This window comes from Myroides odoratimimus (assembly GCF_030326305.1).
Classification (GTDB): Bacteria; Bacteroidota; Bacteroidia; order Flavobacteriales; family Flavobacteriaceae; genus Flavobacterium; species Flavobacterium odoratimimum_A.
Window position 1 is genome coordinate 1 of record NZ_JACAKB010000028.1, and the last position, 40,386, is coordinate 40,386.

Annotated in this window: 33 protein-coding genes, 2 tRNA genes and 1 pseudogene; 16 read left to right on the plus strand and 20 right to left on the minus strand. The window is 33.9% G+C overall.

Going from position 1 to position 40,386, the window contains the following annotated elements; all coding sequences use genetic code 11:
* The 6 genes and pseudogenes from HX049_RS15245 to HX049_RS15270 form a co-directional block, all read right to left on the minus strand.
* A pseudogene (locus HX049_RS15245) lies at positions 1–230 on the minus strand (alpha/beta fold hydrolase); the annotation flags it as partial.
* Positions 231–552: 322 nt separating this feature from the next.
* Positions 553–1,305, minus strand: coding sequence for an IS21-like element helper ATPase IstB (gene istB, locus HX049_RS15250; protein WP_131540664.1), 753 nt, complete (start codon positions 1,303–1,305; stop codon positions 553–555).
* Between the two features lie 25 nt (positions 1,306–1,330).
* Positions 1,331–2,878 (minus strand): IS21 family transposase, encoded by a 1,548-nt coding sequence (istA, locus tag HX049_RS15255; protein ID WP_131540663.1) that lies wholly within the window; start codon positions 2,876–2,878, stop codon positions 1,331–1,333.
* A gap of 119 nt (positions 2,879–2,997) precedes the next feature.
* Positions 2,998–3,282 carry a helix-turn-helix domain-containing protein gene (locus HX049_RS15260; protein ID WP_286416927.1) on the minus strand — a complete coding sequence of 95 codons (285 nt, stop codon included), beginning with the start codon at positions 3,280–3,282 and terminating at the stop codon, positions 2,998–3,000.
* A gap of 112 nt (positions 3,283–3,394) precedes the next feature.
* Positions 3,395–4,657, minus strand: a complete 1,263-nt coding sequence (locus HX049_RS15265; RefSeq protein WP_121967386.1) for a site-specific integrase — start codon at positions 4,655–4,657, stop codon at positions 3,395–3,397.
* A 299-nt stretch (positions 4,658–4,956) separates the two neighbouring features.
* Positions 4,957–5,031: transfer RNA gene (locus HX049_RS15270), tRNA-Pro, on the minus strand.
* A gap of 170 nt (positions 5,032–5,201) precedes the next feature.
* Here HX049_RS15270 and trxB point away from each other — a divergent pair.
* Together trxB and HX049_RS15280 are read left to right on the plus strand one after the other, a co-directional pair.
* Positions 5,202–6,143, plus strand: a complete 942-nt coding sequence (gene trxB, locus HX049_RS15275; protein ID WP_131540671.1) for a thioredoxin-disulfide reductase — start codon at positions 5,202–5,204, stop codon at positions 6,141–6,143.
* Between the two features lie 120 nt (positions 6,144–6,263).
* Positions 6,264–7,226, plus strand: a complete 963-nt coding sequence (locus HX049_RS15280) for an ABC transporter ATP-binding protein (RefSeq protein WP_131540672.1) — start codon at positions 6,264–6,266, stop codon at positions 7,224–7,226.
* Between the two features lie 87 nt (positions 7,227–7,313).
* Here the strand turns inward: HX049_RS15280 and HX049_RS15285 are convergent, their stop codons facing one another.
* Positions 7,314–9,815: an alpha/beta hydrolase family protein gene (locus HX049_RS15285; RefSeq protein WP_286416931.1), complete on the minus strand. Its 2,502-nt coding sequence runs from the start codon at positions 9,813–9,815 to the stop codon at positions 7,314–7,316.
* Between the two features lie 61 nt (positions 9,816–9,876).
* On the opposite strand from HX049_RS15285, the gene HX049_RS15290 reads away from it, so the two are divergent.
* Both HX049_RS15290 and HX049_RS15295 read left to right on the plus strand, forming a co-directional pair.
* Positions 9,877–10,884 carry a 3-oxoacyl-ACP synthase III family protein gene (locus HX049_RS15290; protein ID WP_131540674.1) on the plus strand — a complete coding sequence of 336 codons (1,008 nt, stop codon included), beginning with the start codon at positions 9,877–9,879 and terminating at the stop codon, positions 10,882–10,884.
* Positions 10,885–10,922: 38 nt separating this feature from the next.
* On the plus strand, positions 10,923–11,591 hold the full coding sequence (locus tag HX049_RS15295; protein ID WP_131540675.1) for a sterol desaturase family protein: 669 nt from the start codon (positions 10,923–10,925) through the stop codon (positions 11,589–11,591).
* A 44-nt stretch (positions 11,592–11,635) separates the two neighbouring features.
* On the opposite strand, the gene HX049_RS15300 is transcribed toward HX049_RS15295, so the two are convergent.
* Positions 11,636–12,580, minus strand: a complete 945-nt coding sequence (locus tag HX049_RS15300) for an endonuclease I family protein (protein WP_286416933.1) — start codon at positions 12,578–12,580, stop codon at positions 11,636–11,638.
* A 354-nt stretch (positions 12,581–12,934) separates the two neighbouring features.
* Positions 12,935–13,008, minus strand: a tRNA-Met gene (locus tag HX049_RS15305).
* Between the two features lie 365 nt (positions 13,009–13,373).
* On the opposite strand from HX049_RS15305, the gene HX049_RS15310 reads away from it, so the two are divergent.
* Positions 13,374–14,024: a DedA family protein gene (locus HX049_RS15310; RefSeq protein ID WP_286416935.1), complete on the plus strand. Its 651-nt coding sequence runs from the start codon at positions 13,374–13,376 to the stop codon at positions 14,022–14,024.
* Positions 14,025–14,319: 295 nt separating this feature from the next.
* Here HX049_RS15310 and HX049_RS15315 read toward each other — a convergent pair whose 3' ends face one another.
* The 6 genes from HX049_RS15315 to HX049_RS15340 form a co-directional block, all read right to left on the minus strand.
* Positions 14,320–15,348, minus strand: coding sequence for an endonuclease I family protein (locus HX049_RS15315; RefSeq protein WP_286416937.1), 1,029 nt, complete (start codon positions 15,346–15,348; stop codon positions 14,320–14,322).
* Between the two features lie 311 nt (positions 15,349–15,659).
* Positions 15,660–16,613, minus strand: a complete 954-nt coding sequence (locus HX049_RS15320) for an endonuclease I family protein (RefSeq protein ID WP_286416938.1) — start codon at positions 16,611–16,613, stop codon at positions 15,660–15,662.
* 76 nt (positions 16,614–16,689) lie between these two features.
* Positions 16,690–17,901 (minus strand): RsmB/NOP family class I SAM-dependent RNA methyltransferase, encoded by a 1,212-nt coding sequence (locus HX049_RS15325; protein WP_006263112.1) that lies wholly within the window; start codon positions 17,899–17,901, stop codon positions 16,690–16,692.
* An 89-nt stretch (positions 17,902–17,990) separates the two neighbouring features.
* The gene (locus tag HX049_RS15330; protein ID WP_131540680.1) at positions 17,991–18,422 is read right to left on the minus strand and encodes a hypothetical protein; all 432 of its coding nucleotides are present in this window, start codon (positions 18,420–18,422) and stop codon (positions 17,991–17,993) included.
* 4 nt (positions 18,423–18,426) lie between these two features.
* Positions 18,427–18,840 carry a hypothetical protein gene (locus tag HX049_RS15335; protein ID WP_131540681.1) on the minus strand — a complete coding sequence of 138 codons (414 nt, stop codon included), beginning with the start codon at positions 18,838–18,840 and terminating at the stop codon, positions 18,427–18,429.
* 43 nt (positions 18,841–18,883) lie between these two features.
* Positions 18,884–19,426, minus strand: coding sequence for an RNA polymerase sigma factor (locus tag HX049_RS15340; protein WP_286416941.1), 543 nt, complete (start codon positions 19,424–19,426; stop codon positions 18,884–18,886).
* Between the two features lie 100 nt (positions 19,427–19,526).
* Between HX049_RS15340 and HX049_RS15345 the strand changes: the two genes are divergently transcribed.
* Both HX049_RS15345 and HX049_RS15350 read left to right on the plus strand, forming a co-directional pair.
* The gene (locus HX049_RS15345; protein ID WP_131540683.1) at positions 19,527–20,183 is read left to right on the plus strand and encodes an HAD family hydrolase; all 657 of its coding nucleotides are present in this window, start codon (positions 19,527–19,529) and stop codon (positions 20,181–20,183) included.
* A gap of 139 nt (positions 20,184–20,322) precedes the next feature.
* On the plus strand, positions 20,323–20,838 hold the full coding sequence (locus HX049_RS15350) for a DUF2892 domain-containing protein (RefSeq protein ID WP_286416944.1): 516 nt from the start codon (positions 20,323–20,325) through the stop codon (positions 20,836–20,838).
* 415 nt (positions 20,839–21,253) lie between these two features.
* Here HX049_RS15350 and HX049_RS15355 read toward each other — a convergent pair whose 3' ends face one another.
* Positions 21,254–22,846, minus strand: coding sequence for a peptide chain release factor 3 (locus HX049_RS15355; protein ID WP_131540685.1), 1,593 nt, complete (start codon positions 22,844–22,846; stop codon positions 21,254–21,256).
* A gap of 391 nt (positions 22,847–23,237) precedes the next feature.
* Here HX049_RS15355 and HX049_RS15360 point away from each other — a divergent pair, with 391 nt between their 5' ends.
* The 3 genes from HX049_RS15360 to HX049_RS15370 all read left to right on the plus strand — a co-directional run bounded on the left by HX049_RS15360 (position 23,238) and on the right by HX049_RS15370 (position 28,638).
* Complete coding sequence (locus HX049_RS15360) at positions 23,238–24,107, plus strand: hypothetical protein (RefSeq protein WP_131540686.1); 870 nt, start codon at positions 23,238–23,240, stop codon at positions 24,105–24,107.
* Positions 24,094–25,467, plus strand: a complete 1,374-nt coding sequence (locus HX049_RS15365; protein ID WP_131540687.1) for a peptidylprolyl isomerase — start codon at positions 24,094–24,096, stop codon at positions 25,465–25,467. The genes HX049_RS15360 and HX049_RS15365 overlap by 14 nt, the downstream gene beginning before the upstream one ends.
* A 408-nt stretch (positions 25,468–25,875) precedes the next feature.
* Positions 25,876–28,638 (plus strand): bifunctional aconitate hydratase 2/2-methylisocitrate dehydratase, encoded by a 2,763-nt coding sequence (locus HX049_RS15370; RefSeq protein ID WP_131540688.1) that lies wholly within the window; start codon positions 25,876–25,878, stop codon positions 28,636–28,638.
* Positions 28,639–28,730: 92 nt separating this feature from the next.
* On the opposite strand, the gene HX049_RS15375 is transcribed toward HX049_RS15370, so the two are convergent.
* A complete protein-coding gene (locus tag HX049_RS15375; RefSeq protein ID WP_286416949.1) occupies positions 28,731–29,195 on the minus strand; it encodes an OsmC family protein in 465 nt (154 codons plus the stop codon).
* A 281-nt stretch (positions 29,196–29,476) separates the two neighbouring features.
* Here HX049_RS15375 and HX049_RS15380 point away from each other — a divergent pair, with 281 nt between their 5' ends.
* Positions 29,477–31,738 (plus strand): aconitate hydratase, encoded by a 2,262-nt coding sequence (locus HX049_RS15380; RefSeq protein ID WP_286416951.1) that lies wholly within the window; start codon positions 29,477–29,479, stop codon positions 31,736–31,738.
* A gap of 67 nt (positions 31,739–31,805) precedes the next feature.
* On the opposite strand, the gene HX049_RS15385 is transcribed toward HX049_RS15380, so the two are convergent.
* Positions 31,806–32,459, minus strand: a complete 654-nt coding sequence (locus tag HX049_RS15385) for a hypothetical protein (protein WP_286416953.1) — start codon at positions 32,457–32,459, stop codon at positions 31,806–31,808.
* A gap of 133 nt (positions 32,460–32,592) precedes the next feature.
* Here HX049_RS15385 and HX049_RS15390 point away from each other — a divergent pair, with 133 nt between their 5' ends.
* Both HX049_RS15390 and HX049_RS15395 read left to right on the plus strand, forming a co-directional pair.
* Positions 32,593–33,912 (plus strand): solute carrier family 23 protein, encoded by a 1,320-nt coding sequence (locus tag HX049_RS15390; protein ID WP_286416955.1) that lies wholly within the window; start codon positions 32,593–32,595, stop codon positions 33,910–33,912.
* Positions 33,913–34,085: 173 nt separating this feature from the next.
* Positions 34,086–34,655 carry a TlpA family protein disulfide reductase gene (locus HX049_RS15395; protein ID WP_286416957.1) on the plus strand — a complete coding sequence of 190 codons (570 nt, stop codon included), beginning with the start codon at positions 34,086–34,088 and terminating at the stop codon, positions 34,653–34,655.
* Positions 34,656–34,728: 73 nt separating this feature from the next.
* Here HX049_RS15395 and HX049_RS15400 read toward each other — a convergent pair whose 3' ends face one another.
* Together HX049_RS15400 and HX049_RS15405 are read right to left on the minus strand one after the other, a co-directional pair.
* Positions 34,729–36,177, minus strand: coding sequence for a glyceraldehyde-3-phosphate dehydrogenase (locus tag HX049_RS15400; protein ID WP_131540694.1), 1,449 nt, complete (start codon positions 36,175–36,177; stop codon positions 34,729–34,731).
* A gap of 113 nt (positions 36,178–36,290) precedes the next feature.
* A complete protein-coding gene (locus HX049_RS15405) occupies positions 36,291–37,691 on the minus strand; it encodes a trypsin-like peptidase domain-containing protein (protein ID WP_286416959.1) in 1,401 nt (466 codons plus the stop codon).
* Between the two features lie 134 nt (positions 37,692–37,825).
* On the opposite strand from HX049_RS15405, the gene dapF reads away from it, so the two are divergent.
* The 3 genes from dapF to mltG are packed head-to-tail and all read left to right on the plus strand — an operon-like array spanning position 37,826 to position 40,184.
* A complete protein-coding gene (dapF, locus tag HX049_RS15410) occupies positions 37,826–38,608 on the plus strand; it encodes a diaminopimelate epimerase (protein ID WP_286416961.1) in 783 nt (260 codons plus the stop codon).
* A gap of 5 nt (positions 38,609–38,613) precedes the next feature.
* Positions 38,614–39,138, plus strand: a complete 525-nt coding sequence (locus tag HX049_RS15415) for a GNAT family N-acetyltransferase (RefSeq protein WP_131540697.1) — start codon at positions 38,614–38,616, stop codon at positions 39,136–39,138.
* 8 nt (positions 39,139–39,146) lie between these two features.
* Entirely contained in the window at positions 39,147–40,184 is a 1,038-nt protein-coding gene (gene mltG / locus HX049_RS15420; protein WP_131540698.1) for an endolytic transglycosylase MltG, read from the plus strand.
* Positions 40,185–40,386 lie beyond the last annotated feature (202 nt).

Below are 40,386 nucleotides of genomic sequence, written 5' to 3' on the forward strand. Positions count from 1 at the left end.
GGTAACCAAGAATTATGATCATCCCATGAACCGTGTATAAATACAATAGGTGTACCTTGCCCTTTTTTATAGCGTATCGCTAAGTTGACATCACTAGTTTTAATTTGGTATAGTGGAGTATTTTCAATTACAAAATATTCTGTATTTGTTTGAGCGAATAATTCAAATGAAAATATTTGAATTATTAAAAAGAGTAGAACGGTAATTTTTTTATAAGAAGAATATCTCATGATTTTATACTATAATTTATTAAGACTAAATTTAAGTAAAATAAATAAAAATAAAAAAACGAATTATAACTTATTATAACCCGTTTTTTACCTAACTAATTTATATAGTTTTTATGTATAGTTCCTGTAATTCATCAGGTGTGAAATTTTTAGAATCTAATTGTTGTATCAGTTTTCCTTGCTTCATTATTCCTATTTTGGTTGAGACTTTAGTGTAGATTCCGGAGAAAGTGACCATGTCATTCCGGTGGAAAGTGACCACCTAAAATCAAGTCCGAAACATGTTTTATATTTCAGCTAAAAATACAAAAAATAAGTATAGTTATTTAATAGAGTTTTGTTGAATTTTTAATAATGTATTTTTACTTCTTAGAGACTCTCCATGAAGTTCAATTCTAATAGAATTATGTACCATTCTATCTAAAATAGCGTCAGCTATAGTTTGTTCTCCAATTATATCATGCCATGTTTCAATAGGGAGTTGTGAAGCTATAATTGTCGATCTCTTACCATGGCGATCTTCAATAATTTCCATAAAATCTTGTCTTTTAAGATTGTCTAATGGTTGTAATCCAAAATCATCTAATATAATTAGGTCTTGTTTTTCAATTCGATCTATTTCCTTGGAAAAAGAGCCATCTCCTTTAGCCATCTTTAATTTAGAAAATAGTTTATTGATACTAAAGTACATAACTTTATATCCTAACATACAAGCCTGATAACCAATTGCAGAAGCAATATAACTTTTCCCTACCCCTGTACTACCAGTAATTAATATATTTTGTTGCTGTTTTATAAATTCACAAGCAGCTAATCGATCAATCATATTCCTATCAATATTTCTGGATGAATCTATATTAATATCTTGTATATAAGCTTTGTATCTGAATTTAGCGGTATTTATTAGCCTTTCTATTCTTCTGTTCTCCCTATCATCATATTCACTATCAGTTAAATAAGCAATAAGTTGATCATTTGTATAATCCGAAGTAGGAAGTTGTAGCGTTGACGCGAATGCTCTATGCATTCCATAAAGTTTTAAATACTTTAATTTTTCTAAAGTTGTTTGATTCATGTTTCTAAAATTTAATATTATTGTTCTATTGATAATAAGCTGCTCCTCTGATATTCTGATGAGTAGGAACTTCTCTTTCTTTGTTTAATGGTTGTTCTTCAATAGCATCTAATCCCTTTTCTAAAATGCTTTTGATCATTTTATAACTATATCTTTCGTATTCTAAACCACGTGTGCAGGCCTTTTCTAACCGAATATTAGTAAAGCGTTTACCTAAGCTTAAAATTCCTGCACATGACTTATATGATTGTTCAGGGTGTTGTCGCTTATCTAATATCATTGCTAAATATTTTTGTGTAGATTCTCCTATTTCTTGTCCCCATTTCAAAAACTGTGTAGGATTCCAATCTGTGATATATTGGTGAGATGAAGGCATATGTTCCTTTACAGTAGTATACCTATACTTTCCTAATTCTCTATTGTGTGAAGCAATAAGTCTTTGATTGTGATATATATCAACAATATCCTTGCTATAAAGAATATTTACTTTTTTACCAATGTAATGGAAAGGAACACTATAGTAGTGTTTGTCTTTATTTAGGTAGATGTGACTGATTTTTTGAACAGTTGCTTTTATCGCATATTTCAATTCATACCTGTGTCTCGGTAGTGATTGTAAAACAGGTTGTTCTATTTCTTCAAACAACGTTTTCCTTGAAACTCTTTCTCTTGAAAGTAGCTTCTCATTATGTTGTTCTAACAATTCTGCTATTGCCTGATTTAGTTCTTGTAAACTAAAAAACTCCCTATTTCTAAGTGGAGCAAATACACGAGTATAAATTGTTTTTACTGCATTCTCTACTAAGGCCTTATCTTTTGGTTTGTAGCTTCTTGCAGGTAAAATAGTTGTGTTGTAATGCAGAGCAAAGTCTTGGAGGTTATGAGCTATTTTAGGCTCGTATTTATCACTTTTAGTTACAGCTGCTTTTAAATTATCAGGCACAATAGCAAGTGGAACTCCTTGATAGAAATGTAAGGAATTGGTCAGGCTTGATATAAAATCTTCTGTATTTTGAGTTAGACTGGCTTCTACATAAGTCATTCTACTTGAACCAAGAATGGCAATAAATACTTCTACAGAAGTTATTTCCCCCGTAGATTTATCAATAATAGACAACTTTTTTCCTGTATAATCAACAAACATCTTATCTCCAGCCTTATGCTGCATATGTAAAGAAGGAGATGTTTTTTTCTGCCAGGTTCGCAAATGATAGCAAAATTGAGAATAACGATAACCCTCAGGGTGTTTTAAAAGATACTCTTCCCACAAGATATGTCTTGTTACTCCTGTTTTAAGCAGTTCTTTAGTAAAGTAAGGGAAATATTTATACAAGATTGCTTCTTTTTCATCAGAATCCAATTCTTTAGTGTCAAATAAATCTTCTATATCTGCATCATTTAATTCTTTTATCTCTTCATAAGTGAATTTTGAAGTAGTAAATAGAGTAATATATTTCTTAACAGTATTACGTGAAAGACCTAATTGTGAACTTATTTGAAGTTTACTTACTCCTTGAGTATACAGACGTAGTAATTGTTTTAATTGTAACATGTCGATCTTTTTATTAGCCATATCTCTTGCATTTTAGCTAAGATATTTAGACATGTTTTAACTTGTTTTTTTAGATGGTCAATTTCACCGGAATATGGTGGTCACTTTCCACCGGAATGACATGGTCACTTTTAACGGAATTAGGTGGTCAATTTCACTGGATTCTCCACCATCATCTTTAAAATATCCTCATACCTATAAAACATCAATCCACCTATCTTCTTAAATGGTATCGTACCATTTATTCTCATATTTTGTAAGGTACCAGGAGAAATACCAAGAAGCTTTCTTACCTCATAGCTTTTGATCCATTGCTTTATCTCTTGGTCTTTCTTTCTATTAAAAGGACTATACCTTCTTATTTCAGTAATAATCTCTTGTTTAAAAATCTCAAGGTCTTCTTTTGTAATAAATTCTACTTTCATAATTAATAGTATTTAGGGTTAGTTTTGATTTGTTTTAAGCTGCTGTAAGCTTAGTTCTAACCCTAAATAACAATTTGTATGCACTGGTTTAGTTCTGTTGTCTTTGGGAGGTTTAATTTGACTCTTCAAAGTTGTATTTGTGATTTTCTTGAATAAGTCTTCTTTCTCTTAAGTTGTCCATATCTTCACCCAGTTTATGCTCTAATACCTTCGCATAGATCTGAGTTGTTTTAATAGCTGTATGCCCAAGCATCTTACTCACGGACTCAATAGGTACACCATTATTTAGTGTAATGGTTGTAGCAAAGGTATGTCTGGCTAAATGAAAAGATAAGTTTTTGTCTATTTCACAGATAATAGCAATCTCTTTTAAGTAACCATTCATTCGTTGGTTACTAATAACAGGAAATAGTTTGCCTTTGGCAAAAGCAATAGGATGGTCTTTGTATTTTTCAATTAGTTCTAAAGCTTCAGGTAATAGCGGAACCCTTACAGGTATTTTAGTTTTCTCTCTACTTGATATAATCCAATCTTTCCCATCGCTTCCTTTAGCTATATTTTGTGGTGCTAAGTGAAAGATGTCTATATAAGCTAAACCAGTATAACAACTAAATAAAAACATATCAAGAACAGCTTGTAATCTTTCAATAGCAAAATTCTTGTTTACAAGGATTTCAAGTTCAGATTTAGTTAAGTGTCCTCTTTCTGTCTTCTCAAATTGAAGTTTATATTTGGTAAAGGGATCTTTCTCCATCCATTCCATTGTGATAGCTAAGTTGATTAACTTTTTAAACCTTTCTATGTGTTTCATAATACCATTGTTGTTTAATGGTTGATGTTTGTGAATTGGCTTGCAGTTTCTCAAGAAGTTTTCAAAGTCAAAGATAAATTTGTAGTTAATCTCGCTTAAATAGATGTCAGTTCGATTGTGTACTTTACGCAAATAGCTTTTAAGGTACTTTTCCGTAGAGAAGTAGTTCTTTAGTGTACCATAAGCTAATTTACTTGTAGCTATCTCTCTATGATAATCTATAAGCTTTAAAAGAGATGATTCAGTATCATCATGTCCAAGAAAGATGTTTTTAACAGCTCCAATAGAGACAACTCTTTTCTGTTGAACTAATTGATGATAGGCATCTGTAATGAGAGAACGTACTCGCTCAATATGTGCATTGATTCGAACCGTGTCTTCACTTTTTCCTTTTGCTTTTCCTTTAATGTTATCCCAAGAAGTAGGGGATATTTTTAGTTTTAAAGAAATTTCTGTTCGTTGCCCATTTACTGTTATCCTTGCGTATATAAGGGATGGTACTGTTTTGTTTGAATTAGAAACACGTATAATGAAGTGTATTCCAAATGTGTTTTTTGTTTTCATATCAATCTATTTTAATGTTAACCGAACTGTTTTGATATGGTTTTAAAAAACTACTCACCTGAATAGTACTCAAACAAGACCAAAAAGCACTGAATTAAACTAAAATAAATTGTATTTAATTTATTGAAATACAATTAGTTAAACTCGATTCGGTGAGCTAATTTACCTTTTAAAAATAGCTCACCTAATAGCTCACATTTAGATTGATTTACAATGGATTATTATGATATATTTAAAAATAAAAAAATCCGTAAGTAATTGATACTTACGGATTTAGGCACATTCTGATGCCGAAAAAGTCGGGGTGGCAGGATTCGAACCTGCGACCTCCTGCTCCCAAAGCAGGCGCGATGACCGGGCTACGCTACACCCCGCTAGACTTATTCTGTCATTGCGAGTGCAAAGGTAATATAATTTTTTTTGTGTGCAAGAAAAAAAAGGAATAAATAAAAATTATTTGACTATTTGTTTTTTCTCTTGTTTGTTGTTTTGAAACGAGGATAAAAAAACTATTTTTGTTACACTAACAATAAAACAAATCATTATGTCTGATATAGAAAGAGTAAAGTGTTTAATTATAGGTTCTGGGCCTGCTGGTTATACAGCAGCAATATATGCGGCACGTGCTAATATGGCACCTGTACTTTATCAAGGAATGCAACCAGGAGGACAATTAACAACAACAAATGAAGTAGAGAACTTCCCTGGATATCCAGAAGGAGTTACAGGACCTGAAATGATGATGCAATTACAGGCACAAGCACAACGCTTCGGTGCTGATATCCGTGATGGATGGGTAACGAAGGCTGAACTAAAAGGAGACGTAAAGAAAGTATGGGTAAATGAAACAACTGAGATTCACGCTGATACTGTTATTATTTCTACTGGTGCTACAGCGATGTACTTAGGGTTACCATCAGAGCAACACTATTTATCTTTAGGAGGAGGAGTATCGGCATGTGCAGTTTGTGATGGATTCTTCTATAGAAATCAAGAAGTAGTAATCGTAGGAGCTGGAGATTCAGCTTGTGAGGAGGCTCATTACTTATCTAAATTATGTAAGAAAGTTACTATGCTAGTGCGTAGTGATAAGTTCCGTTCATCTCGTATTATGGAGGAACGTGTGCGTAATACTGAAAACATCGAAATCTTGATGAATACGTCTACTGTAGATGTATTAGGTGATGGTAATGTAGTAACAGGTGTTCGTGTGAAAAATAATATCACTGGTGAAGAGAAAGACATTGAAGCTACAGGTTTCTTCGTAGCTATTGGTCATAAGCCTAATACAGACATCTTTAAAGAAGAGTTAGAGATGGATGAGACAGGATATTTAATCACTCAAGGAAAGACTAGTAAAACGAATGTAGAAGGAGTTTTTGCTTGTGGAGATGTACAAGATAAAGATTACAGACAAGCTATTACAGCTGCAGGTTCAGGATGTATTGCAGCATTAGATGCTGAGCGTTATTTAGCTGCTAAGTAATATGTATTGAATACAGTATATAAGGGAGCCCAATAGTGGTTCCCTTTTTTATTATTAAAAGTTAATATTATATAGTGCTTAAAGGGATATTATTATATTTGTTTTTCATAAAAAATAGAAATGCTTTTACTTAAAAATATATCATTTAGTTACTTAGAAGAAAAAACAGTTATTAATAACCTTAGCTTGGTTGTCGAAAAAGGACAGCATGTTGCTCTGTTGGGAGAAAGTGGATGTGGCAAGAGTACTCTGTTAAAATTGATTTATGGTTTACAGGATCTAGATCAAGGAGAAATTCACTGGAATAATAAGCAAGTTTTAGGGCCTGCATATCATTTGGTTCCTGGAATAGATGAAATGAGATACCTAGCTCAAGATTTCGATTTAATGCCTTTTACTTCTGTAAAAGAAAATATAGGTAAGTATCTTTCTAACTTTTATATGGAAGAGAAAGAGCATCGTATAAAAGAACTTTTGACATTAGTAGATTTAGATGAATATGCAGATGTAAAAGTAAAACACCTAAGTGGTGGACAACAACAACGTGTTGCTATAGCTCGTGTACTTGCATTAGAGCCAGAGATTCTATTATTAGATGAACCATTTAGTCATATTGATTATTCGAGAAGAAGTCTGCTTAGACGTAATCTATTTGCTTATTTAAAAGAAAAAGGAATTACGTGTATAGTGGCTACTCATGATAGTATTGATGCATTGAGTTTTGCTGATGAGACAATTGTACTAAAAGATGGTGAGTTAGTGGATATGGGGGAAACCAAAGATGTATATGAGTTTCCATTGAATAAATATGTAGCATCTTTATTTGGAGAAGTTAATGAGTTATATATTTCAGACTTTACAAATTCTTTTGAAGAAGACGAATTATTGCTAATTTATCCTCATCAATTAATGCTCTCAAAACAAAAGGGTCAAATAGAGGTAGAGGTACTTGATGCTTATTTTAAGGGAGATGGTTATATGATAAAAACTTTCTTTAATGAGGATAGAGTAGTATTCTTTGATCATCCTTTTAATATCGAAAAAGGGACTAAGATTAAACTAGCATTGAAGAAATTTCAATAATAAAAAACGCCACTTTAATTAAGTGGCGTTTTTCTGTTGTATATATAAACGAAAAAAGCTCAGCAATTGCTGAGCTTTTAAAATATACTATTTTTTGTTTTTTACATTTTTTTCTAAGAATTGATCTTGTTCCCATAATAGGTGGAAGATATTTTCTTTAGCAGCATATCCATGACTTTCTTTAGGAAGGATAACCATTCTAACTGGCGCACCTAATCCTTTTAAAGCTTGGAAGTAACGCTCTGTTTGTAATGTAAATGTTCCAGGGTTATTATCAGCTTCACCATGTACTAATAACATTGGAGTCTTCATTTTACTAGCATTCATAAATGGAGACATTGTATTGTATACTTCAGGAACTTCCCAATAGTTTCTTTGTTCTGTTTGGAAACCAAATGGAGTTAATGTTCTGTTGTAAGCTCCACTACGTGCAATACCTGCTGCAAATAAGTCTGAATGAGTAAGTAAATTAGCTGTCATAAACGCTCCGTAAGAGTGTCCTCCTACAGCTACTCTCTTTCTATCGATATATCCTAATGCGTCTACAGCATCAATAGCTGCTTTACCATTTGCCACTAATTGTTCTACATAAGTATCATTCGGCTCTTCTTTACCTTCTCCTACGATAGGGAATGCAGCATCATCTAATACCGCGTATCCTTTCGTCACCCAGTAGATAAATGATCCATAAGAAGGGAATGTAAACTCATTAGGGTTATGTGTTACTTGAGCTGCGCTATTTTTGTCTTTGTACTCAGCAGGGTAAGCCCAGATTAATAGAGGTAATTTCTCTTTCTTAGCTTTAATATCATATCCTGCTGGTAAGTATAAAGTACCAGATAATTCTAAACCATCTTCTCTCTTATATTTAATTACCTCTTTGTATACGCCGTTTAAAGAGCTAAAAGGGTTTTTAAATGAAGTGATTGCTTTTAAGTCATTCTTCTTATTGATATTTCTGAAGTAGTAGTTAGGATATTCAGTAGCTGATTGAATAGATACTAATACTAATCCTTTCTTAACATCTTCTATAGATTGAATAGTCTCTTTTTTATCTGTGTAATTAGACTGGTACAATCTTTTTGTTTTTAATGTTTTTAAATCGAACTCATCGATGAAAGGGAATTGTCCTTTAGCTGTATAACCTTGTCCGATTAAGAAAAGTTTATTATTTTCTTTAGCTAATACATAACGGTCAAATTCATTTCTTTTTAATTCGAATGTACCTGGATCACTGTATACATCTTGTGAGTTTCTGTCTTCTATCTTTACAGGAGCTTCATTAAATTTAGATGGATCAATAATGAATGTTCTAGTATTTCTAGTATCATACCACTGATCGCCTACTAAAGCTAAGTTATCATCTCCCCAAGTGATTCCACCGTAACGTTGAGATAATTTAACAATAGATTTAGGTGCGTTATTAAATGGGGCATCCCAAGTAAACACTTCATCTCTGAAAGGTACATCTTTCGCAGGATCACCACCATCTAAAGATTCTACATAATAAAGAGTAGCAGCTTTATCAGCTCTCCATCCCATATTTCTCTTTCCTTCACGAGTTGCCATAAATCCTTTAGGCATGATTTCATTTAAGGGAATATCATTTACTTCTTTTACTAAGTTACCTGCTTTGTCATAAACTACAGTTTTCATAGGAAAACGGTTTAGTGATACTAAGTAAGAGAATGGTTTCTGTAATGTAGTAACCATTAAGTATTCTCCATCAGGAGAGAAACTAGAACCAACAAATAAATCTCCTTTTTTGAAAAGTGTTTTATTTCCTTTAAGGTCTATTTTATATAATTCAGAAGTAACTAAAGTTTCGAAGTTAGCTTCGTCAGTTTTATTCTTTAATAAATCTTGGTATGTTCTGTTTTGAGAAACAACACCTTCACTCACAGATACAATAGGACCTGTTGGTAAATTTTTAGAAGTATCGATTAATGCAGGTCTATTAGCAGGGATCTGATTAATCAATAAAGATTGACTATCCTTAAACCAAGTAATAGGGTTGCCGATATTCGCATTTAAATTTGCCTCAGTAAGTTTAGTTGCTTGGGCAGTTTTTACATCTAAGATCCAAAGTTCCACACCGTTTTCAGCAGTGTTAGTGAATGCTAATTTTGATTGATCAGGAGACCAAGTAATATTCGTAATTCTAGGATTAGCTGGTAATCCTTTTACTTGTATTTCTTGAGTATCTTTTATTTTTCTAACTTTTAGGTTAGTAATATAAGTTACTGTGCTTGAAATATTAGTGTTTACATCGATACGTAAACCAGCAAGTCTCATTTCGTTTACATTCAAATCCATTAATGTCTTATATGTACTTCTATAGCTTAGAAGCATATATTCCATTTTGTTGTCCATAGATATAGCAGGAGCTCTTTCGAAGTCAGCTAACTCTAGAATTTCTTGAGATGGCTTTTGATATGTAACATTTTCTTGTGCGTACATAGAACTAATCAAAAATAGGGATAATAAGGTTGTTTTGATGATTCTCATTATGGTTAGTTTTAACGTTAGGTCGGCTAATATAAACGAAATTATTGAGTGTTCTGTGGGGATACAGCCTTTTTGTGGCAAAAATGTTTAAGTTTTTAGTTATTAGTGTATTTTTGTAGCTCGTAAACCAATTTTTTTAAAAATGTTTAGATCAAAAATAAGCGGATTAGGTTATTACGTTCCTGAGAATGTAGTGACCAATGACGACCTGGCGAAGATAATGGATACTAACCATGAATGGATTGTAGAGAGAACAGGTATACATGAAAGAAGACATAAAGCATTAGAAGAAGATACAACTTCTGGAATGGGAGTAAAGGCTGCTCGTATAGCGATGCAGAGAGCAGGAGTAGAAGCAAAGGATATTGACTTTGTCGTATTTGCTACTTTGAGCCCTGATTATTATTTTCCAGGACCAGGAGTAATGTTACAACGTGAATTAGGATTAAATACCGTTGCGGCATTAGATATTCGTGCACAGTGTTCAGGTTTTATCTATGCTTTGTCTATAGCAGATCAGTATATTAAAACAGGGATGTATAAAAACGTACTTGTGGTAGGGTCTGAAGTGCACTCTACAGGTTTAGATATGACTACTAGAGGTAGAGGAGTATCTGTTATTTTTGGAGATGGAGCTGGAGCAGCAGTATTGACTCGCTCTGAGAATGAAGAACAAGGTTTGTTATCTACACATATCCACTCACAAGGAGAACATGCAGAAGAATTAGCCTTATTAGCACCAGGAATGGGAGGTAGATGGGTAACAGATATTTTAAAGGATAACGATCCTGATGATGTTAGTTACACTCCGCATATGAATGGACAGTTTGTGTTTAAAAATGCAGTAGTTCGTTTTAGTGAAGTAATTAATGAAGGATTAGAAGCAAATGGTCTACAAGTATCAGATATTAATATGCTAATCCCTCATCAAGCCAACTTGAGAATTTCTCAATTTATTCAGCAGAAGTTTGGTTTATCAGATGACCAAGTATTTAATAATATCCAAAAATACGGAAACACAACTGCTGCTTCTGTGCCAATTGCTCTAACAGAAGCTTGGGAAGCAGGTAAGATTAAAGAAGGTGATTTAGTTGTATTAGCAGCTTTTGGAAGTGGATTTACTTGGGGGAGTGTTATTATTAAGTGGTAAAAAATAATTATATTAGCTTTAATTAAGTTAATGTAGTTATGAAATTTGATAAAATCCACAATAAGGGTCAGGCTAGATTATTTAAGAATCCTTATTTAGAAATGCTTACTAAGGGACATCCTGCAGTTATTTGGGGGATGTATATACCTGTATTATCATATATAGTATATTTAGGATATACAGATTACAATTTATCAGTCCAGAATCTTATTCTTCTATTCTTTGGAGGAATGATATTCTGGACTTTTTTTGAATATTTAGCTCATCGTTATATCTTTCATTTAATAAGTGATAAGCCAAATGCACAGAGATTTGCTTATATTATGCACGGCAATCATCATCATTATCCTCGTGATAGACAGCGATTATTTATGCCTCCTGTGCCTAGTATTATATTAGCTTCTGTACTTTTTGGATTGCATTATCTGATCATGGGAAGATATACATTTGGTTTTTATCCAGGTTTTATAATAGGATATTTATTATATGCATCAATGCACTATGCTATTCATGCATTTGCACCACCTTTTAAGTTTATGAAACCACTGTGGCGAAACCATCATTTGCATCACTATAAAGATGAAGAAATGGGCTTCGGTGTAAGTAATACCTTTTGGGATCGAGTATTTGGAACAATGTTCGACTTAGATAAAGAGAAAGAAGATAAAGAGAAGGTAAAAGAACTTATGTTTGAAAAGAAGAAATAAACGAAAAACGACTATCAAGCTATGATAGTCGTTTTTTTATGATATTATTTCCATGTATTTTCTACAGTAGGCCCACTCCATAGCATATTAGCTAAGTAAGGATTGTCTATAAAAGGGTTTCTATTCCCTTGAGCGTATGGATTATTTGGGTTACCATGATATTCATTACGCCTTCTTTCTATTTCATCTACAGGATCTTCTTGGTGCCATTTTAGAAATAAGTCAATCATACCATCAGGTGTTTTAGAGGTACTTCCTACACCTATTTTAGAAGGTAGACACTGTTCACCATATCTAACATACATATACATCATCATACGAGCTACATCACCTTTCCATTCATTACCAGGATACCATAAGTTTTGACCTAAGTCAGCTGAGTAACCATTACCTTCAGCAAATTTTTTGTTTCCTCTTAAGCCATTCCAATCTACATCTGCAGATCGAAGATTGTGAGCATCTGTACCGGCACCTGGTGTTTTTGTTTCAAAGTTACCAGCATGTTGAGTATAAACATGTTCTCTATTCCATGTGTCTTTTCCAGAACCTCCCGCATTTTGTTTACTTATCTCTCTAGTATATGCTTCTTTATCACTAGAATTAGGTTTATTATTATGTCCATATATTAAATATACATGAGTTGGTTTACCTGTTTTTACAGGAACATAGTCAGTAGCTTTAATAGCTTCCCAAACTTCTGGTGTATATTTTAACTTCTTTGTATGGGTTTCTTCTAGTTTATCATGTAACTGTTTTTTAAGTGCAGTACCTGTTTTTGTAAAGTCTATATCTGCGTAATAAGCTTGTAATTCTTGTGGAATTGTAATCTTCTCAGGTGTTATAGGAATGTATCCACTATTATCTCCTTCTCCTGTAGGAGGTGTGGGTTTTACATAGCCAGTATTATCAGGATCAGTAATGATAGGATCCTTTGAACATGCAGTGATTCCAAGTAATAATGAAACTAGAATGATATTAATTTTTTTCATATTTGAAATATATTAATTAGAGGTATTAAAAGTACAAAATTAACGGATGTAATAGTTTAAACAACCAAAGTAAATTTCAGATGTTTGTGTTATTTATGAGTTTTATGTATTGCTTTATTTGGTTCAACAAATAGTATAGTATCATTCATAAAGTAAAATTAATTCTTGAGAATGAATCAATCATTTAAATCAAAGAGTTTTGAAACTTCAGAGTTTCTAAGATTTCCTTTTTTAGATTAACTAAACTTTTTGCGTAGTCCCCAACTTTTGACACTGATCCCTGATAATGACGGAAAGTGTCCGAAATAAACCAAATAAAAAAGGACATCTTTATTAAGATGTCCTTTTGCCTTGTAGCGAAGACGGGAGTTGAACCCGTGACCTCAGGGTTATGAATCCTGCGCTCTAACCGACTGAGCTACCTCGCCATTTTTGGTCTGCATTACTTCCGTATTGCGAGTGCAAATATAGTAGTATTTATGGGTTCTCCAAACTGTTTTGAATAGATATTTTCAAAATAAATGACACGATTAGTTTAACCTGTTTAGAATGAAAAGTTTACTGTAGAAATATTTTTTTATTTTTTTGAAATATTTTTATTCTCACCGGTTTCCTGTTATAAAGTACTTTTTATAGAGGATAGAATAAGGGTAAATGAAGTTTCTTACACTATTTTTTGTATTTTAAATAAAGTATAAGGCTATGTTTTTGTGTGGTTTCTCAAAAAGATACACATTGTTATAATTTTGTGAAATTTCTTTTAGAAATTGTTTTGATATATATCTTTGAGGGTATGGAACTATTAGATTATCTTTTTCACATTGATAAGTATTTGCACATCTTTATAGAGCAATACGGAACGTGGTTATACGTTATTTTATTTTTAATTATTTTTGTTGAGACTGGATTAGTGGTCATGCCATTTTTACCTGGTGATTCACTTCTCTTTGCAACAGGAATGTTAGTAGCTCAGTCAGATGAACTGAATATAGTATTAACCATTGCAATTCTTTTAGTAGCAGCCATTACTGGAGACTCTTTAAACTATTATCTCGGACGAAAAGTAGGAATGCGTTTGACAGAATTTAAGTTGTTTGGTAAGCAAGTAGTGAAACAAGAGCATCTAGATAAGACACAGTCTTTTTATGAGAAGTATGGAGAGCGCACCATCGTTATTGCTCGATTTGTCCCTATAGTTCGTACATTAGCCCCTTTTGTAGCAGGTATTGGAAAGATGAGATATGGAATATTTATGACTTATAATGTAGTAGGAGGGATAGTATGGGTAGTCGGACTTACTCTAGCAGGATATTTCTTGGGTAATATACCTCTTGTAAAAGATAATTTCTCTAAAATTGTACTTCTGATTATCGTAGTGTCTGTAATGCCTATTGTGTATGAGTTTATAAAGGCTAAAGTACAAAGCAAAAAAGCAATTGAATAGAATATTAATTTAAATAATAAACGATAGAACCAATGTGATAAGCATTGGTTTTTTTATGGCTTTATTCAAAAATATTTGATAGTGATGTATAAAAGAAACAATACAAGATAGTCTCTATTCAAGATTAAGCTTTTTTATTGTCTAGTTGTAGAATTAATCAAAGACTGTGAAGAAGAATTGAATTAATAGGATAGTGCAGATACTAGATATAATAGGATAGTGCAGATACTAGATATAATAAAAAAAGCTAGAAATCATCTACTGACTTCCAGCTTTTATTTATAATAGGGTTTTGTTATTTACTCCATTTGTTTTCTGCCTTAGGGCCACCCCAGATGCGATTAGCTAATTCAGGGTTGTCAATGAATGGGTTACGGTTACCTTGAGAATATCTATAGTTAGGATTATTAGGATTACCATGATATTCATTACGTCTTCTCTCTATCTCAGATACTTCATCTTCTGCATTCCATTTTAAGAATAAGTCAATCATTTCATCGCTTAATACGCCAGCTTTAGCGTCCATAGGCATTCCTACTTTAGTAGCTTTAGTATATCCTCCTCCATTTTCGTTTTCATAGCGGATATGCATATACATCATCATACGAGCTACATCACCTTTCCATTCATCACCAGGATACCAGTAATTCCCTTTTTTAACTGAATTCCCATTACCATCTACAAATTTGTGATTACTTCTAGATGAGTTTGTAGATCTATTGATAGCACGTAAGTGATGTGCATCATGTCCTGCGATATCTTCTATTGCTGTTGGTTTGTCATCAGAATATGTAGTTGTTAAGGCTTTTTGTTTTTTAGTTTTATCTACAGCTAATGCCTTAGCGAATACGTGCTCTCTTTCCCAAAGAGAGGTAATGGGTAAACTTGTCGATTTATTGTTTTTATGTTCTTTTGGGACAGATCTCATTTTAGTGATATCATCCTTAGCATCTTTAGCAGGCCAACCATATATCTGAAGAACATTATCTTTATTATCTGGATCTTGATCAGTGAATTCTGTAGCTTCCCAGATACCAGGTGTATAACTCTGTGGGATATGTGTATCTTTCACTAGTTTTGCTAACTGTTGTTTTAGTTGTGTTCCCTCTTTAGTGAAGTCTAGCTTGCTGTAATACTGTTGGTATTGAGCAGGGATGATGTAGTCTCCAGGATTAGGAGTGATATTTCCTCCTTCATCAGGTTTTTCTCCTCCGCCATTACCAGGCTTTTCTGTAGACTCAGTAGGGTCGGTAATAATAGGATCCTTCGTACAAGAAGTAGCGAAGACGGCTAATCCTGCTAATACAAGTAATGTTTTTTTCATGTTTGGTAAGTGATTTATTATTCTGTTTTTTACAATAGAATGAATAATTATTGCGCTATTCTATTAGTTTGCAAGTTAACTTATTCTCTTCTCTAAGTTTAGTTGATACAGATAGTTTATGAATATTCATGTATATAAGCAAAAAGAGGAAGTATGATATTGTTATTTATTGTCAGTATGAGAAGAACTCTATTTTTTTAGGTTTTTTAGTATTAATTAGTGAGGCATTTTTAGGGGGATAAGGCAGATAGAAGGCCAAAAAAAAGGACAATCCGTCAGATTGTCCTTATAATGTATCTAAAATTGTAAAGTTACTTTTTTGCCCAATGATTTTTTGCTTCTGGGCCACCCCAGATTTGAGTGGCTAGATACGGATTGTCTATAAAAGGGTTTCTATTTCCCTGAGCATATTTATTCTTTGTGTTAGCATGATACTCATTTCTATATTTCTCGATTTCAGAGACAGGATCTTCAGCATTCCATTCTAGCAATAGATTAATCATATTTGGATCTATTTTATTAGAAGTGCCTACTACTACACCAGCATTTCTTCCATTATTTCCTTTAGGAGTATACTTAGGGATACATCTATTCTCATAACGGATATACATATACATCATCATACGTGCCACATCTCCTTTCCATTCATCGCCAGGATACCAGTAATCTCCTATTAGCTTAGAAGGGCCACTACCTTGTGCAAATGGTTTATTTCCTCTAATACTATTCCATTTCACATCTGCAGCTCTTAGATGATGTGCATCTGCTCCTGGGCCAGCTTCGTTTAGATTAGGGGTACCTAGTGATTTAGCATAAGTGTGTTCTCTGTTCCATTGTCCTTGTCCACCACCATTACTCTGTTTACCTCTAGTATATGCTGTGGTTCCTGATCGCACTCCTTTATGACCATATAATAGATATACTTCATTACCTTCAGGTGTTAGGTCAGTTGCTTTGGTAGCTTCCCATATTTCTTTATAGCTTAATTCTCTTACGTGTTGACGAGTGCTTAGTTCTGTTAGCTCTTGTTTTAGCGCTAGACCTGTTTTAGTGAAATCTACTCCTTGGTAATAGTCTTGTTCAGACTCAGGAATAGAGAAAATACCAATGGTAGTAGCCTTACCGTTTTCAGTGGCTTTAACATCAGTAGTAAGGACTTCTCCTGTTGAGTAAATAGGGGTAAAGTCTGTATTACTCTTTTTATCACATGCACCTAGCGTAAGTACTAAAAGAGATATTGAGGCTATAAGGAAGTTGGTTTTCATACGTCAGAAATATCAAAAGGAGTATATAAGTAAAAAGCCTGTTTTAAGGTAAAACAGGCTTTTGTTATCGATAGGTTTATTTTTTCTCTAATAAAGCCATATAGAATCCGTCAAAACCAGACTCACTAGATAGAATTTTATGATCTTCGATCAGTTTAAAGTCTTTACCAGCATCTGATTTTAAGAACTTTTCTATCTGTAGTTCATTTTCAGAAGGAAGAATAGAGCAGGTAGCATATACCATCTTACCACCAGCTTTAAGTATCTTAGAATAATCTTGTAATACTTGCTCCTGTACTTGCTTAATTTCTTCTACGAACTCAGGTCTAAGCTTCCACTTGCTATCAGGGTTTCTTTTTAATACTCCTAATCCACTACATGGTGCATCTATTAATAGACGATCAGCCTTGTCATGTAGTTTTTTAATCGTTTTAGTACCTTCTATGATTCTGTACTCTATATTAAAAGCTCCGTTTCGTTTAGCTCTGATCTTTAGTTGCTTTTGTTTGCTCTCATAGATATCCATTGCTATGATTTGTCCTTTGTTCTCCATAAGAGAAGCTAAGTGTAGTGTCTTACCACCTGCACCAGCACATGTATCTACTACACGCATTCCAGGTTTTACATCTAACAATCTAGCTACTAACTGTGAAGAAGCATCTTGTACCTCAAATAATCCTTCTTTAAAAGCATCTGTCATAAATACATTCGCTCTTTCCTTAAGAATTAATGCATCAGGATATTCTTCTGGTAAGATAGTCTCTATATCTAGATCCATCAGAATACCATATAGTTTTTGTCTAGTTGTTTTTAAGGTATTCACACGTAAGATCACGCTAGCTTGTTTATTCTGAGCAGCAAGTTCTTTTGTCCATTTTTCTTCACCTAATTCTTTCACACCTAGTTCATCCATCCAGTCAGGAATAGACTCTCTGAACTTACGTGTTTTATTTAATTCGTCGAATCTACCTTTGATACGTCTTGCAGGTGTGTTTTCGAAGTATTTCCAGTCTGGTAATGTATAACCTCTAAGTACAGCCCAAACAGCGAATATTCTCCAAGCGTCATCTCTGTTTATAGGGTCTTTTACTTCTGCTATTTCAGCATATAGTCTTCTCCATCTTACGATTTCATAGATAGTCTCAGCTACGAATTTTCTATCAGCGCTTCCCCAGCGTTTATCTTTTTTCAAGGCTCTAGCTACCATTTTATCTGCATACTCACCATCGTTGAATATAGCTAAAATAGAGTCTATAACTGTAAATACAAGGTTTCTGTGTAATCTCATTATTATATTATATATAAAATAGCCCACAAATATACGTTGATTTGTGGGCTTTATAGGTATGGATTAGTATTATTTTAAGTTAAAGAGAATTACTTCTTGTCTTTATACTTTTTTAAGAGTTGACGGTTAAAGTCGTCTTCTGCCTTTTTTAGAACAAGAATTTTCTTTTCACCTATGATCTTTTTAGTGTCTTCTACAAACTTGATTCGAGCAGAAGAATAAGACTCTTCGAAGTCTATTAATTCCTGTACTTTCTTAATCGCTTCTTTATCACTTAGTTTGTTTAAGTCTTGTATATCTGCGTTTTTGATGTATTTAAATACATTAGTATGTCGTAGTTCTGACATCTTCTTATCATAAGCGATGTAGATAGGTAAGAACTTTTCAGCTTGTTCGCTGCTCAAATTTAATTCAGCTGTAATATGAGCAACTTTTAATGATCTAATCTGATCATGTTTGTCTTGTGCATAAGTAGTTACACTAAACATAAGCACCATTAAAATACTTAATAATTGTTTCATTGTATTATTCATTTAAGTAATACTCGATGTCAATATGTGATAACACATAATGATCTATTTGGGATTGTTTTATTTCTATATTGTCTTTTAGGTCATTGAAGTCTTCTTCATCTAATGCATTGATAATATCATTGTTTAAAGAGAAACTTTGATTGTATTCTAAGTAATTCTCTATACTATCCTTATTTAAGGAATTAGAATCTGGAGAAAAGAAGAACTTTATACCAAACAGCAATGCAATAGCCGCTGCTGCGGTGGTCCAAATATAACGGTTTTTATACAGAGGTACTATTTTAGGAGTAGGGGTGATAGAAGAGTCAATATTAGCTAATACTCTACTCTCTAGATTAGCAAAGTAGTCTTCAGGTACTTTAAAAGTATCTTTAGGATCTTTCGTATTTAAATATTTATTGTCCATATTCTTCTCCTTTATTAGTTAGACGATTAAAAAGTACAAAGGTTTAATTTGACTTTATAAAAAGTTCTATTTTCTTTACTGCGTGATGATAAGAAGCTTTTAGTGCTCCTACACTAGTCTCTAAAATTTCTGATATAGTCTGGTAGTCTAGATCTTCATAGTATTTCATCTTGAAGACGAGTTGTTGTTTTTGAGGTAATGACGCTATTGCCTTTTGTAATATGAGTTCTGCTTCATCACCATCGAATAGGCTGTCTGCCTCCAGCTGATTGACTAGATACTCATTTAGCTCATCATCTTCTAGTTGCATTTTTCTACTTTTTGACTTTAGAAAATCTAGTGCTTGATTAGTCGCTATTCTATGCATCCATGAGAACAATTGACTATTACCTTTAAAGGTATCTATGTTTTGGTAGATTTTTATAAAAACTTCTTGTAGCACATCATCAGTGTCATCGTGATTTAACACTATAGTACGGATATGCATATACAAGCGCTGCTGATAGAGGCTTAGTAATTCACGAAATGCTTCATGCTTTGTGTCGTTATTTTGTAATCGATGTAAGAGTGAAATTTCGTCTGACAAGAGTTTTAATATTTTATAGTTTGTTTTTTGGATGTGAGAAGTAAATGTAGATAAATAAAGTCAGTATATTGATATAAAGGATTATTTTTGTCAGAAAAAAATGATCAAGACGGTTATATTTGATATGGACGGGGTGATTGTAGATACTGAGCCAGTACACCGTTACGCATATCACAGTCACTTTAAAGAATTGGGAATAGAAGTTTCAGAACACGTATATAATTCCTTTACAGGGCACTCTACTAAGAATACGTATGAGCGCATAAAAGAAATATATGGTGTAGAAGGTAATATTCCGGATATGGTATTGAGAAAAAGAGCGTTGTTTAACGAATCTTTTGATACCAAGCCTGATCTAGAATTAATAGATGGTGTACGCGACTTGATAGAAGGGTTACATGCTAGAGGGATAGAACTTATCGTAGGATCATCAGCATCTAAGAGTACGATAGATAGAGTGTTCACTCGTTTTGGGCTGTATCCGTTCTTTACACATATCGTAAGTGGAGAAGATCTGCCTAAGTCTAAGCCAGACCCAGCTATATTCTTAAAGGCAGCATCATTAGCTAAGTACAGTGATAAGGATAACTGTATCGTGATAGAAGATAGTACTAATGGTATCAAGGCAGCTAATGCAGCAGGTATTAAGGTAATAGGATATAAGAGTGCTAACTCTAAACAACAAGACTATACAGGGGCTAACTATATCGTACACGATTTTACGACGATAGATGCAGACTATATCATCCAGCTCTAAGGTAGAGTAGATAAAAAGTAGTTAAGAAAAAATATAATGATTTAGGAATGTAAAGGCGTTTAATTTGACTTTCTTTTATTTTTATAATGGATAGAAATTATTAACTTTGCGTTCTTTATAATAAAAGCTTATTAAGTAGATGTTTCATAGATATATTAAATTAGGTATCGCTGCGGTATTATTCGCAGTATCAGTTTGGCAATTCGTAGAAGGTAATATTGGTAACGGTATTTTCTTATTGTTCCTTATTTCATTAGTAATATTACTTTACTATAAAAATGAGTTTATCTTATTAGCTTTCTTAAAATTGAGAAAACAAGATTTTGACGGTGCCCAAAAATGGTTGAATAAAATCAAGAATCCTGAGACAGCATTAGTGCGTAAGCAGAATGGATATTATAACTACTTAATGGGAATCATGACTTCTCAGACTAACTTAAATGCTTCAGAGAAGTATATGAAGAAGGCTGTAGAGCTTGGACTAAACATGGATCAAGATTTAGCAATGGCTAAACTTCAGCTAGCAGGTATCGCAATGACGAAGAGACGTAAGCTAGAAGCTACTAAACTTCTAAGTGAAGCACAGAAGCTTGATAAACAAGGGATGTTAAAAGACCAAATCAAAATGATGAAAGAACAAATGAAGAGATTCTAATCTTAGATTTTGTTAAAGATATAGAAAGCTACACTTAGGTGTGGCTTTTTTTGTATCTCAGTCGATTTGAGTCCGTAGTGAGTCCGTTATGAGTCTGTAGTGACTCTGTTTTATAGACAGTTTTATCGGAGTGACTATATACTTAGACTAGATAGAGTGTGTATTTGTTCCGATGGAGAGTGAGAGAGAGGTGAATGGTGGTAGAAGTGATGGATATTAGTTTGTACGTATGTATGTAAATCCGAAGTGTTAAAAATGTGATTAGCTAGTGTATGAAAGATATCAAAAAGTCAGAACATAGTTTTTAGTATTCAGATGCTTACCTCTTGTTTTGACTTTCTAAATAAAGATAGAACTATAAAAAAAATCGCTTAAGATTATCTCTTAAGCGATTTTATATTTTATAGTATATTGACTATTTAATCTCTTCTGATGTGAATGCTAGTTTCACAGTAGGGAATTTACTTTGTGTCATTTGGATAGAGAATTCACTATCTGCTAAGAACACTAGTTGTCCTGATTTATCAAAAGCTAGGAACTTCTGCTTAATACGTTTGAATTCTTTGAACTCTTCGTTTTTAGGATCTTCTGGACGTACCCAACATGCTTTATAAGCAGGGAAGTTCTCATACGTACATTTAGCTCCGTATTCGTGCTCTAAACGGTATTGGATAACCTCGTACTGAAGGGCTCCTACAGTACCGATTACTTTACGACCATTCATCTCTAGGGTGAATAACTGTGCTACCCCTTCGTCCATTAACTGATCGATACCTTTCTCTAATTGTTTAGACTTAAGTGGATCAGCGTTGTTGATATAACGGAAGTGCTCAGGCGAGAAACTTGGTATACCTGTGAACTGCATGATTTCTCCTTCAGTTAGTGTGTCTCCGATCTTAAAGTTACCAGTATCGTGTAACCCTACGATATCTCCAGCATAAGATACATCTACGATTTCTTTTTTCTCAGCGAAGAAAGCATTCGGGCTAGAGAACTTAAGTTTCTTCCCTTGTCTTACGTGTAAGTAAGGAGTATTTCTCTCAAATGTACCAGATACAATCTTGATAAATGCTAGACGGTCTCTGTGTTTAGGGTCCATGTTAGCATGGATCTTAAATACAAATCCTGAGAACGTATTTTCTTTTGGCTCTACTACTCTTGTACTAGATTCTTTAGCACGAGGAGAAGGAGCGATTTGGATAAAACAATCTAATAGCTCACGTACCCCAAAGTTGTTTAACGCAGAACCAAAGAATACAGGTTGTAGGTTACCACTGATATATTCTTCTCTGTCAAATTCTGGATAAATACCTTCTATGATTTCTAGTTCATCACGTAGGTTATTAGCAGATTTTTCACCTACTAATTTGTCTAATTCAGGAGAAGCTAAGTCAGAGATATTGATTGTTTCTTCAATGTTCTTACGGCTATCTTCACTGAATAAGTTGATATTCTTTTCCCAGATATTGTAGATACCTTTAAAGTCATACCCCATACCGATAGGGAAACTTAAAGGAGTAACTTTTAGTTGAAGTTTTTGTTCTACTTCATCCATTAGTTCAAAAGCATCACGTCCTTCACGGTCAAGTTTGTTAATGAATACGATCATTGGGATGTTACGCATTCTACATACTTCTACAAGCTTCTCAGTCTGTTCCTCAACCCCTTTAGCTACGTCGATTACTACGATAACACTGTCTACTGCAGTCAGTGTTCTGAATGTATCTTCTGCGAAGTCCTTGTGACCAGGTGTATCTAGAATATTAATCTTTTTGTCTTTATAATTAAATGCAAGAACCGAAGTTGCAACAGAAATACCACGTTGGCGTTCAATCTCCATAAAATCGGAAGTAGCTCCTTTTTTAATCTTGTTGTTTTTTACTGCACCAGCTTCTTGAATAGCTCCACCAAAAAGTAGTAACTTTTCAGTTAATGTTGTCTTACCAGCATCAGGGTGAGCAATTACACCAAATGTACGTCTACGATCTATTTCCTTTAAAAAACTCATTATTAAAAAATTTAAGGTACAAAAGTACTTATATTTTGCGGAATTAAAAGTTGTTTTTTGGAGAATGATGCATACATTTAGTTGGTATCTAATCCTTATACGAGCTAGTAGTGATGGGGTATGCGTAAATAGTGCAATGAATAAAGAGAGTCGAGCTACTGTGAAATACAATATTTAGATAGGAAAGGAGTTATCCTTTATGTAAAATAATTACATAATTATTATCAATACTTCGTTAACTAGTGTATGTACTTTAGTAAAGATTTGTATTATTGTGTGTTGGAATTTAAAAGGAGTGGAGGCAGAATTATAAAGTAACTTATCTAAGGTTATAAAACTTTATTTTAAAATAAGTATTTTTGGGAATTAGTTTCATAAATAGAAATAGTATATGAATAAATATCGCTTAGTAGGAACCTTGTTTTTGAGTATGTTATGTGGTGCTATGGTGGTATCTTGTGATAAGATTGGTAGTAGTGGTACTAAAGAGAATGCTGTAGCAAGGGTGAATGATACTTATTTAGATAGAGATGAGGTGCATGGCATCGTACCATCTAGTGCTGATAAGCAGGATAGCTTGGCCATTGTTACTCGATTTATAGATAAGTGGGCTACTAAAAAGTTATTGATAGATGCAGCAGAATTTAACCTCTCTAGTGATAAGAAAGAAGAAATAGATAAATTAGTCGATCAATTTAAAAGTGATTTGCTGATCAAGGATTATCTAGAAAAATTAGTACAGAAGAGTATAGATACCATCATTCAAGAGAAAGATTTGAAGGTGTATTATGATAAGTATAAGAGTAATTTCCTTGTAGAAGATATGTTGGTAAAAATGTCTTATGCTAATGTCTTAAAGGATAATAGTAATTATAATACTATCAGGAAGTATTTTAGCTCGTCTCGAAAAGAGGATCATGAAAAATTAGAAGGTATGTCTCTACATATGAAATCATATGCTCTAAATGACTCTATATGGGTGGATGTGAAGCAGATATATGAGAAACTCCCTTTCTTAAATAATAATAACAAAGATAATTACTTAAAAAACAATACCTTTTTTGAGGTAGAAGAAGAAAATAGTACTTATTTTGTAAAAGTGAATACAGTATTATCTAGAGGAAGTGTAATTCCTTTTAGTTATTTAAAGAAATCACTAAAGATGATGGTCATTAATGATCGTAAAATGGAATTACTAAAACAATACGAAGAAGATATATTAAAGGATGCTAAAAAAAATAAAAAGTATGAAGTTTTTTAATAAGAAGGTAATGGTAGCTCTAGGGCTAGCTCTTTCTTTTGTAGGATTTGCGCAAGGGCAGACTAAGCAAGGTAGAAAAATAGATGGAGTAGTAGGAGTAGTAGGTGATTACATTATCTTAGAATCAGAAATTGATAAAACGTTGATAGAGCTTAAGGCACAACGTATTCCTACAGGTGATTTATCAAGATGTGATTTATTTGAAAAACTATTAGAGGATAAACTATTTGCTCATCAGGCTGTACAAGACAGCTTGGAGGTGACGGATGCTGAGGTGACTAGCTTTATGAACGAACAGATCAACCGTATGGTGGAGGATGTGGGGTCTATAGATAAGATTATTCAGTTCTATAATAAAAAGAACGAAGAAGAGCTACGCGAGGCATTATTCGAAATCGTAAAGCAAAATAAACTGACACAGAATATGCAACAGCATATCGTGGAGAAGGTAACTATCACTCCAGAAGAAGTACGTCAGTTCTTTAACGAGATTCCTAAAGATCAGTTGCCAACTGTAGGTGATGAGGTAGAGATAGCTGAGATTGTGATTAAACCAGAGATTTCTAAAGAGCAAAAGCAAAAAGTAATCGATCGTCTGAATGAGATGAAGAAAGACGTGTTAGAGAATGGAGCTAGTTTCTTTAGTAAAGCGGTATTATTCACAGATGATAGAGGGTCTGCTAGTAATGGAGGATTCTATTCTATCACTAAAAAGTCTCCTTTCGTAAAAGAGTTTAAAGAGGTAGCATTTAATATGGCAGAGGGAGAGATCTCAGAGCCATTTGAGTCAGAGTACGGTTATCATATCATATACTTAGAGAAGATACGCGGACAGCACTTAGATCTAAGACATATCTTATTAAAGCCAAAACCGACTGATGCAGCATTAGAAGAAGCTAAAAAAAGAGCAGAGAATATTCGTACGAAGATTGCGAATAAAGAAATCACATTCGCAGCTGCTGCAGCTAGTGAGTCAGATGATAAGGATACAAAACAAAATGGTGGTATTATGAAAGATCCTAGATCATTAGATCCACGTTTTGAATTGAATAATATGGAAGATAGAGAACTATACTTCTTAGTGTCTAATCTAAAAGAAGGCGAAGTATCTCAAGTGGCATTAAAGAATGATATGCAAAAGCAAGAGAAATACTATCGCATAGTAACAATCAATAAGAAATATGCTGAGCATAAAATTGATTTTGCTGAGGATTATACGAAGGTTAGAAATATGGCCTTAAATAAAAAGCAAGGTGAAGAAGTAAATAAATGGGTATCTCGTAAGGTAAATGATGCTTATATTAACATTCAAGGAGAATTTCGCAATTGTAAATTCCGTAATAATTGGCTTAAAAAATAAGAATATAATAATCTGAAAGAATGAAAACGACATTTTAGCAATTGGCTAGAATGTCGTTTTTTTTATGTTTAAGGGATAAATATCGTAATATGATATATTAAGCATTAAAAATTAATTAATTTCAGAAAAAGAGGTTCTGTTTATTAAAACTATTGAATTTAATTCAGTAAAGAAGAATGTTTGTAAATAATATTTTTTGTATTTGTAGGATTCATTAAAAACTTTTGAAAATAAATTAGTTTGCTTAAATTTGTACTGACAAAAATCGAAGTGATAAACTAAACATAATTATCTAAACTAAGAAGGATGAGTGTGTGAGGATTAAGCTTAGAAAAGAACTAATACTAAATAACATGTATAGGTTGATACAGGGTTCTATCCTCAACCTTTTATTAAATAGACATAACTATGAGTCTTTACAAGGATTACATCAACGAGATCGAAGAAAGAAAAACTCAAGGGCTTAACCCTAAGCCAATTGACGGTGCTGAACTATTAAGTGAAGTTATAGCACAAGTAAAAGATGCTGAGAACGAATACCATGAGGATTCTCTTAAGCTTTTTATTTATAATGTTTTACCTGGTACTACTAGTGCTGCTGGTGTTAAAGCAAAGTTTTTAAAAGAAATTATCTTAGGTGAGGTTGTAGTAAAAGAAATTACTCCAGCTTTTGCTTTTGAATTATTATCTCATATGAAGGGAGGTCCTTCTATCGAGGTTCTTTTAGATTTAGCATTAGGTAATGATGAAGCTATCGCTTTAGAAGCTGCTAAAGTACTTAAGACACAAGTGTTCTTATACGATGCAGATACATTACGTCTAAAAGAGGCTTTCTTAGCTGGTAATGCTATTGCTAAGGATATCTTAGAGAGCTATGCTAAAGCAGAGTTCTTTACTAAACTTCCTGAAGTAGCTGAGAAAATAGATGTAGTAACTTTCATCGCTGGTGAAGGGGATATCTCTACAGACTTATTATCTCCAGGTAACCAAGCTCACTCTCGTTCTGACCGTGAACTTCATGGACAGTGTATGATCACTCCTCAGGCTCAACAAGAGATTAAAGCGCTACAAGCAGCTCATCCTGGTAAAAGCGTGATGTTAATCGCGGAAAAAGGAACAATGGGAGTAGGGTCTTCTAGAATGTCAGGTGTGAATAACGTAGCATTATGGACAGGTAAACAAGCAAGTCCTTATGTACCTTTCGTTAATATTGCTCCAATTGTAGCAGGTACAAATGGAATTTCTCCTATTTTCTTAACGACTGTGGATGTAACAGGAGGTATTGGAATTGACCTTAAGAACTGGGTAAAGAAAACAGACGCAAATGGAAAAGTTGTCCTTAACGAAAAAGGAGAGCCTATCTTAGAGGAAGTTTATTCTGTAGCAACAGGAACTGTATTGACAATTAATACAAAAACAAAAAAACTTTATAACGGAGAAAAAGAGCTTATCGATATTTCTAAAGCTTTAACTCCACAAAAAATGGAGTTTATCAAAGCAGGTGGTTCTTATGCTATCGTGTTCGGTAAAAAAATTCAAACTTTCGCAGCTAAAGTATTGGGTATAACAGCTCCAACAGTATTTGCTCCTTCAAAAGAAGTTTCTGTGGAAGGACAAGGACTTACAGCTGTAGAGAAAATCTTCAATAGAAATGCAGTAGGAGTAGCTCCAGGAAAAGTATTACACGCTGGATCTGATGTACGTGTAGAAGTTAATATCGTTGGGTCTCAAGATACAACTGGTCTTATGACTGCTCAAGAGTTAGAGGCAATGGCTGCTACAGTTATTTCTCCTATCGTAGATGGAGCTTACCAATCTGGATGTCACACTGCTTCTGTATGGGACAAAAAAGCGCAGGCTAATATCCCTAAATTGATGAAGTTTATGAACGACTTCGGTTTAATTACAGCACGTGACCCTAAAGGTGAATACCATTCTATGACTGACGTTATTCACAAAGTATTGAATGATATTACAATTGACGATTGGGCTATTATTATCGGTGGTGACTCACATACGAGAATGTCTAAGGGAGTTGCTTTCGGTGCGGATTCAGGAACAGTTGCTTTAGCTCTAGCTACAGGTGAGGCTTCAATGCCAATTCCAGAGTCAGTTAAAGTTACTTTTAAAGGGACTATGAAACCACATATGGATTTCCGTGACGTGGTGCATGCTACACAATCTCAAATGTTGAAACAATTCGCAGGAGAGAACGTATTCCAAGGAAGAATTATCGAAGTACATATCGGAACTCTTCTTGCTGACCAAGCCTTTACATTTACAGACTGGACTGCAGAGATGAAAGCTAAAGCATCTATCTGTATTTCTCAAGACGATACTTTAATTGAATCATTAGAAATAGCAAAAAGCCGTATCCAAATCATGATTGAGAAAGGTATGGATAATAAAAATCAAGTGCTTCAAGGCTTGATTGACAAGGCTAATAAGCGTATCGAAGAGATTAGATCAGGTGAAAAACCAGCTTTAACTCCAGATGCTAATGCTAAGTATTATGCTGAGGTAGTGATTGACTTAGATATTATCGAGGAGCCAATGATTGCTGACCCAGATGTAAATAACGAAGATGTTTCTAAACGCTATACACACGATACAATTAGAGAACTTTCTTACTATGGAGACAACAAAAAAGTTGACTTAGGTTTCGTAGGTTCTTGTATGGTACATAAAGACGACTTGAAGATAGTTTCTCAAATGCTTAAAAACATTGAAAAGCAAAGTGGTGAAGTTAAGTTTAATGCTCCATTAGTAGTGGCTGCTCCGACTTACAACATCATCGACGAGTTGAAAGCTGAAGGAGATTGGGAATACTTACAAAAATATTCAGGATTTGAGTTCAGTGACTTGTTGCCAAAAAGCAATGCTCGTACAGAGTATGAAAACATTATGTACTTAGAGCGCCCTGGTTGTAACTTATGTATGGGGAACCAAGAGAAAGCAGCTAAAGGTGATACTGTAATGGCTACATCTACTCGTTTATTCCAAGGACGTGTAGTAGAAGATTCAGAACGCAAAAAAGGAGAATCTTTATTAGCTTCTACTCCAGTAGTAGTATTATCTGCTATCTTAGGAAGAATACCAACTATCGAAGAATATAAAGCTTCAGTAGAAGGAATTAACTTAACTAAGTTTAAGCCAATCCCTACTAAGTAATTAGAATAGTATTTATATATACCAAGCGAGGTAGTCCATACAGACTACCTCGCTTTTTTTATGATATACTTGATTTTAATATGATGCTAATTTTAACTGAAACATTGGGCATGATGCTCTATTTCAAAATTGCAAGAATTAGCAATAAAGCAAAGTTTATTGGCTTGGGTATGCAGTTGTAGTGCTAATTCTTTTTGCGATTCATCGTTGATGCGTATTATCGGATTTAAAACTACTTTAGTTATACGTCCACTGCCATCATCATTTAGTACCAATGTAGCTTCCGAATTATCTTCATAAGCGAGCACTTCTATATTGTGTTGTTGGCATACGTATAGATAAGACATCATGTGGCACGAGGTAAGGGCACTCAGCAATAAATCTTCTGGATTTAGCAAGGTAGGATCTCCTTTAAAAGCTTTGGCTGCTGAAATAGCTAAAATATCTTTTCCCTCTATTTTTACGGTATGGCTTTTAGCATACACCTTTTTGTTTGACTCTTTTTGCTTGTCGGGCGCTATCCAATTTAGTGCTGCTTTAAAAAGATGTTTGTACATAGTATTGGCTTATCTAAATGTTTTGTTTTGTGTATTTAGATAGTAGTGGAGTTAGAGTAACTCTTACTATCAATGATTTATTCAAATTTAAAAAAAATACACATCTATTCCCTTGTTATCATGTCATCTTTATACTTTGCATTTGGGTATTCCTTGCAAATCTACTTTGTTTAAGTAGAATCATTTTAAATATATTGTTTTAACATTTATATAGAATTTATTAGAGGTAAAAAACTGTAAATTGTCTTAATAATTTAAATTGTAAAAAAAAGAAATTTATTATGGCTTTTGATATTGAAATGATTAAAAAAGTGTATGATAAGATGCCTGACCGAGTAGCGAAAGCTCGTGAAGTAGTGGGGCGTCCATTAACACTTTCAGAAAAGATTTTATATACTCACTTATGGGATGGAACACCATCACAATCATTTGAAAGAGGTAAAGACTATGTAGACTTTGCACCGGACCGTGTAGCGTGTCAAGATGCAACAGCTCAGATGGCTTTATTGCAATTTATGCATGCTGGAAAAGAAAAGGTAGCAGTACCAACTACAGTACACTGTGACCACTTAATCCAAGCAAAAGTAGGTGCGGCTACAGATCTTCAAACAGCACAGAACCAATCATCAGAGGTGTTTAACTTTTTATCTTCTGTATCTAATAAATATGGAATAGGATTTTGGAAGCCAGGAGCAGGTATTATTCACCAAATTGTGCTAGAGAACTATGCTTTCCCAGGAGGCTTAATGATAGGTACAGATTCACATACAGTTAATGCTGGTGGTCTTGGTATGTTAGCTATCGGTGTTGGTGGAGCTGATGCAGTAGATGTAATGTCTGGTATGGCTTGGGAATTGAAGTTTCCTAAATTAATAGGAGTAAAATTAACTGGAAAGTTAAATGGTTGGACAGCACCTAAAGACGTTATCCTTAAAGTAGCTGACATTCTAACTGTAAAAGGTGGAACTGGAGCTATCGTAGAGTATTTCGGTGAAGGGGCTACTTCTATGTCATGTACTGGTAAAGGTACTATCTGTAATATGGGGGCTGAGATAGGAGCGACTACTTCTACATTTGGATACGATGATTCAATGAGAAGATATTTAGCTGCAACAGGTCGTCAAGATGTAGTCGATGCAGCTGATAAGGTAGCTGAGCACTTAACAGCGGATGCTGAAGTATATGCTCACCCAGAAAAATACTTTGATGAGTTAATAGAAATAAACTTATCTGAATTAGAACCACATATTAATGGACCTTTTACACCAGATAGAGGAACTCCTGTTTCAAAAATGAGAGCAGAAGCAGAAGCTAACGGATGGCCATTAAAAGTAGAGTGGGGATTAATAGGTTCTTGTACTAACTCTTCTTATGAAGATATGTCTAGAGCGGCTTCTATTGTAGAACAAGCAGTAGCTCAAGGAATCACTCCTAAGGCTGAGTTTGGTATTAACCCAGGTTCTGAACAAATACGTTATACGATCGAAAGAGATGGTATCATTGAGACTTTTGAGAAGATGGGAACTAAAGTGTTTACAAATGCTTGCGGGCCATGTATTGGTCAATGGGATCGTGAAGGAGCAGATAAGCAAGAGAAAAACACTATTGTTCACTCGTTTAACCGTAACTTCTCTAAACGTGCAGATGGTAACCCAAATACGCATGCTTTCGTAACTTCACCAGAAATGGTAGCAGCCCTAGCTATAGCAGGTGATTTAAGTTTTAATCCTATCACGGATACGCTAATCAATGACAACGGAGAGGAAGTAAAATTAGTTCCTCCTACAGGTGATGAATTACCAACTAAAGGTTTTGCAGTAGAGGATCCAGGGTATCAAGCACCAGCTGCTGATGGTTCAAATGTAGTAGTAGATGTGAATCCTACTTCTAGTCGTTTACAATTGTTAGAGCCGTTTACTCCATGGGATGGAAAGAATATTACTGGAGCTAAATTGCTGATCAAAGCTTTTGGTAAATGTACTACGGATCATATCTCTATGGCAGGTCCTTGGTTGCGTTTCCGTGGCCACTTAGATAATATTTCGGACAATATGTTGATAGGGGCTGAGAATGCTTTCAATCATGAAACAAATAAAGTTAAGAATCAACTCACAGGAGAGTATGGAGCTGTACCTGCTGTGCAGCGAGCTTATAAAGCGGCAGGTATTCCGACAATCGTAGTAGGAGATCAAAATTATGGTGAGGGATCATCACGTGAGCACGCTGCTATGGAGCCTCGTCACTTAGGGGTAAAAGCTGTATTAGTGAAGTCTTTTGCACGTATTCATGAAACAAACTTAAAGAAACAAGGTATGTTAGCTTTAACGTTTGCTAATGAAGCAGATTATGATAAAATTCAAGAGGATGACACTATCAACTTCTTAGACTTAACTGAGTTCGCTCCAGGTAAGCAATTGTCATTAGAGTTTGTACACGCAGATGGTTCTAAAGACGTGATTAAAGCTAATCACACATATAATGCAAGTCAAATAGAATGGTTTAAAGCAGGTTCTGCATTAAACTTAATTGCAGCAGGTAAATAAATAGTCATTTATAACCTCTTATAAGAAGAAAGGGTATCCGTTTAAGATGGATACCCTTTTATTTAGATTAAAATTGACTGTTAAAATCTCTTTTTGCTATAGTTAAACATTCTTTTAGGGAATTCTGTAAAATTTCATAGTTTTCATTTTGCCATTTTCCTTTTAACTTTCCAGTAGTTAATTTATCATAGCGCTGAATGATACTGTTCATATCGATATTCGTAATCGTTGAAGTAATATTGACAAATGATTTTTTCTCTATTTCTATAAAACCATGATACGTGATTGCTATTCCATATTGAAGAGTTATTTCTTGTATTTCGTCTACTTCATATGTTTCCTTGATATAGTTGTAATCTAATACTTCTTTCTTATTTTGTATTATAGTAGGTAAATTCTCTGAATCATCTATAATAAGATAATTCTTTTTTGTATAATCGTATATCTTTTTGACTTCGTTAATTAAGGCAGTATGAATTTTTGGGCTATAAATACTGTCTATTTCATTTAGTGCTTTTAAATACTTTTTTTGTGGTGTTACAGCTATATCTAACAGACCTTGACTTCCAAGTCTCATGGTTTTAAGTTCAGTTTTATTTATGATTACTGCTACTTTTTTTTCACTGTGATAGCTCTGTTTGTTAAGTGCAATTTGTTTAGCTCCACAAGAAGTTAATAGAATACTTACTGTAAGTAAGAAGAAAAGTTTAAATCTTTTCATATGTTATTGTGTTTTAAATGTTGTTGTAAATGTATGTAATAAAATATGACATTGTTAAACCATTTTTAAGTAATATTTTGTTAACTACTTTATTTTATAGTTATTTTGTAATTTAAATACACAACAGCACAAGATGGGTGATATAGAAGATAAGAAAATAGTATTGGCAGTAGATGAGAAGCCTAAAGTAGGACAGTGGATTCTATTGAGTGTCCAACATTTATTTGCGATGTTTGGAGCAACAGTTTTAGTTCCAACCTTGACAGGCATGAACCCTGCTATTGCATTAATATCGAGTGGTATTGGTACATTGGTTTTTATTTTTATCACTAGAGGAAAAGTACCTTCTTATTTAGGTTCTTCTTTTGCTTTTATAAACCCTATTATTGCAATGAAAGCTTTAGAAGCAGACCCCTCTTCTGGCATGCCAGTGGGTAGTTTTTTGGTAGGAAGCTTTCTTGTAGGAGTTGTTTATTCTTTAGTGGCACTACTAATTGCTAAGGCAGGAACTAATTGGTTAATGAAATTATTACCGCCTATTGTAGTTGGGCCAGTTATTATGGTTATTGGTTTAGGACTAGCTAGTACAGCGATAGGAATGGTAACTAATAATCCTCAAGGAGAATATGACCTAACTTATGTTATGATTGGTTTAGTAACATTAGCTATAACGATTATTACAGCAATATTTACACGTGGTTTTCTTAGTGTTATTCCTGTACTAGTAGGTATTGTAGGAGGTTATTGTTTTTCTGCTATAATGGGAGTTGTGCATTTCGATAAAGTAATTGATGCTAATTGGTTTGAAGTGCCTAGCTTTATGGTGCCTTTTGTACATTATGAGCCTACTGTGTCATGGTATGTTATTTTATTGATGTTACCTGTAGCTATTGTTCCTATTGCAGAGCATATAGGGCATCAATTAGTGTTGAGTAAAGTTATTGATAAAGATTTAATAAAAGATCCAGGACTGCATAAGAGTATGTTAGGTGATGGAGTAGCCACTATGTTAGCTTCATTAATAGGAGGACCACCTAATACTACTTATGGTGAAAATATTGGAGTATTAGCTATTACAAGAGCTTTTAGTATTTATATTTTTATGGGAGCAGCATGTTTTGCTATTCTATTTGGTTTTTGTGGTAAGATATCAGCTTTGTTAAGTACGATACCAGCACCTGTAATGGGAGGTGTTTCTATTCTTTTATTTGGTATTATAGCATCAAGTGGATTGCGTATGTTAGTTGAGAATGATGTAGATTTTAAGATAAAGAGAAACCTGATTATTTCATCAGTTATATTGATTATCGGTATCGGAGGAGCAGCTATTCATATAGGAGAATTATTCTCATTAGAAGGAATGGCATTGGCATCTATTATAGGGATAGTATTAAATATCGTATTACCTGGTAGAGTAGATGTAGACTTTGACGATATGTTTAGAAAATCTTAGTGCAGTTTTAGAGAAGTACATTTTTTGTTGTGGCGAGTTCTTTATATATTTAACTCAGAATACATTATAAAAAGATAAACGAAAAGTGATTGTACAATAATTATAACGTAGAATAGGTTTGTAGTATTTGTATAATGAGTATTCTAGATTTGAATATTGAATAAAGTAAGAGTATGAGTGAGAAGAATATCAAAAAGAAAGGATGGATATCTAATGCTATATTTATTATTGTATTAGGAGTTTTTTTATTTACTCCTTTAGGGGATAGTGTCAAGGTGTGGTTGAATAGGCTTGTGGCTATGAGTCCTAGCTTGGAGAATGTCGAAAATCAACAAACAGTGAATTATGAGTCATGGCATTTAATTGATGAACATGGCCAGACTTTTGACTTAGATCAAACTAAAGGAAAAGTAGTCATCATTAACTTTTGGGCTACGTGGTGTCCTCCATGTTTAGCAGAGAAACCTAGTTTTCAAGAGCTTTATAACGATTATAGGGACAAAGTAGTTTTTCTTTTTGTCACGTCAGAATCTCCTGATAAAGTAAAGGCATTTAAAGAGAAACATCAGTATACTTTACCTATTTATTTTGAGCAGAATGCAGCTCCTGCTGTTTTGTTTTCCGAATCTATACCAGCTTCTTATGTAATCGATAAAAAAGGAAATATAGTAGTGCGAAAGTTCAGAGCAGCTGATTGGAATAGTTCTAAGTTTAGAGTCATGTTAGATGACTTGTTGAAATAAAAATGAAATACAAAGAGATATAAAAAAAGTCCAGCTATTGCTGGACTTTTTCGTATATTAAGTTTACTATCTATTAATAGTAAGTATAACGTCTAACTTGAGCGATGTACTTAGCTAAGCGGATAACTTGGTGGCTATAACCATATTCGTTATCATACCATACATACATTACTACATTTTTACCATCTGCAGAAACGATAGTTGCTTTACTATCAAAGATAGATGGAGCAGATGTTCCTACGATATCAGATGATACTAATTCGTTATTGATAGAATATTTAATTTGCTCTACTAAGTCTCCGTTAAGAGCAGCTTTGCGCATTACTTCATTTAAATCTTCAACAGAAGTTTCTTTTTCAACTTCTAAGTTTAATACTACTAGTGATCCATTAGGAACTGGTACACGGATAGCATTAGAAGTAAGTTTACCAGCTAATGATGGTAATGCCTTAGCTACAGCACTTCCAGCACCTGTCTCAGTGATAACCATGTTTAATGCAGCAGCTCTACCACGACGGTATTTCTTGTGCATATTATCTACTAAGTTTTGGTCATTTGTGTATGCGTGGATAGTCTCTAAGTGTCCTTTTACTACACCGAAGTTATCTTCCATTACTTTTAAGATAGGAGTAATAGCATTCGTAGTACAAGAAGCAGCAGACCAGATATCTACTTGGTTTGGATCATACTCAGTGTGGTTAACACCGTGAACGATGTTTGGTACACCTTTTCCAGGAGCTGTCAATAATACTTTAGAAGCACCTTTAGAAGTTAAGTGACGTTTTAAATCTTCATCAGTTTTAAAAGCACCTGTATTATCGATGATTAAAGCATTCTCAATGTCATATTGAGTATAGTCAATGTCTTCTGGAGCATTAGCAGAAATCATGTGTACTGTAGTACCATTGATGATTAAAGCATTGTTCTCAGGATCAGCGATTACTGAACCTTCGAAGTCTCCGTGTACTGAGTCATATTTAAGTAAAGAAGCACGTTTTTCTAAAAGAACTGCATCGTTTTTATCACGAGTTACAATAGCTCTTAAACGCATCTGTTGTCCTTTACCGATTTTGTTCATTAACTCTCTAGCTAATAAACGTCCGATACGTCCAAATCCGTAAAGTACTACGTCTTTAGGTACTAATTCTTCTGTTTCTTTAGCATCTTTTAATTTAGAAATAACAAAGTCTAAAGCATTGCTGTGCTTGTTGTCTTCTAAGTGATATTCATAAGTTAAACGACCGATATCGATTCTAGAAGGTGGTAAGTCAGCTCGTTGAATCGCTTCAGCTATTTCTACAGAATCAAAAATATTGATTGGTTTACCAACAAATTTTGCAGCATACTCGTGTAAGTTAATGATATCGCTAACGCTGCGGTCGATAAGTTGGTTACGGAACATTAATAGTTCAATAGACTTGTCATACCATAGGTCACTGATAATCTTAATAAACTCTACGCATGCTTTTCTACGATCTGCTTGAAAAGCTAATTCTTTCTCGTAAAGACTAGTATTTTTCATATATTAAATTGTGTTGTGATAAATTACTGCAAAAGTCTGTTTTTTTAATGAATTAATCAAGTTGTAAAGTTTAAAATACTCTTTTTAGTGTATTTATTGGGTGAACCTTACGATTATATTAGTAAACGAAGATATTCTCCATTTTTATTCATTAAAGTGAGCTTTATTTTTTGATTTTGATTAATCTGAGAATTGATATTTTTAATTTGATTGATGTTAGAAACTTTGAAATCATTGATAGAAAGGAGAATACTGCCAATCAAATCATCTTCATATTTAGCAAATTCCTTGTCTAATACCTTGGTTATTTTAAACCCATAGTTGATGTTTAATTCTTCTTTTTCTGCTGAATCTAATTCTTGTATTTCTAGCCCTCTGAATTCTATTTTTCGCGGTTCATTTTTACCTAGTTTTACAGATGTACTGTGTTTATCATTCCCCCTTAAGTATTCTATTGCTACTGTATCCTTAGGGCGTTTAGTATTAATGATCGAGCGGAGATCTACAAAGGTCTTAATATCCTTATTATTAATCTTCGTGATAATGTCTCCAGTCTTTAATCCAGCCTGAGCTGCACCAGAGTTCGCTATAATATCTTGTATATAAAAACCAAATGTGGTAGTACTAATGTTTAGCTCTTTAACGATTTGAGGAGTTAATTCATATCCAGATACTCCTAGAGTAGCATTCTGTACATTTCCATATTCTAATAAATCCTCAACTATCTTACGCGCTACATTAGAGGGCACAGCAAAGGCGTAGCCTACATAAGCACCTGTATTAGACGAGATCATGGTGTTAATACCGATTAACTCTCCCTTAGTATTCACTAAAGCACCTCCACTATTACCAGGATTGATAGCGGCATCTGTTTGTATAAAGGATTGAATACTTCTCTTAGACAGATTACGAGCTTTAGCTGATACGATACCAGCTGTAACTGTAGAAGTTAAGTTATAAGGATTACCTACAGCGATAACCCATTCCCCTAGTTGAATATTGTCAGAATCTCCAAATACAATATAGGATAATTTTTCTTTTGGCTCTATTTTTAATAGCGCGATATCCATTTCTTTATCCGTACCGATTAGTCTTGCTTTATACGTTTCATTATTAGAGAGTGTCACTTCTAGTTCAGAGGCATTAGCAATCACGTGGTTGTTCGTGACGATGTAGCCATCCTCTGTAATGATAACACCTGACCCTGTACCTATCTGAGGTTTTGGTGAAGGCTTATACCCATAGAATAGTTCCATAATAGGGTTAGAACGAGAAGATACATAACTTAGATTTTTGACGTGAACTACTGTATTTACTGTGTTTTCAGCAGCTTTAACGAAATCAATAGACGAATTAGGAATAATAGAAGACTTAGTAGTAGACAGTGCAGACGGTATCTCCTCTAATTTAGTTAGCTCTGCATCATTTTGATTTTCAAAAAAATACTTATAACCAGCCAGTGTCATACTACCACTTAATAAACAAATTAAAAAAACACCTAAGATCTTTTTCATATATAAATCTATTAATTAAATAAAACTAAAATTACTAAATAAAAATTTGAACAAAATGATGTTTAACCATCACTTAACACCGTGTTTTAACATACATTATTTGTATTTTTACCACTTTAAGTAAGATTAGCTATATGTTGAGATTTTATAAGTATCAAGGGACTGGTAACGACTTCGTAATGATAGATAACCGCACTGGCTTTTTTCCAAAAGAAGATACAGAATTAGTGGCACACTTATGTCATAGACGCTTTGGAATAGGGGGAGACGGTTTGATTTTGTTAGAAGAAGCAGAAGGATATGATTTTAGAATGGTCTATTATAATGCCGATGGAAGTGAGAGTACCATGTGTGGTAATGGAGGTAGATGTCTAGTGGCCTTTGCAAAACAATTAAAAATAATTAATGACAATTGCCGTTTTATAGCTATAGATGGAGAACATACAGCTACGATTAGTAGTGATGGAGTAGTATCTCTACAAATGATCAATGTGTCAGGGATAGAGATAGAGAAGTCATATAGCTTTTTAAATACGGGATCACCTCATCATGTACAGGTAGTGAGAGATCTAGGTAACTATGATGTATTCGGTATAGGACAAGAGATAAGAGAAAGCGAATTATATGCACCAGGAGGTACTAATGTAAACTTCGTAGAGCAGGAAGGTCCTAATCATTTCAGAATACGTACATTCGAGAGAGGGGTAGAAGATGAGACGTTATCTTGTGGTACAGGTGCTACAGCAGTAGCGATATCGATGTATGCTCAAGGGAAGTGTGATCATAACGAAGTGAAGATAGATGTAGAGGGAGGTAGTCTGACGATTAGTTTTGATACAGATGATCGTATTAGTTATAGAAATGTAGTATTAAGCGGACCAGCCAAACTAGTGTTTGAAGGGACAATAGAAATATAAAAAAGATGTTACATATTCGTGGGAATGCTATATTTTTACGTGCTTTAGAGCCAGAAGATTTAGAGTTTATCTATCAGATAGAGAATGACATTGATCTATGGGAAGTTAGTAATACGGTGACACCTTATAGCCGCTTCTTGATTAGACAGTATTTAGAGAATGCTCATCTTGATATCTATGAAGTAAAGCAGTTGAGATTAGTTATCTGTGATATAGATACAGAACAGGCATTAGGGTTGATCGATTTATTTGAATTTGACCCTAAGAACAATAGAGCTGGTGTAGGTATTGTAATCCAACATCCAGAAGATAGAGGAAAAGGAGCAGGAGCAGAAGCATTAGAATTAGTTATTAATTATGGCAAAGAAGTATTAGGTTTGCACCAGCTGTATGCTAATATTTCGGTAGATAATTATCCTAGCCAACAACTGTTTTTAAAGTACGGTTTTAAGCTAGTAGGTATAAAAAAAGATTGGGAAAGAGTTGGCGGAGTTTATAAAGACGAAGCGTTGTATCAATTATTATTTTAAATAAAATTATGAAATTAAAAAACATCTTAGTTATTCTAGTTGTTCTTGGGGGATTTGGACTGTTAGGATATTTGTATATATGGTATGGGAAGGCATTTTCGCCTAATTTAAAAGGATGGGATGAAGAACAGTTTATCTACATTAAGCAAGAAGACAACTTTCATTCTGTACTGAAGATATTAGAGCCTTACCTAAATGATAAGGATGGTTTTGTAGAAATAGCAGAACAGCGCAGTTATCCGTCTAATGTATTCAGTGGTCGTTTTAAACTTAGAAATGGGATGAATACCTATGACATCATCGAGGCACTTAGAAAGAATGTACCTGTGCGTCTAACGTATAATAATCTTGAGCGTATAGAAGATTTCGCAGGAAGGTTAGGTTCTATGTTTGAGACGGATAGTATAGGATTCTTAGAGACGTTCTACGAACCTAGTTTCTTAGAAGAAAACGGATTTACTAAAGAGAGTGTATTAGTATGTTTCTTACCTGAGACGTATGAATTCTATTGGAATGTAAGCCCTTTGAAGATTCGCAATAAGATGCATAAAGAGTATATCCGCTTCTGGAACGCTGAACGTCAAGAGAAAGCAAAAGCTCTAGGGCTAACACCTGTAGAGGTATCTATCTTAGCGTCTATTGTTCAGAAAGAAACGAGTAAAGCAGACGAGAAAGAAAGAGTAGCAGGAGTATACCTAAACAGAATTAAGTTAGGAATGCCACTACAAGCAGATCCTACAGTAGTATATGCTAAGAAATTATATACTAATGATTTTAAACAAGTGATCAAAAGAGTGTACCTAAAGGATACTCAGATACCATCACCTTATAATACGTATCAGAATACAGGATTACCTCCTGGGCCTATCTTTATGTCAGATCAGTCTAGTATAGATGCGGTATTGAATGCAGAGAAGCACGATTATGTATATTTTTGTGCGAGTGTAGATAGATTAGGATATCATGAGTTTGCAGTGACGTTAGCTCAGCATAATGCTAATAGTAGAAAGTATAGTGCATGGCTAAACCAAGCAGGTATAAATTAAAAAAATAAAAGAAGTAAGCTGTCTAATGTTAGACAGCTTTTTTTAACTTTATAAATTATTAGCATGGTATATTTATAATTTGTGGAGATTCATTGAGCTAGTAGTTAACTCTTACTGTTGGTGCTGTTGACCCGTCCTAAAAAAACTGTACAGTTTTTAAAACATAAAAAGATGGGAAGAGAACCAAAAATCAAAGAGCGTT

Bases quoted from the DNA above. Each gene is read 5' to 3' on its own strand.
- HX049_RS15405 (WP_286416959.1), bottom strand. From the start codon at position 37,691: ATGAAAAAGATCTTAGGTGTTTTTTTAATTTGTTTATTAAGTGGTAGT.
- HX049_RS15325 (WP_006263112.1), bottom strand. From the start codon at position 17,901: ATGAGATTACACAGAAACCTTGTATTTACAGTTATAGACTCTATTTTA.
- HX049_RS15365 (WP_131540687.1), top strand. From the start codon at position 24,094: ATGAAGTTTTTTAATAAGAAGGTAATGGTAGCTCTAGGGCTAGCTCTT.
- HX049_RS15265 (WP_121967386.1), bottom strand. From the start codon at position 4,657: ATGAAAACAAAAAACACATTTGGAATACACTTCATTATACGTGTTTCT.
- HX049_RS15295 (WP_131540675.1), top strand. From the start codon at position 10,923: ATGAAATTTGATAAAATCCACAATAAGGGTCAGGCTAGATTATTTAAG.
- HX049_RS15375 (WP_286416949.1), bottom strand. From the start codon at position 29,195: ATGTACAAACATCTTTTTAAAGCAGCACTAAATTGGATAGCGCCCGAC.
- HX049_RS15320 (WP_286416938.1), bottom strand. From the start codon at position 16,613: ATGAAAACCAACTTCCTTATAGCCTCAATATCTCTTTTAGTACTTACG.
- HX049_RS15385 (WP_286416953.1), bottom strand. From the start codon at position 32,459: ATGAAAAGATTTAAACTTTTCTTCTTACTTACAGTAAGTATTCTATTA.
- istA (WP_131540663.1), bottom strand. From the start codon at position 2,878: ATGGCTAATAAAAAGATCGACATGTTACAATTAAAACAATTACTACGT.
- HX049_RS15360 (WP_131540686.1), top strand. From the start codon at position 23,238: ATGAATAAATATCGCTTAGTAGGAACCTTGTTTTTGAGTATGTTATGT.
- HX049_RS15310 (WP_286416935.1), top strand. From the start codon at position 13,374: ATGGAACTATTAGATTATCTTTTTCACATTGATAAGTATTTGCACATC.
- HX049_RS15355 (WP_131540685.1), bottom strand. From the start codon at position 22,846: ATGAGTTTTTTAAAGGAAATAGATCGTAGACGTACATTTGGTGTAATT.
- HX049_RS15370 (WP_131540688.1), top strand. From the start codon at position 25,876: ATGAGTCTTTACAAGGATTACATCAACGAGATCGAAGAAAGAAAAACT.
- HX049_RS15415 (WP_131540697.1), top strand. From the start codon at position 38,614: ATGTTACATATTCGTGGGAATGCTATATTTTTACGTGCTTTAGAGCCA.
- HX049_RS15400 (WP_131540694.1), bottom strand. From the start codon at position 36,177: ATGAAAAATACTAGTCTTTACGAGAAAGAATTAGCTTTTCAAGCAGAT.
- HX049_RS15300 (WP_286416933.1), bottom strand. From the start codon at position 12,580: ATGAAAAAAATTAATATCATTCTAGTTTCATTATTACTTGGAATCACT.
- mltG (WP_131540698.1), top strand. From the start codon at position 39,147: ATGAAATTAAAAAACATCTTAGTTATTCTAGTTGTTCTTGGGGGATTT.
- HX049_RS15335 (WP_131540681.1), bottom strand. From the start codon at position 18,840: ATGGACAATAAATATTTAAATACGAAAGATCCTAAAGATACTTTTAAA.
- istB (WP_131540664.1), bottom strand. From the start codon at position 1,305: ATGAATCAAACAACTTTAGAAAAATTAAAGTATTTAAAACTTTATGGA.
- HX049_RS15345 (WP_131540683.1), top strand. From the start codon at position 19,527: ATGATCAAGACGGTTATATTTGATATGGACGGGGTGATTGTAGATACT.
- HX049_RS15330 (WP_131540680.1), bottom strand. From the start codon at position 18,422: ATGAAACAATTATTAAGTATTTTAATGGTGCTTATGTTTAGTGTAACT.
- HX049_RS15315 (WP_286416937.1), bottom strand. From the start codon at position 15,348: ATGAAAAAAACATTACTTGTATTAGCAGGATTAGCCGTCTTCGCTACT.
- HX049_RS15280 (WP_131540672.1), top strand. From the start codon at position 6,264: ATGCTTTTACTTAAAAATATATCATTTAGTTACTTAGAAGAAAAAACA.
- HX049_RS15395 (WP_286416957.1), top strand. From the start codon at position 34,086: ATGAGTGAGAAGAATATCAAAAAGAAAGGATGGATATCTAATGCTATA.
- dapF (WP_286416961.1), top strand. From the start codon at position 37,826: ATGTTGAGATTTTATAAGTATCAAGGGACTGGTAACGACTTCGTAATG.
- HX049_RS15260 (WP_286416927.1), bottom strand. From the start codon at position 3,282: ATGAAAGTAGAATTTATTACAAAAGAAGACCTTGAGATTTTTAAACAA.
- HX049_RS15390 (WP_286416955.1), top strand. From the start codon at position 32,593: ATGGGTGATATAGAAGATAAGAAAATAGTATTGGCAGTAGATGAGAAG.
- trxB (WP_131540671.1), top strand. From the start codon at position 5,202: ATGTCTGATATAGAAAGAGTAAAGTGTTTAATTATAGGTTCTGGGCCT.
- HX049_RS15350 (WP_286416944.1), top strand. From the start codon at position 20,323: ATGTTTCATAGATATATTAAATTAGGTATCGCTGCGGTATTATTCGCA.
- HX049_RS15380 (WP_286416951.1), top strand. From the start codon at position 29,477: ATGGCTTTTGATATTGAAATGATTAAAAAAGTGTATGATAAGATGCCT.
- HX049_RS15290 (WP_131540674.1), top strand. From the start codon at position 9,877: ATGTTTAGATCAAAAATAAGCGGATTAGGTTATTACGTTCCTGAGAAT.